Origin of the sequence: Denitromonas iodatirespirans (assembly GCF_018524365.1) — a bacterium.
In the GTDB taxonomy this organism is placed as follows: Bacteria; Pseudomonadota; Gammaproteobacteria; order Burkholderiales; family Rhodocyclaceae; genus Nitrogeniibacter; species Nitrogeniibacter iodatirespirans.
Genome location: NZ_JAEKFT010000025.1, coordinates 1 through 54,528 on the forward strand (window position 1 = coordinate 1; position 54,528 = coordinate 54,528).

Sequence of the window (54,528 nt, forward strand, 5' to 3'; positions counted from 1 at the left end):
GAGGCCGATCGCTACGCACGCCTGATGATGGAAGCGCTCGAAGCGCGCCACACCACCTTCGTCGGGCGCGGCACCGTGCGCAGCCTGCGCCCCGGCACGCATGTCGACCTGCTCGACGCCCCGCGCGCGCTCACCGCCACCCCGCGCGGGCCGGGCGGCGCGCCCCCCGACGACAGTGCCGAACCTCCGCGCTTCGCCGTGCGCCAAGTCACCCACATCGGCATCAACAACCTGGGCGCCGCGCCGATGGCCACCATCGCCCACCGCCTCGGCGCCGCCGAGCTGTTTCATGACGATTCGCTCGACGACGCGCCCGACCATTCACGCGCCGACCCATTCGCTGACGGCTTCACCGATGCCCTCATCAACTCACTGGACTACCCTCTGGGCGACCCATTCATCGACCCACTCATCGGCCCCCCGAGCGACTCACGCCCCAGCTCCGACCATGACACCGCCCGCAACGAAGGCGCCGCCCCGCAACGCGCCCCCAAGTCGCTGAACGCCGCGGGCCTCTCCGAGGTGCTCGCCCTGGCCGCCGCGCGCGGCTACGCCAACAGCTTCGACGCGCTGCCCGCGCACCTGCCCTGGCGCCCCCGCCTCACCGACGATACCGGCGCCCGGCTCAACCCGCGCCCCACCGCCAACGGCCCGACCAGCGCCATCGTCGTCGGCCCCCAGGGCGAAACCCGCCCCAACGGCGCCGACGAGATCTGGTGCGACCGGCTCGGGCGCATCAAGGTGCGCTTCCTGTGGCAACAGGGCAACACCCCCGACGATTGCTCCAGCTGCTGGGTGCGCGTAGGCACCCGCCAGGCCGGCCCCGGCATGGGCTGGCAGATGCTCCCGCGCATCGGGCAGGAAGTCCTCGTCACATTCCTGGGCGGGGACATCGACAGGCCGACAGTGCTTGGTGGACTTTTTAACGGCCGTGGCGAAGGCGGCATCACCCCCACCCCCGGCGGCGCCGACGCCCAAGCCGCAGACCGCAGCGTCTTCGAGCAAGCCACCGACCACGCCCCTGCCGCCCAAGGCAACCTCACTGCGGGCAACAGCCCCGCCTGGCACGGCGCCGCCGCCAATGAACACCGCCACAGCGCCGCCCTCAGTGGCATCCGCACCAAGGAATTCGGCGCCCACGGCCGTTTCGCCGGTCACAACCAACTCGTCTTCGACGACACCGACAACCAGCAGCGCGCCGCCTTGCACAGCACCCAATACGCCTCGCAGCTCAACCTCGGCCACCTCATCCACCAGGCCGACAACTACCGCGGCAGTTTCAGGGGCACCGGCGCCGAGCTTCGCACCGACGCCTGGGGGGCGCTACGCGCCGCGCGCGGCATCACGCTCACCACCTGGGCCCAGCCCACCGACGCCGAGCCGGCCGGCGACATGGCCCCCGCCGCCGCCCTGCTCGGCCAGGCCGACACCCTGGCCCAAACCCTCTCCAAAGCCGCCACCACCCACCAAACCGTGCCACTCGCCGCCGCCATCGGCTCAACCGGCGCCAACCAAAGCACCCTCGACCCGAACGCCGCCCCGCTCAAGGCCCTGCACACCGTCGCCCGCGGCATGGCAGACGGCACCGACTTCGACGCTGCGCTCGCCGACGCCAGCCAGAAGAACACCGCCACCGCCGGCAAGCTGCCCCATCTCACCGACGCGGCCATCGTCCTGGCCGCCCGCGCCGGCCTCGGCCTCGTCGCCGGCGGGCATCTGCAATTGAGTAACGGCGAGACGCTCAACCTGATGAGCGGCGAGGACACCAACCTGGCCGTCGCCGGCAAAGCGCGTATCCACACCGGCCAGGCCATCGGCCTCGTCGCCGGCGCCATCGGCCCCGGCGAGAACGGCGCCGGCATCACGATGATCGCGGCGAAGGACGACATCGAGATGCAGGCGCAAAGCGACGAGATGAAGTTCCAGGCCAAGGACGAGGTGACACTCAGCTCGATCACCGAGCACATCGACTTCGCGGCCGGCAAACGCATCGTGCTGGCCGTCGAAGGTGGCGCGAGCATCACCATCGACGGGGGGATCACCGTCGAGTGCCCGGGGACGATCACGGTGCATGCGAGCAAGAAGAGTTTTAGTGGGCCGGTGCGGGAGGAGTACGGTTTGCCGACCTTTCCGCAAACCGTCTGCAAGGCATGTCTGCTCGCGGCGATGAAGGCCGGCTCACCGTTTGCCACGATGCAGTAAGGAAGGACGACGCCATGACCCGGTTTCTTCAGAACACCCATGGCGGCAGTCTTGCGCCGCACCTATCGCAGTGGCTGGCGCAATGTGGCGACGAAACGCATTCGCCCTATGCGCTGATCGACATGAGCATGCTCGAACCCACGACGCACGGTCGGCTCGAACGTTTGGCCGGGCCGTCGATCGAACTGCTCGCAGGCACTGACTACGAAGCCTATGGCGAACTGGGGCCGCGCTTGTTCGCGCTTTCCGCCATCGACTCGACCGCGCTCGCCCGCCTGACCGGCACCACCGACGCTCGCCCCGCACTGTCGGTGCTCGAAATCACGACGCATGCCGGCGTGCCAGATCTTCGTGGCTTGCAGTGGCTGGCCGACGCCCAGGGCACGGACGACACACGGCTCTACTGCCGCTATGCCGACACGCGAATCCTGCCCAATGTGCTCAGCGTGCTCGACCCAACGCAGAGCGCATGGCTCGCCCGCACGATTCGCCGCTGGGCATGGGTGGGGCGCGATGGCACACTTGAGTCGATCGACTTCACGCCGACCGACTCCGCCGCTCCGCGCCATGACGAAACGCGCATCCACTTTGATGACGCACAGTTCGGCACGCTCATGCAAGCCGCGGAAGCAGATACGCTCTTCGACGACCTCCACGACCAGTCCCCCGAGATCATTCCCACGGCGGATCCAGCCACGCTGTGGCGCCGGCTCGATGCCCTGCTCGACATCGCCCGCACACATGGCATCGACGACGCCCCAGATCAACGCCAGTTCATCACGCTCGCTTGGAGCGCATCGGAGCACTTTCATACCCTCCCGGCGCTGGCAGCGACCTTCGACGCTACCCGTAGCGGCTCGAAACGCTTTGCCGATGCGGTGGCCGGATGGAATGATGACATCTGGAATCAAATCGAAGCCCTGGCAGAGCATTCCGCCAAGGCCTCAGCCTCGGAGCACCCATGACTCACCGGCTTATCTCCTGCGACCGCTGGATCAAGCGCTTTATCGCCCTGTTCGCCCTGCTGACACTGACGGCCTGCGATGTCACCAATGACGACCGGCCCGATCCGAATGTCGCGGCCAGTTCCTTGTCGCGCTACAACTTCAGCTCGGAGGGTATTCAAGAATTCTATGTCGACGGCGTCTGGGGTAGCGGCGTCGGCATCGGCAGCGGCGGCGGTTCGGTGTGCTGCGTGATGATTCCGCGAAAGTGGCATGAGGGGTTGCAGGTGACGGTCGAGTGGCGGCGAAGCGATTGCGGCGGCGTCAATGAAAACAACCACAGTAAATGCGCAGGAATGAAGGGGGACTGGCCCATGAAAATCCTCAAGAAAACCGTCCCCATCGAACCGTACGACGTGCTTGACGAAACCCAGGTGTTCTTCCTGCCCTACGATGAAATCAAAATCTACGTGACGGATAAGAGCCCCTGGCACGCTGGCCATCCGTCAAGACTCCTCTCCAAACTCGGAGACATCGACCAGCGCCCATTCACAGACGCGGAAATGAAGAGGTTCATGGAGCCATGAGCGCCACTACGCCCCCAACAAACCTTCCTGGTCTGCGCGCATTGTCTGCCCGAGAGCAAGCTCAGCGAGTTGCCGCTTACAGTTGCATCGCCGACACGAAGAAACTCAGTTGCCGGCAGACCATCTGGGTCGGCATGTTCTTTGACGGCACCAATAACAACAAGCGCCGCGATCAGGAGCTGATCCCGGATCCGAACGCGCGCAGTCACTCCAATGTTGTCGTACTGCATGATGCGTTTCGAGATGAACGAAAAGAAGGCTATTACGCCTACTACGTCCCTGGTGTGGGAACGGCTTTCCCAGAGATCGGCGAGATAACTGAATCATCCAGCGGGAAATCCATGGCAACCGGCGGAGAAGCCCGCTTGTATTGGGCCATGATCCAGCTCTACAACGCAGTCAATTGGGCCATCTATGGCCGCAACCTCATAGCGGCCGGCGAAGCCAAAGCCTCCATCCGCAATCCAGACATCCTCAAGAACGGCTGGACAGTATTCTCCGGCAAACGGCGGGCCTTTTTCCAACAGACCGAGCGGCGCCTGAGGCAATCCATCGCACACCAGAAACCGGAAATCACACTGATCAACGTCTCGGTCTTCGGCTTCTCGCGCGGTGCGGCGCAAGCCCGCGCCTGGGTAAATTGGGTTCTCGAATGCTGCAAGTCCGAGGGCGGCGGCTACACTTTTTGTGGCATTCCGATCCGCTTCCAGTTCATGGGGCTGTTCGATACGGTCGCCTCGGTGGGACTGGCGGACTCTTCGCCCATCGGTGGTGATGGCTTGATGGACTGGGCGGACGGCACCATGGCCATTTCACCGGCCATCGAGCGCTGTGTGCACTATGTGGCAGCGCACGAGATCCGCAAGTCCTTCCCGCTCAGTACCGCGCGCGATGGCGCGACCTATCCGGCCAACTGCGTCGAAATCGTCTATCCCGGGGCACATTCAGATGTCGGCGGTGGATATGCACCGGGCGAACAGGGCAAGGCGCCGGGCCATCGGGCGCTACTCGCATCGCAGGTGCCGCTGGTGAATATGTATTTGGAAGCGCGGAAGTCGGGGGTTCCGTTGTTGGATACATCAATACTTGAAGCCGCAGGTAAGAAAGCGACTGTCGACGACCTCAAAATCGCCCCCTCTCTCGCCACCCGCTTCCGCGACTACGCCATCTGGTCCAGCGGTTCCACAGCCAAGGTCGAAGACCTGTTGTTCAAGCACATGCGGCTGTACTGGCGGTGGCGGCTACGGGTCGCGCCGCAGTTCAAGACGCTGGTCAGCTATCAGCGCGCCAACGCGCAGGACCGGGAAGACCTGGCGGCGAGCGAGGGGGATTTCCAGCGCGACATGGCGCGGGTGATGCAGCGCAAGCGCCTGAAGGACGACATCGACCGGCGCCGCGCGACGCACCCCATGCCCGGCCGCCAGCCTGGCCCCGTGCCGCTGTCGCCGGTCTACCAGGCGGCCATCGACGAGACGGCGCGTATCCACGAGGTACCCGAACCGGTGCATGCCTTCTTCGACGAGCATGTGCACGACTCGCACGCCTCGTTCTATCTCGCTGGCCCGCTGGGCGCGTACGACAAGGCCGAGAAGCTTCAACTGGCCAAGGAAAAGCAGCGTCGCGGCAAGGCGCTCACCGCATTCGAGCAGCGCATACTCGCCGAGGATGCCAGGGCGCCTGGCAGCTTTCCGGTGATGCACGATTCGGATTACGAAGACCTGCTGGATATGGAAGACTTTTTCACCGAGCGCACCGTCAAGGCCATGACCGACACCCGGCGGGAGAGCGACGGGCATGTGCGTTGCCGGGTAGTGTTCGATGGGCGCTGACAGGACATCCACCTGGATCTGTCGGGCGTGACGACATGCAACCGGAACACAAGGAAGACCCGTGAGCGAACATCGAAACCTTGAACGAAACATGACCGTCGATCTATCCGTGGATGCGCCCATGGTGCTGAAGGTGCGGCCGACGGGCGATATCGAATTGCATTATTTCCAGGGGCTCATGGGTTCGTCGGAGGCGGTTCTGATGAGGCTGATCTTTTCCCCGTCGGCGTCGGGCCAGCTGGTGATGGGGATCAAGGCGCTCCTGGAGACCGGGGCGATCGTTCTGGAAACCTCGCCGGGGTACCACGTTCAGTAGATTTTTAGACGTGTCGGGGACAGAGGTGTCGATAACGCAAGGCTATGCAGGAATCCGAGCGGGGCCGAGCCTGAGCTTGTCATGATGCCTTGACGTGTGTTCGCCGTAGATGTTCTGCAGCGTCCGACAGGCAGGAAGCTCCGGTGGGCGCCGCGCAGCACTGTGTTCTGCCCGCCGTGGTCGCGCACGACCTGTTCCAGCGCACGGCGCAGGTCCTGGCCGGGTGTGAGGCGCAAGGGCAGGGATTGCATCGTCGACCGCCTCACCCGCGCTCGGCCGGCGTCGGCGCGCTCAGCAGCCCGCGCATGGCGAACCACAGCACCAGCGCGTTGTTCACATGCCAGCCGAAATGGGTACCGAGCGGGAAGTGCTCGCACATCGTCAGATCGACGCTGCGCAACAGCACCGACAGGCCGAACAGCGCCGCGGCGGCGCGCAATCGGCCGGCGGCCGCGGCCGGGCGCTTCGGCACGGCGAGGGCGATCAGCGCCAGCCAGGGGCCGAGATAGAGTTCGGAGCCGTTGAGCGCCGGCACACGTACCGCGATGGCGATGGCCGCGCTGGTCACCAGCATGGCGCCCACGGCCGCAGCCGCGGCGCCGTTGTGCCAGCCGTGCAGGCGCACCAGCGCCCGGTGCAGGAATACCACCACGAAAATGGCGATGAACGCCACGTCGAGCACGCTGGCCCAGCGCTCGGCCACCGTGTGAAACACCAGGCTGCCGATGCCGACGGCACCGATCAGGCCGGCCAGGGCCCGCAGGTCGGCCGGGGTGCGGCGGTCCATGCGGCGCAGCAGCAGGGCGGCGGCGAGCACGAAGGCCAGATTGGTGAGCGCGTTGACCGGCTCGGCCCACAGACCGGGGTCGGTGCGCTCGCAGTAGAGGTCCAGCGGTGCGCGCCAGGTCATGGGATGACTGGCCCGTTGCCGGCGCGGCGTCCTCCCTGCGGGAGGGGCACGCTCAGGACAATCCTCCCGTCGCTGGCGCGACGACCTCCCCGGGGGAGGGTCGCGCACCCTTCGGGCGGCCGGGCGGGCACGCTCATGCGCCGCCCCCGACCGGGTGGATGCCGGCTTCGGTGACGATCCAGTGCATCGGGTGGTCATGCAGCTGGGGATGGGTGGTGTCGACCCGGCCCAGTTCGAAGCCGACGCCGACGGTGCGCGGCGCCGGCGACAGGGCGGCCAGGGTGCGGTCGAAGTAGCCGCCGCCGTAGCCCAGGCGGTAGCCGGCGGCGTCGAAGGCGTTGAGCGGGATCAGCAGCAGCTCGGGCGTCAGCTCGGCGCCGTCGGCGGGGATGAAAATGCCATGCATGTCGGGAACCATCGCGCTGGCCGGTGTCCACTCGCGGAACTTGAGCGGGCGGGCGGGCGCGACCATCACCGGCAGCGCGGCCTGCCGGCCGGGGGCGGCGTCGAGCCAGTCGACCACCACCGGGCGCAGATCGGGCTCGCTGCGATACGGCCAGCAAAAGGCCAGGCGATGGATGTCGAGGCGGTCGAGCAGGGCGGCGACATGGGTTTGTACGGCCGTTTCGAGCGGTGCGCGGTCGGTGGCGGCAAGCTGTTCGCGGGTGCGGATGGCCGCGTCACGCAGCTGTTTGCGTTGAATCTCCATGGGGTTATCCAGAGCAGGTTTTTTTGCGGCACAGGCCGTGTAGAGTAAGTGGGGTCGGTCCAGCGAGGCCGGGAATACACGTGGCAGCCCGTCCCATGCGGATGGTGCGAAGGAATAGTAAGCGATGAAGGCGGCAAAAGGCTGGGGCATGCTGTGGCTGGGCATGATGTGGGTGAGTGCGGTATGGGCGCAGGTGCCCAGCGGCGATGAACGGATCCTGGCCGCGCGCGAGGCCCTGCGCACCGGTGACCGGGCCACCCTCGATCAGCTCGCCGCCGGCCGCTCGCCGCATCTGCTCGAGCGCTATGTGAAGTTCTGGCATCTGCAGAACGTGCTGGCGCGCCCCGAGCCGCCCGACACCGCGCGCATCGAAGCCTTTCTCGCCCGCTACGCCGGCAGCGTGCTGGCCGACCGCTTGCGCAGCGCCTGGCTGGCGCGGCTGGCCAAGGACGAGAACTGGATCGGCTTCATCGGTGCCTGGGGCGGCTTGGCCGCGCCCACCGACGGCCAGCGTTGCCAGCACTGGCTGGCGCGCGAGCGTATCGGCGATCGCAGCGCGCTGGACGAGGCGGCGGCCGAATGGATGCGCCTGAGTCTGCGCGCCGAGGCCTGCGAAACCCTGGTCGGCCGCCTGGCCGATGCCGGGCGACTGGCGCCCGACGACATCTGGGTGCGCTTTCGCGACGAAATGAACGGGCGCCGCCCGAGCGATCTCGAGCTTATCGTGCGCGGTCTGCCGGCCGGCGAGGCGCCGAGCGCCGCCGAACTCAAGGCCATGCTGAAAGACCCGGCGCGCTATCTGGACAACCTGCGCCCCGGTTTTGCCCGGCGCCGCGCCGATGTCGAGCTGATGCTCGGCGCGCTCGGCCGCCTGGCGGTGAACGACCCGCGTGCGGCCTATGCGCGCTTCGCCCGCTTCAACGATGCGCTGACGGCATCCGATCGCGCCTATGGCTACATCCTGCTGGGCTGGCGCGGCGCGCAGGATCACCTGCCCGAGGCGGTGCGCTGGTTCCGGGCGGCCGGCAAGGTCAACATGGCGGCCGAGCAACGGGCCTGGCAGGTGCGCGCCGGGCTGCGCCAGGGCGACTGGAAGGCGGTGCGCCAGGCGATTCAGGCGATGTCGGCCGAGCAGCGCGGCGAGGGCATCTGGACTTACTGGCTGGCCCGCGCCGAGCAGGCCCTGGGCGACGCCGACGGTGCGCGGCTGTTGTTCGAACGGGTGGCCGGGTCGGCGGATTTCTACGGCATGCTGGCCGACGACGCGCTGGGCCGACCCTTCACCCCGCCGCCCGACCAGACGCTGGCCGCCGAGACGCGGGCGACGGTGTCGGCTGACCCCGACATCCGGCGTGCGCTGGCCTTGTTCCGCCTCGACATGCATATCGACGGGGTGCGCGAGTGGAACTGGCGCCTGCGCGATGCCGACCCCGACTTTCGCATCGCCGCCGCGCGGCTGGCGCTGGACGAACACATCTACGACCGTGCCATCAATACCGCCGAGGCGGTGGACCGGCAGCGCAACTTCGGCCTGCGCTATCTCACGCCCTATCGTGAACTGATCGAGCCGCATGCCCGCGCGCAGGGCCTGGATCTGGCCTGGGTGTATGGCGTGATGCGCCAGGAAAGCCGCTTCGTTACCCGCGCCGCCTCGCCGGTCGGCGCCCAGGGGCTGATGCAGGTGATGCCGGCCACCGGCAGCTGGGTGGCCAAGAAGATCGGCATGAGCGACTACCGGCGCAGCCGCCTGCAGGAGCCCGACACCAACGTGCTGCTGGGCACCAGCTATATGCGCATCGTGCTCGACGGGCTCGACGACCACCCGGTGCTTGCCGCCGCCGGCTACAACGCCGGCCCTGGGCGGGCCCGCCGCTGGCGCGATGAACGGACGCTGGATGGGGCGATCTATGTAGAGACCATCCCCTTCGACGAAACCCGCGACTATGTGAAGAAGGTGATGGCCAACGCGGTGATCTACGGCGCCCTGATCGACGGCACGGCGCAGTCGCTCAGCGCGCGCCTGGGTCAGGTCGCCCCGCGCTGAACCGGCGGCGTCTGCGGGCGCCGTCCGCACAGACTGGAGGGAGACAGACGGATGGATCGATCGAAAGTCATTCTGGTGCTCGGCGGCAGCGGTTTCGTCGGCCATGCGGTGGTGGCCCGGCTGGCCGCCGAGGGTTATCGCGTGTGTGTGCCGACCCGCCATCGCCACCGGGCGCGGCACTTGCTGGTGCTACCGACGGTGGACGTGGTCGAGGCCGATGTGTCGGACGAGGGCACGCTCGATGCGCTGATGCGTGGCGTTGGCGCGGCGATCAACCTGGTCGGGGTGCTGCACTCGTCGTCCGGCTCGCCCTACGGGCCGGCCTTCCGGCGCGCCCATGTCGACATCCCCACGCATCTGGTGGCGGCCTGCCAGCGCCATGGCGTGTCGCGGCTGGTGCACATCAGCGCGCTCGGCGCCGACGCCGAGGGTCCGTCCCAATACCAGCGCTCCAAGGCCGCCGGCGAGGCGGTGATCCGCGGTGCCGAGCCGCCGCTCGACTGGACGATCCTGCGTCCCTCGGTGATGTTCGGCCGCGAGGACAGCTTCCTCAACCTCTTCGCCTCCCTGGTGCGCATCACCCCGGTGATGCCGCTGGGCGGCGCCGGCTGCCGCTTCCAGCCGGTGTGGGTGGAGGATGTGGCGCGAGTGGTGGTCGCCAGCCTGACCCGCCCCGACGCGGTCGGCCAGTGCTTCGACGTCGCCGGCCCGCGCATCTACACCCTGGCCGAGCTGGTGCGCTTTGTCGGCGAGCAGGTGGGGCATCGGCCCTGGGTGATCCCCCTCCCCGAAGGGCTGGCCCTGATCCAGGCGCGGCTGCTGGAGCTGGCGCCCAACCCGATGATGAGCCGCGACAACGTGCGCTCGATGCGGGTCGACAACATCACCGGCCGGCCGCCGCTGCCCTTCGGCTGGACGCCGACCGCGCTCGAAGCGGTGGCACCGTCCTACCTCGGCCCGCACCCCGGGCGGCGGCGTTTCTTCGTCAATCGACGCCGGGCCGTGCGCTGACGCCGCGCATGCGGCGATAATGCCGCTTTGCCTTCGCTGAACAGGCGCATGAAGACATACATCGTAGGCGGTGCCGTGCGCGACGAGCTGCTCGGCCTGCCGGTGCAGGACCGGGACTGGGTGGTGGTCGGCGCCACCGTCGAGGCCATGCTGGCGCGCGGCTTCACCCCCGTGGGCAAGGACTTCCCGGTCTTTCTGCATCCCGACTCGCATGAGGAATACGCGCTGGCCCGCACCGAGCGCAAGAGCGGCCACGGCTATACCGGCTTCACGGTGCATGCCGCACCGGACGTCACGCTCGACGAGGATTTGCTGCGCCGCGACCTGACCATCAACGCCATGGCGCGCGCCGAAGACGGCAGCTTGGTCGACCCCTACGGCGGCCAGCGCGACCTGGCCGCGAAGGTGCTGCGCCATGTCAGCCCCGCCTTCGCCGAAGACCCGGTGCGCATCCTGCGTGTGGCGCGCTTCGCCGCCCGCTTCGAGGGCTTCACCGTGGCCGACGAGACGCTGGCGCTGATGCGCCGCATGGTCGACAGCGGCGAGGTCGACCACCTGGTGCCCGAGCGCGTGTGGCAGGAAATCTCGCGCGGCCTGATGGCGCCAGCGCCGATGCGCATGATCGAGGTGCTCGACGCCTGCGGCGCGCTGGCCCGCTGCCTGCCCGAGGTGGTGGCGCGCCGGCGCATCGACCCCTTGCTGCCCACCGTGCTGCGCTGCGCCGTGGCCCGCGATCTGCCGCAGCCGCATCGCTGGGCGCTGCTGGTCGGCCATGCGGTGGATGCCGCCGAGTCGGCCAGCGCCCGCCTCAAGGTGCCGCTGACCTGCCGCGACCAGGCGGTGATCCTGGCGCGCGACGGCGAAACCCTGGCGACTGCCAGCTCGGCCGCCGCCCGGCTCGACCTGCTCGCCCGCTGCGACGCCTTCCGCCGCCCCGAGCGCCTCCTCACCCTGCTCGAAGCGGCGCCCTGCGCCCATCCCGTGCCGCCGGCCGCGGTGGCGCGCTGGCAGGCCACGCTGGCGGCGGCGCAGTCGATCGATGGCGGTGCGGTGGCGCGCGGGTGTGCCGACAAGTCGGCGATTCCCGCCGCCATCCACGCCGCCCGGCGTGCCGCCATCGAGGCCGCCGACGCCGCCGCAGGCCGTGGCTGACACCATTGCTCACACGCAAGCGGGGGGCGGCCGTGCCACACTGGCGGCCATGAAACGCTGGGCGGGACATCTGTCGTGCATCGTGGTCATGGGCTTGGCGCCGTGCCTGTCGGCACAGGCCGAGCCGCAGGTCGTGCCCGCCTTCGCCGAGGTGCGCACCGCCCATGTGAGCAGCACGGCGCGACTGGTCGACCGTTATGGCGAGCCGCTGGCCGAGCGGCAGCTGCGCTTCGAGGACGACCGGCTCGACTGGGTGGCGCTCGATGCGTTGTCGCCGGCCATGGTCGAAGCCCTGCTCGAAGCCGAAGACCGCCGCTTCTACCAGCACGAAGGCATCGACTGGCGTGCCGTGGCGGCTGCCGCGGTGCAGAACCTGTGGTTCGAACATGCGCGCGGCGCCTCGACCCTGAGCATGCAGCTGGCCGGCCTGCTCGACCCGGCCCTGCAGCCGGCCAGCCGCGGCCATCGGCGTCGCACGCTGGAGCAGAAGTGGGACCAGGCGCTGGCGGCGCAGGCGCTCGAAGCGCGCTGGAGCAAGGCGCAGATTCTCGAGGCCTATCTCAACCTGGCGCCTTTCCGCGGCCGTCTGCGCGGCATCTCGGCCGCCGCCTGGGCGCTGGCGGGCAAAACGCCCGACGCCCTTGAGCGCCCCGAAGCGGCGGTACTGGCCGCCTTGCTGCGCGGGCCGGGCGCCTCGCCGGCCGTGCTCATCCGCCGCGCCTGCGCGCTGGTGGCGCGCATCGGCAGCCCGGCGGGCTGCGAGCAGGTCAAGGCGATGGCTGCGGCGATGGACCCGGTGCTGCTCACGCCGCGCTGGACGCTGGCGCCCCATCTGGCCGCGCGCCTGTTGCGCGAACCGGGGGCGAACGTGGCCACCTTGCTCGACGCCCGGTGGCAACGGCGCATGCAGGCCGCGTTGCAGGCCGCGGCGCCGGCGCGTGCGGCGGTGGTCGTGATCGACAACGCCACCGGGGCGGTGCTGGCCGACATCGGCGGGCTCAGCGCGGCCCATGCCGATGCCACCGCCTTCACCTATCCGGCCGGCTCGATGCTGTGGCCCTTGCAGTGTGCGCGTGCCATCGACCGGCGCGGGGTGACCGCCGCCAGCCTGCTCAATGGCGACGGCGATGGCGAGGCGCCGCAGTGGCTCAGCCTGCGTCGGGCGGCGGCCGAGGAAAATACGCGGGCCATGGCCGAGCTGATCCGGCACCAAGCCGAGGCCGACGGCCCGGCGCTGCCGCTGTCGGCTCAGGCGCTGGACCTGCCCCGGCTGGCCGCCCTCACGCGTCTGCTGGCCACCGACGGGCACTGGCGTGCGCCGGCATGGCTGCCTGGCGCCGAGCGGGCGGCCACACCGGTGGTGTCGGCCGGCGCCGCCTTCATCGGCCGCGACCTGTTCGACCCGGTGATGGCGCAGATGGTGACACCCGGCCGCGCCGCCTGGGCCACCGGGGCCAATGCCGAGGTGAGCATCGCGGTGTGGATGGAGACCGGGCCGACGGCGCTGATCGAGGTGCGCGCCTGGCTGGCCGATCAGCTGGCGGCCGACGGCCCGTGGCCGGCCGAGCGGGTGGTGCCGGCCGGCGTGCTGCGCCGCCCGGTGCGTTTCGACCCGCCGGTCGAGCCGGCACGTGACGAATGGTTCCTGGCCGGCACGGCGGTGCCTGTGGTCACGCCGCCGCAGCTGAGCGCGCGGATCGCCGCGCCGGCGGCGCGCGCCATCATCGATCTGCGTGCCTTGCCCGCCGGGCAGGGGGTGCTGCTGCGCGCCTCGATCGATGATCCGCGGCTGCGCTGGCGGCTGGACGGGCGCGAGGTGGGCAGTGGCGGCACCGCGGTGGTGATTCCCCAGCCCGGTCTGCGGGTGATCGAGCTGGTCGATGCGCGCGGCGAACGGCTGGACCGGATCAGCGTCGCGGTGCGCGGGCGTTGAGCGGGGTGCGTCGGATGATCAAGGCACCGCGCCTACAGCCAGCGCAGGATCAGCCAGGCCAGCAGCGACATCAGCACGGTGGAGGTAAAGGGCAGATACCAGCGCTGCCCCTTGCGCTGGACGGTGATGTCGCCCGGCAGGCGACCGAGCGGCAAATAGCGCGCCAGCAAGGGCTGCAGGCCGCCGAGCAGTGCCACCACGATCACGATCGAAACCAGCCATTTGAGCAACATGCCGCCGTTCCAGCCGGAAGAAGGGGCGATTACAACGGATTGTCCGCCGCTTGCCAAGGCACTTTGGCATGGCCGGGACGGCCGCGATCCGTTACCGTGACGGGTGTTCGGCGGTGTGACACCGCCGTGTTGGTGTCCCAGTTTTTTGCCGCGGCGGCGCTTTCGTGCCGCGTGCCCAGAAGGAAGTGCGATGAACCGACATCGATTCGGTGAGCTTGAAGTGCTGGCCTGTGCCCCCGAGGGCGAGGCCCATCCGGTCCCGTTGCTGTTCGTGCACGGCGCCTATACGGCAGCATGGTGCTGGCAGGAGCATTTCATGCCCTGGTTCGCCGAGGCCGGTTTTTCCTGCTATGCGGTGTCGCTGTCGGGCCATGGCCATAGCCGTCGGCGCGATGGGCTCGACAGCTACAGCCTGAACGACTACGTGAACGACGTGGCCGAAGTGGTGGGCGGCCTGCCAGCGGCGCCGGCACTGATCGGCCATTCGATGGGCGGCATGGTGGTGCAGAAATACCTCGAACGCACCGAAGCGCCGGCCGCGGTGCTGATGGCCTCGGTGCCGCCGCAGGGGCTGTGGACCTCGGCGCTCGGCCTGATGTTTCGCAAGCCCATGCTGCTGCAGGACCTCAACCGCCTTCTCGGCGGTGGCGAGGCGCATGCCGCCACGCTGCGCGATGCGCTGTTCTACCAGCCCGTGGCCGACGAGGACATGCGCCGCTACCTGTCCCTCTCGCAGCCGGAGAGCCATCGCGCCATCTGGGACATGACCCTGTTCAACCTGCCGCTGCCCTCGCGCATGGCACGCGTACCGATGCTCATCCTCGGCGCCGAGCATGACGAGCTGATCCCCCCGTCGCTGGTGCGCATGACCAGCTCGGTGTATGGCCTGCGCGAGGAGATCTTCCCCGGCATGGGCCACGCGATGATGCTCGAACGCGACTGGGAAAGCGTGGCCGAGCGGATGCGGGCATGGCTGCAGTCGGTGCTCTAGGCGCCGACCGGCAATCCAATGCCGGCGGGTCGGGCCGGCCGATTCAATACACCTCGTAAGTACTAGGCCGTCAGCGCCGCCGGAAGGCGGGCGAACGCTTGTCCCGCTCGCCGGGAGGCTCTATCCTGCGCGATTCGCCGAAAACCCGTCGTTCTTGCGCCAGGTCAAGGATTGGGTAGGCATTCGCTTGCCTGATGGGCGATGTTGGCAGGGTATCGGAAGCCACGGCCGGCAGGCCTCGGGGGCGCCGATTCGTCGGTAGTGCTTTTTGCATATTTCTACGGGCTGATGGGGCATGTCGGAGTCGAGCCGTCGGGTGTGGTTGTTTCGCTTCGTGGTGGTCCTGGCGGCCTATGTCGTGGGTGGTCGCATCGGGCTGACGGTGCCCTATATCGGATCGCACATCAGTCTCATCTGGCCTCCGACGGGGATCGCGCTGGCGGCGCTGCTGCGCTGGAATCTCTCGCTGTGGCCGGCCATCTGGCTGGGTGCCTTCGGCGTCAATCTGTCGGTGGGCAGCAGCGTCGAGTTGGCGGCAGGCATCGCCGCCGGCAATACGCTCGGCCCGTGGCTGGCCGCCCGCCTGTTGCGCGGGCAGGGGTTCGACTGCGACTTGCCGGCGCGCCGGGATCTCGTGCGCTACCTGGTCATCGGTGTCGCCGCCGGCATGGCCCTCAATGCCGGCAACGGTGTCGCGCAACTCTGGCTGGCCGGCCTGCTGCCGACGTCCGCGCTCGGCGCGGCCTGGAGCACTTGGTGGCTGGGCGATGCCATGGGCGCCCTGGTGGTGGGCATCCCGCTGCTCACGGCGAGCCGCAGCAGCTGGCGCGACGTGTGGCTCGGGGCGCGGGGTGGCGAAGTGGGGGCCATCCTGCTCCTGACGCTGGGCACCGGCGCCTGGCTCTTTCTCGGCGATGCGGTCGGCAAGCCGGCCAACCCGCTCCTCTATCTGCCCTTCTTCCTGCTCTCGTGGCTGGCGATTCGCGGCGGCGCGACGGTTGCCTCGACCGCCGCGCTGCTGCTGTCGGCGCAGGCGGTGTGGGCGACGGCCGCCGGTGGCGGCCCGTTCTACGCGGCCGACCTGCACCTGAGCCTGGCCATGCTGTGGGGCTACATGGCCACGGCAACGGTGATCACCGTCTTGCTGACCGTGCTGGTCGGCGAGTTGCGCACCAGCGAACGGCGCCTGACCCTGGCCACCGTCGGCGGTGCGCTCGGCCTGTGGGAGTGGCATCTGCCCACCGATCGGATGACCTACACCGGCGACTGGCGCGCGGCGCTGGGCGTGACGGCGGCACAGCTGGGGGTGACGCGGGACGACTGGTTGCAGACGATCCATGCCGACGACCGCTCGGAGGTCGCGCACAAGCTGGCCGCCCACCTGGCCGCCAGCACCGAGCTGTTCGAGGCCGAGTTCCGCATGGACGGCATGTTCGGCCCGACCTGGGTGCAGGCGCGTGGCCAGGTGGTGGAGCGCACGCACGGTGGCGCGCCGGTGCGCATGGCGGGCACCATGCTCGATGTGAACGCCCGCCGGCAGGCCGAGGAGGCGCTGCAAGCGAGCAAGGAGCGCTGGCGCTTCGCCCTGGAAGGTGCCCGTGACGGCGTTTGGGACTGGGACCTGCAGACCGGCGAGCTTTACCTCTCGGAGCGCGACATGGCGATCCTCGGCTACGAGGGCGAGGACGGCGCGCACAGCCATATCGACCAATGGGCCGAGCGCGTGCATCCGGACGACCGGGCGGTGCGGCATGCCGCTCTCGCGCAGTACCTGGCCGGGGAGGCGCCGCTCTACACCTGCGAGTGCCGGCTACGCGGCCGGGATGGGCGCTGGCGCTGGCTGCAGACGCGCGGCAGGGTGGCCAGCCGTGCCGCCGACGGCACCGCGCTGCGCCTGATCGGCACTCACACCGACATCAGCGAGCGCAAGCGCAGCGAGGAGATCCGCCAGCGCCAGCTGGTCAGCCTGCAGGCCCTCAACGAGATCGGCACCGTGCACCATGCCGGTCTGCCGGAGGAACTCAGCGCCATCCTGTCGATCGGTGCGAAGCACTTCGGCGTCGAGTTCGGCATCGTCAGCCATATCGATGGCGATGACTACACCGTGGCGGCCCATGTCTCGCCGGCGGATTGCCTGGCCGTGGGTCAGCGCTTCTCGCTGGGCAACACCTACTGCGCGCTGACGCTCGCGCGGGACGGGGTGCTCGCCATTGCGCACATGGGCGCCTCCGCCCATCTGGGCCACCCGTGCTACCAGGCGTTCCGCCTCGAAACCTACATCGGCGTGCCGCTGCGTGTCGGCGGCGCGGTGTACGGCACCCTCAGCTTCAGTTCGCCCGTCGCCTACGAGCGCGTCTTCGACGAGCGCGACGAGGAGTTCATGCTGCTGCTGGGGCGCTGGGTGGCCGCCGCCATCGAGCGCAACCAGGCCCAGCGGGCGCTGGCCGAGAGTGAGGAGAAGTTGCGCGGCCTGTTCGAACTGTCGCCGCTGGGCATCGTCCGCTGCGACATGGCCGGGCGCTTCATTGAATTCAACGCGGCCTTTCTGCGCATTTGCGGCTACACGGAAGACGCGTTGAAGGCGCTCGACTACCGGGCGCTGGTCCTCGAGGCCGATGCGGCGGACGATCGGCGCCGGGCCGAGGCGCTCGAGCGCAGCGGCTATTTTGCGCCGGTCGAGAAGGCGCTCGTCCGCAAGGACGGTGACCGGCTCACTGTCCAGTGCACCGGCATGCTGGTGACCGGGCGCGACGGCCAACGGTCGATCTGGTCGATCGTCGAGGACATCACCGAGCGCCGGCAGGCCGAAGCCCGGTTGCGGGAGCAGAAGGAGTTCCTGTCGACCATCCTCGAAAACGAGCCCGAATGCGTCAAGGTGGTCGGCGCCGATGGCGTGGTGAGAACCATGAACAGCGCCGGCCTGGCCATGCTGGAGGCGGACAGCGTCGATGAGATCAACACGCACGGGTTGATCAATTTCGTCGAGCCCGGCTTTCGCGGCGCCTTCGAACACCTCAACCAGCGTGTGCTGAGCGGCGAAAGTGCGACGCTGGAGTTTCGGCTCCAGGGGCGCCGGGGCACACGCCGTTGGCTGGAAACCCATGCCGCGCCGCTTCACGATGCGGCGGGCGGCGGCCGTCTCATCCTGGCCGTGACGCGCGACGTCTCCCGGCGGCGCGAGGCCGAAGAGCGCCTCGCCTTGTCGCTCAGGGGGGCCGACCTGGCGATGACCGACTGGCATATTCCCAGCGGCCGCATAACCTTCGGCGAAGGGTGGACCCGGCTGCTCGGCTACGATGCGCGCGAACTCAGCGCCGAGCGCTCGCCCTTGACCTCGCTCGTGCGGGCCGAGGACGCGCCGGTGATGCGCGACGCGCTGGTGCGTCACCTGAAAGGGGAGACGCCCTACCTCGAGGCCGAGGTGCGCATGCGCCACACGGCGGGCCATTGGGTCTGGGTGCTGGCGCGTGGCATGGCGGTGGAGCGCTCGGCCGACGGGCGGGCGGTGCGTGTGGCCGGCACGGCCATGGACATCAGCGCGCGCAAGCAGGCCGAAGGCGAGATCCGGCGTCTGTCACAATGGAACGAGCTGCTCCTGAACTCGGCCGGCGAGGGCATCTACGGGGTCGACATCAACGGGCGCTGCACCTTCATCAATCCGGCCGCCCTGGCGATGCTCGGATTCGAGCGCGAGGAGGTGCTGGGCCAGAATCCGCACACGCTCTTCCATGTCCACGACCGGGACGCCTCGCCCGACGCCGAGGCGAGCTGTCCGATCGCCGTCGCCCTGCGCGATGGCGTGCGCCGCGAGGCCGAAGACGCCTTCCTCCGCAAGAGCGGCGAGCGTTTCCCGGTGAGCATGACGGCGACGCCGCTGCGCGAGGACGACCGGATCGTCGGCGCCGAGGTTGTCTTCCAGGATATCGGCGAGCGCAAGGCGATGGAGCAGGAGCTGGTGCGCCTGGCGACCACCGATGCGCTGACGGGCGTGGCCAACCGCCGCCGCTTCCTCGAACAACTGGAGATGGAGTTGGCGCGCGCCAAACGCTTCGGGCAGCCGGCCACCTTGCTGATGCTCGATATCGACCACTTCAAGCGGGTGAATGACACCTACGGCCATGCCACGGGCGACGCCGTGCTGCAGCACTTCGCCCGCCTGACCCAGCAACGCCTGCGGCGGATCGATCTGTTCGGCCGCCTCGGTGGCGAGGAGTTCGCCATTTTGCTGACCGGCACGGACGGCGCCGGTGCGCGCCACTTCTCCGAGCAGTTCCGGCGTGCCGTCGCGCAGACTCCGGCGGCGGCGAAGGGGGAGATCTCCATCAGCGTCAGCATCGGCGTTGCCGAGTTCGATCCGCAGGAGCCGACGCCCGACACCCTGCTGGCGCGCGGCGACGTGGCGCTCTACCGGGCCAAGGCGGGAGGGCGAAACCGGATCGAGCTGAGCTGAGGCCACCCGGCCTGCGCCGGCGATTTGACCGGCGTGCGCGAGCACCCTCCAGTTTTCCCGCGAATGTGCGTTATTGCCTGGCATGGGGCGCCGGTGCGCGCCACCATCGAAGTGCCGCATGCAGCGGCGCTGTCAGAGCGGACAGGTGAGACCATGGACGTGATTCCCGCGCCGGCGGTGCCCGGCCCCGACTACGAAGACGAGATCCTCGACGCCGGCTGGTTGCCCCAGCCCGAGGCGGTGGCGCCCGAGCCCGACAGCCATCCGCCCTCGTCGCCGCAGGCCGCACGCGAGGATGCCGACGCCTTTCTGCAGACGGTGTATCGCAACCAGTCTTGAGCCTGCGGCCTACAGGCCGTGCAGGCGATCGCCGCGGCAAAAGCCGAGCAGAGGCTCGGCCAGGCCCTTGCCGACCGCCATCACCTTGAACAGCTCCCCCATTTCCTGCGGTGCCGTCAGCCGGTGCACCGCGCGCGCCGCACGGATGTAGTCCGGCTTGGTCGGATCGCCGCGCTCGGCGAGCAATTCCAGCACTCCGCAGTTGTACAGAAAACTCGCCTGGTTGGTGTAGCCGTAGATGGCCAGGTCGGCCGCATGGGCCGCTTCGGCAACGGCGGTGAAATCCACGAAGGCGGTGATGTCGTTGAGCCCCGGCCACAGGAACGGATCGCCGTGGGCATGGTGGCGGTAGTAGCACAAGAGCGTGCCGCTGCTGCGGCTGGGCAGGTAATACTCGGCGCGCGGATAGCCGTAGTCGATGAGGATCAGCGCTCCGGTGTCGAGGCGCTGGCGCCAGTCGGCGACCCAGGCCGGGCCGGCCAGATTCAGCTCGCTCACATATTCGCCGTCGCTCGGCATCGGTGCGTTCAAGGCCTCGGCGGCGGCGCGCAGGCGCGCATCGGCGGGGCGGTCGGCCCAGCGTAGCGTGCCGTCGGCATCGGCCGACACGCCACGTTCGAACATGTCGCCGTCGCGCCAGGCGAGCAGATGCACGGGCATCACGTCGAGCACTTCGTTGGCCACCACCGCACCGGAGAAACGCTCGGGCAGCTGGTCGATCCAGTGCACCCGGTCGGCCAGCGCGCCGACCCGCGCGCGCAGGGTGTCGGCCTGGCGCTGGCGCAATTCACCGGAGACTTCGAGGATCGCATACTGCGCCGGGGCGCGGCCGAGCCGGTCGAGCGCCAGCAGCAAATCGGCGGCCAGATGACCGGTGCCGGCGCCCACTTCCAGCACCTGCGGCGCGCTCTGGGCAAGCACTTCGGCGACTTGTTGCGCCAAGGCCTGGCCAAACAGTGGCGTGAGTTCGGGGGCGGTGATGAAGTCGCCGGCCGCGCCGAATTTGTGCGCGCCGCCACTGTAGTAACCCAGGCCGGGGGTGTACAAGGCCTGATGCATGTAGTCGGCAAAACTGATCCAGCCGCCAGCGTCGGCAATACGGTGGCGCAGACGGGCGACGAGGGCGTCGCTCTGCGCGCGGGCTTCGTCCGACGGGGCGGGCAGGTTCATGGGTGGTTCCGGGCAAAGACACAAAGTTTACATTGGCCAGGAAGGCTTGTCGTCAGCCCTGCGGCCGGGTATGGGATACTGCGCGCTATTGTCATACCTTCCCGTCGGGAGCGCCGCTGTGCCTGTTTCGGAGAATTCGCCCGTCGTGCTCGTCACCGGTGCTGCGCGCCGCGTGGGAGCGCAGATCGCCCGTGCGCTGCATGCCCGCGGTGCTCGCGTGGCCGTGCACTATCGTCAGTCGGCCGACGCGGCCAGGGCGTTGGTCGAAACGCTCAATGCGCAGCGCCCGGCGTCGGCGGCGGTATTCGAGGCCGATCTTGCCGACACTGCCGGGCTGCCCGGGTTGGTCGAGCGTGTCGTCGGCCACTTCGGCCGGTTGGATGGCCTGGTGAACAACGCGTCCAGCTTCTTCCCCACCCCGGTGGGGCGGATCGACGAGGCCGCCTGGGACGACCTGGTCGGCTCCAACCTCAAGGCACCGCTGTTTCTCATGCAGGCGGCAGCCCCGGCCCTGCAGGCGGCGGGCGGGGCCATCGTCAACATCGTGGATGTCCATGCCGAGCGGCCGCTGGCCGGCTACCCGGTCTATTGCGCGGCGAAGGCGGGGCTGCTCGGCCTCACCCGGGCGATGGCGATCGAGCTGGCGCCGGCGGTGCGGGTCAACGGCGTGGCGCCGGGGGCCGTGCTGTGGCCGGAGGATGGGCAGTTCGATCCGGCGCGGCGTGCCGATGTCGTCGGGCACACCTTGCTCAAGCGCGAAGGCTCGCCGGCCGATATTGCCGGTGCGGTGTGTTTTTTGCTCTTTGACGGCGCCTACGTGACCGGCCAGATCCTGGCTGTCGACGGTGGGCGAAGTGCGCATCTGTGATGCGTCGTTTTCGAATGAACGATTGTTTGAATCGGCAGCTATCCTCTTGATATTGAAAGGGTTAGAGTGATATGCTGCGTCGCAACATTGCGCATTGCCCGCGCACTCTACGATGAAGGCCAGACGGTCCATGTCCACTGTGCTGAACGACGCGCCCGAGGGGCGTCATTCCAATACCTTCCTGCGCCTCAAGAAGAAACTCGAGCGCGCGGTGGGCGAAGCCATCGCCGACTTCAACATGATCGAGGCCGGCGATACGGTCATGGTGTGCCTGTCCGGCGGCAAGGATTCCTACACCTTGCTGTCGATCCTGCTGGCGCTGCGCGAACGCGCACCGGTCGACTTCCGGGTCATTGCCATGAACCTGGACCAGAAGCAACCCGGCTTCCCGGACCATGTGCTGCCCGACTACTGCGCGTCGATCGGTGTCGAATACCGCATCGTCACCGAAGACACCTATTCGATCGTCAAGGACAAGATTCCCGAAGGCAAGACCACCTGTTCGCTGTGCTCGCGCCTGCGTCGCGGCATCATCTATCGCACCGCGCGCGAACTGGGCGCCACCAAGATCGCCCTCGGCCACCATCGCGACGACATGATCGAGACCCTGTTCCTCAACATGTTCTTCGGCGGGCGCATCAAGTCGATGCCGCCGAAACTGGTGAGCGACGACGGTGAGCACATGGTGATCCGCCCCCTGGCCTATTGCGCCGAGGCCGACATTGCGCGTTTTGCCCGCGGCATGGACTACCCGATCATTCCGTGCAATCTGTGCGGCTCGCTCGAGAACGCCCAGCGCAAGCAGATCAAGGCGATGCTGCAGAGCTGGGCACAGCAGTTTCCGGGCCGCATCGAATCGCTGACCACCGCCATGCGCAACGTGGTGCCGTCGCACCTGGCCGATGCGAGCCTGTTCGATTTCAAGGGGCTGACGCGCGACACGCCGGTGAGCGAGGGCGACCTGGCCTTCGACCCGCCGAGCCTGCCGAGCGCACCGCAAGGCGTGGTGCCGATGATGCCCCTGGCGCGGGAGCGCTGAGCCCATGCCGGCACTTGCACCCATTTGGGCATTGACCGATCATAAAACGATAACAGTAGCCCGGAATTGCCGTTGGCGCAGCCTGCGCCGCTGAGGAGGAAACCGGGACGTGGAACGATCCATGGCACAACAACGTAATGCTTGCTTGATGTATGCCGAGCTGGTCGGTGGCGAGCGGCTGGCCGCGCTATTGAGCGAGACCGAGGCCGGGCACGCGATCGAGCGCAGCATGAACCGCATCGAGCGAGTGGTCGAGGGGCATGGCGGCGACATCCTGCGGCGCGCCTCCGACGAGATCTGTGCCGCCTTCGAGCGTTGCGATGGTGCCGTGCTGGCCGCCAGCGAAATGATCGACCGCGTGGCCAGTCTGCCGCCGGTGCGCGGCGTGCGGCTCGGCATCCGGATCGGCGTGCATTATGGCGCCCTCGACCTGGAAGGTCCGCCATCCGGCGAAGCCCTGTCGGTCGCCATGCGTCTGGCCGGCATGGCCCACGCGGGGCAGGCCTTGGTCAGCGGAGCGACCGTGCTGCTGCTGTCGCCCGCCTCGCGGCAGGCAATCCGCGAGCGCGATGAGGCGGGGCTGAAAGTCGAGGGCTTCGAGTGGCCGGTGTTCGCGCTGGCCAGCCGTAGCGGGGTGGCCACCTCGGTGCCGCCGGCCGCGCGGGTGAGCCAGCGCCTGCGCCTGCGCCATCAACAGGACGTGCACCTGATCGAGGAGCTGCGGCCGATCCTGCTGCTCGGACGCGAGATGGGGAACGACGTGGTGGTGATCGATCCGCGCACCTCCCGGCAGCATGCACGGGTTGAGCGTCGCCGCGAGGGCTTCTTTCTGGTGGATCAGAGTACCAACGGCACTTTCGTGGCCAGCGAGTCGGGGAGCGAGCAGTGCATCCGCGGTGGCGAGGCCTTGCTCGCCGGGCAAGGGCGGATCGGCTGCGGCTTTTCGGCGCTGGAGGTCGAGCGCGATCTGGTGTTCTTCGAAATCGTCTGAGCGCTGCGCCCCGACACAAAAACGCCCCGGCAGAACCGGGGCGTTTTTTTGTAGGCCGACCGTCGGCGGTTACTTCTTGATCGGCTTGGCCGACGCAACAGGCGCGGCGGAGGTCTTGGTCGACAGGCAGGTCTTCATGAAGGCCTTGCGCTCGTCGCCCTTGAGCGCCTTTTCCTTGGCGGTCTTGTTGCAGTTACGCATGCGGTCATGCTGCGGATTGGCCAGCGCGCCCAGCGGTTGAGCCATGAACAACGCCAAGCTTGCGAGTGCGGCCATCTTGCGTGCTGTATTCATCGGGTCTCCTCGATTTATCGTAACGTCATAAATGAAGAATGAATATAGCACGGTCGCGCGACGATGCGGCAACCGTGCTGGCGCAATTCGGTGTACGGACGGAATTCAGTCGGGGTCGTTGCTGATCAGCAATTCTCGCTGGCGGGCGATGAACTCCTGGGTGGAGTCGATGCCGCGCAACTGGAGAATGGTGTTGCGCACGGCTGCTTCGAGCAGGACGGCGATGTTGCGCCCGGCGGCCACGGGCAGCACGACCTTGCGGATCGGGACGCCGAGGATGTCCTGGGTGTCATAACCGATGGGCAAGCGGGCCGGGTCGCTGTCGCCCGGCTGGCGGCGCTGCAGGTAGACGATCAGCTTGAGCTGCATCTTCCGCCGGCAGGCGGTCTCGCCGAAGATGGTGCGAATGTTGAGAATGCCGATGCCGCGGACCTCGAGGAAGTTTTCGAGCAACTCGGGGCAGCGTCCTTCGAGCGTATTGGGCGCGATGCGGGCGAAATCGACCATGTCGTCGGCGACCAGTCCGTGCCCGCGCGAGATCAACTCCAGGGCCAGCTCCGACTTGCCGGCGCCGGAGTCGCCGGTGATGAACACGCCAAGCCCCAGAACGTCCATAAACACGCCGTGCAAAGCGGTGCGCTCGGCCAGTTCGCGCGACAGGAACAGGCGCAGCAGGTCGACCACGCTGGCCGACGGCATGGGCGAGGTGAACAGGGCGACGTCGACCTCTTCGCAGCAGCGCTGGATGATGCCCGGGATCTCGCAGTCGTCGGCGACGATGATCGCCGGCGGCCGGGCGGCGAGGATCTCGCGCACATGGTGGGCGACCTTGTCGCCGGACTGCTTGCGCGCCCAGGCCATCTCGGCGGTGCCGAGGATCTGGAAACGATCGGGGTGGATCAGGTTGAGATGGCCGACCAGATCGGCGGGCCAGGTGTGCGCTTCGGTGACGGACAGCGAGCGGTCGAGACGACCGCTGATATGGGTCAGCTGCAGGCGCTTGGCAAGTTTCTCAAAGAGCCGCGCGACGCTGGTCTGCCGCATGGGCAGTACCCCAGGTGGTGAACAGGGCGTGGACGGCGGCGGCGTCGGTCGCTTCGGCAACGCGCTCGCGGAAGGCGGCGTCGCTGAACAGCTGCGCCAGCTCCGACAGCAGTTGCAGGTGATGCTCGGTGGCCTGCTCGGGCACCAGCAGCACGAACAGCAGGCTGACCGGTTTGCCATCGGGCGCATCGAAGGGAATCGGCGTGCTCAGCCGGATCACCGCGCCGGTGGCTTCCTTCAGGCCCTTGATGCGGCCGTGCGGGATGGCGACCCCCTGCCCGAGACCGGTGGAACCGAGCCGTTCGCGGGCGAACAGGCTGTCGAAAACGACGCTGCGGCCGATGCTCTGGTTGTTCTCGAAGATCAGGCCGGCCTGCTCGAAGACACGCTTCTTGCTGCTGGCGTCGAGGTCGACGAGGACGTTATCGGGGGAGAGGAGAGGGGCGATGAGATTCATGGAACGAACTTGGCGCCCTTTGAGACGGGCTGAACTGACCCGACGGTGGGTGCGGAAATATCAACGGGGTGAGACAGGCCCATTATAAACGCAACCCACCGGACGGGCGCCGAGGGAATCGGTCACGCTTCGCTGTTTTGATGCTTGAGCGCGTCGTGGGCGTGATCCTGAACTTTCTGCTTGTGCTTGATCACCTGACGGTCGAGCTTGTCGGCCATGGTGTCGATGGCGGCGTACATGTCTTCATCGGTGCTCTCGGCAAACAGGTCCTTGCCGCGGACATGCAGCGTCACTTCGGATTTCTGAACGAGCTTTTCCACCGACAGGATGACGTTCACGCTGGTGACGTTGTCGAAATGCCGGATCACGCGATCCAGTTTGGCATTGACGTATTCCCGGATGGCGGGGGTGACTTCAACATGGTGTCCGGTGATAGTGAGATTCATGATCGCTCCTGTTGTCAGATCGTCTTGCGCTTGCTGACCGGCGGGATGTTGAGGGACTCGCGGTACTTGGCGACCGTCCGTCTGGCCACAACCATGCCCTGCTGGCTAAGTAAATCGGCTATTTTTGCGTCGGATAGAGGTTTTTTGCTGTCTTCGGCATCCACCAGTTGGCGAATCAGCGCCCGGATGGCCGTCGACGAGGCGGCCCCGCCGGTATCGGTGGCGACATGGCTGCCAAAGAAATACTTGAACTCCAGTACGCCGCGCGGCGTGGACATGAACTTCTGGGTGGTGACGCGGGAGATGGTGGACTCGTGCAGTTCCAGCTCTTCCGCGATCTCCCGCAGGGTCAGTGGACGCATTGCCACCTCGCCATAATCGAAGAACTGGCGCTGTTGGTCAACGATTGACTGGGCCACGCGCAGGATGGTGTCGAAGCGCTGCTGGACGTTCTTGATCAGCCATTTGGCCTCTTGCAGCTGGCCGCCCAGGTCGCCGTTGTTGCCGCGATTTTGCTGCAGCAGCTTGGCGTACAGCGCGTTCACCTTGAGCCGGGGCATGGCGTCGGCGTTGAGCACGGCGGTCCATCGCCCCTTGTACTTGCGCACCACCACGTCGGGAATCACATAGCGGGTGTCGTTGACCGCGAAGCGGGCACAGGGGCGCGGGCTGAGGCTGCAGATCAGGTGGTGGGCTTCGCGCAGGGCGTCTTCCGAGCACTGCAGGGTGCGGCGCAGGCGGTTGAAGTCGCGCTGGGCGAGCGTCTCGAGATGCTCGGTGACGATTGCCAGCGCCAGCCGGCGGGTGTCGCTCTCGGGCAGGGTGCGCAGTTGCAGCGCCAGGCACTCGCCCGGGGTGCGCCCGCCGACGCCGGCCGGATCGAGCTGCTGCAGATGCTGGAGTGCGATCTGCAGGTCGTCGAGTTCGATCTCGGCATCGTCGGACAGCAGCGGCAACAGCTCTTCGAGCGGTTGGCTCAGGTAGCCGTCGTCGTCCAGCGCTTCGATCAGGAAGCGCACCAGGGCGCGATCCCGGTCGGACAGCGGGGTGAGCGCGACCTGCTGGTCGAGGTGTTCGCGCAGCGTGATCTCGGCGGCATGGAAGGACTGGAAATCGGAGTCGTCCTCGTCGTCTCGATGGGTGGTGCTGCCGGTGCCCACGCTCATCCAGTCGCCCATGTCGTCGAGCGGCGACTCGGCGGCCGGCTCGTCGCGTTCGCTGGGGCCTTCGGTGGGCGCTTCGGGCGGCGTCTCGCGGGCGTCGTCGCGCGGATCGTCGTCGCGTTCGAGCAGCGGGTTGTCGAGCAAGGCCTGCTCGATTTCCTGGTTCAGCTCGATGGTCGACAGTTGCAACAGCTTGATCGACTGCTGCAACTGCGGCGTGAGCGTGAGGTGCTGGGAGAGTTTGAGCTGGAGCGTCGGCTTCATGATGGTGCGGCCTCAGAGGCGGAAGTGCTCGCCCAGATAGACCCGTCGCACCTGGTCATTGGTGACGATGTCGTTCGGCGTTCCGCTGGCGAGGACTTCGCCGGCGTTGATGATGAAGGCCCGCTCGCAGATGCCCAGCGTTTCGCGCACGTTGTGGTCGGTGATCAGCACCCCGATGCCGCGCTCCTTGAGATAGCGGATGATCTTCTGGATGTCCAGCACGGCAATCGGATCGACCCCGGCGAAGGGCTCGTCGAGCAGGATCAGGCGCGGCGAGGTGGCCAGCGCGCGGGCGATCTCGCAGCGGCGCCGTTCGCCCCCGGAGAGCGAGACCGAAGTGTTGTCGCGCAGATGAGCGATGCCCAGTTCGTGGAGCAATTCGTCGAGCCGGTCGCGGACCTGCTCGGCCGGCAGGCCTTGCAACTCGAGCACGGCCTGGATGTTCTCCGCCACCGTGAGCTTGCGAAAGACGCTCATCTCCTGCGGCAGGTAGGACAGACCGAGCCGGGCGCGAGCATGGATCGGCAGGTGGGTGAGGCGCTCGTCGTCGAGGGTGATCTCGCCGCCGTCGGCCGCCACCAGGCCGACGATCATGTAGAAACAGGTGGTCTTGCCGGCGCCGTTGGGGCCGAGCAGGCCGACCACCTCGCCGCTGCCGACGTCGAAAGAGACGTCGTGCACCACGGTGCGCGCCCGGTATTTCTTTCGTAGTCCGGTGACCTTAAGCAGACTCATCGTCGCGGTCTTTCAATATTCTGTGAATCACATCGGCACCAAAGCCGCGCCCCTGAAGAAACCGCGCCTGCCGCGCCCACTCCCGGGCATCGGCCGGCGCTGCCCCGAACTTCTTTGCCCAGACATCCCGCGCGCGGGTGATGTCGTCGCTGTCGCGCCCTTCATCCAGCGCCGCGGCGATGATCTCGTCGCTCACGCCGCGCTGCTTCAGGTCTTGCACGATGCGCCGGCTGCCAAAGCGCGATTGGCGGCTGCGTACATAACTTTCGGCAAAGCGGAGGTCCGACTGAAGGTCCACTTCCGCGAGTCGGTCGAGCACGGCGGCGATGTCTTCGTCGCTGCCGTGCGTGGCCAGCTTGCGGGTCAGCTCGGCGCGGCTGTGGTCGCGCTGCGACAGCAGCCGCAGCGCACGCGCCTTGAGTGGCTCGCTCATGCCGTGCGTCAGGCCTCGCTTGGCTCCGCTGCGGCTTCGGCGATGACCGGCATCGCCGGCAGGCTGAAGTGCGCCCGTACCTTGTTTTCGATCTCGCGCGCCAGCGCCGGGTTGCTGCGCAGGAACTCGCGCGTGTTGTCCTTGCCCTGGCCGATCTTGGTGCCGCCGTAGGAATACCAGGCACCGGCCTTGTCGACCACATTGGCCTCGACGCCCAGGTCGATGATCTCGCCTTCCCGGGAGATGCCTTCGCCGTACAGGATGTCGAAGCTGGCCTGCTTGAACGGCGGCGCCACCTTGTTCTTGACCACCTTGCAGCGGGTTTCCGAACCGATGACCTCGTCGCCCTTCTTGATCGCGCCGGTGCGGCGGATGTCGATGCGCACCGAGGAGTAGAACTTGAGCGCGTTGCCGCCGGTGGTGGTTTCGGGGCTGCCGAACATCACGCCGATCTTCATGCGGATCTGGTTGATGAAGATCACCAGGGTGTTGCTGCGCTTGATGTTGGCGGTCAGCTTGCGCAGCGCCTGGCTCATCAGGCGGGCCTGCAGGCCGGGCAGCTGGTCGCCCATCTCGCCTTCGATTTCGGCCTTGGGGGTGAGGGCGGCAACCGAGTCGACCACCACCACGTCCACGCCGCTGGAGCGCACCAGCATGTCGGTGATCTCGAGCGCCTGCTCGCCGGTGTCGGGCTGGGAGATGAGCAGGTCGGCCACTTTCACGCCGAGCTTTTCGGCGTAGTTGACGTCCAGCGCATGCTCGGCGTCGATGAAGGCCGCGGTGCCGCCGAGTTTTTGCATCTCGGCGATGACCTGCAGGGTCAGCGTGGTTTTGCCGGAAGATTCCGGACCGTAGATTTCGACCACCCGGCCGCGCGGCAATCCGCCCAGGCCCAGTGCGATGTCGAGGCCCACGGAGCCGGTGGAAACGGTCTGGATGTCCTTGGCGACATCGCCGTCACCCATGCGCATGATCGAGCCTTTGCCGAACTGCTTTTCGATTTGCGCGAGCGCCGCGGCGAGGGCTTTGGCCTTGTTGTCGTCCATCGTGGGGTCCTCTTAAAACGTGCGTTGGATTATGGCACAGACTTTGCTGGCATGTCGGTGATAAGGAGCTGTTGGAGGGCGTGGATCACGGCCTGTCGGCGGACCGATTCGCGGTCGCCGGCGAACTGGCGGGTCTCGGTGACCGGCGCTTGCGCCGGCTGCGCCCAGGCGAAGCATACGGTACCCACCGGCTTGCCGGGGCGGCCGCCGGTCGGGCCGGCGATGCCCGATACCGCAATCGCCACCTGGGCGTCGCTGTGCGCCAGGGCGCCGGCGGCCATGGCGGCGACCACCGGCTCGCTGACCGCGCCGACGCTGTCGAGCAGCGTCGTCGGCACGCCCAGTTGGCGCATCTTGGCGGCGTTGGAGTAGGTCACCCAGCCGCTGTCGAACCAGTCGGAGCTGCCGGCGATGGCGGTCAGTGCCTGGGCGATCCAGCCGCCGGTGCACGACTCGGCGGTAACCAGGCGCCACTGGCGGTCGAGCAGCCACTGGCCGGTGCGTTGGGCGAGGGCGTCGAGTTCGGCATCCATGGGCTCAATGGTCCAGCAGACGGGCGGCAATGGCCAGCACCAGCAAGGTGTAGCCGGCCGCGATGACATCGTCGAGCATCACGCCGAAGCCGCCCTTGACCTTGCTGTCGGCCCATTTGATGGGCTGCGGCTTGACGATGTCGAAGAGGCGGAACAGCACGAAGGCGGCCAGTTGCCAGGCCAGCGTGTCGGGCGTGAAGAGGAGCACCAGCCAGAACGGCACCATCTCGTCCCAGACGATGGCGCCATGGTCCGACACGCCGAGCGCCCGGCCGGTGCGATCGGCCGCGACGATGCCGAAGACGAAGGCGGTGAGCAGGAAGACCAGAAAGGCGGCATCGCCCAGCGGCGCATGCAGCACTGGGAACAGCAGCCAGGCGGCCAGTGTGCCGGCGGTGCCGGGGGCCTTGGGCGACAGGCCCGAGCCGAGGCCGAGGGCGATGAAATGCGCGGGGTGGGCAAAGAGAAACTGGACGGTCGGGCGCATCGGGTCGGGGCGGAGGCGAAATGGCGGAGTATAGGCTCAGAACGGGCTCAGAACGCGCCAATGAATCGACCGGGCGGCCCGATGGCGGCCTGGGGGATTCGCCGGCGCCCCCGGTGTGACGATGGCTTCATTCGGACTCAGCCGGTGAAGTGGTCGAAGCCGTTACGGGTCAGCGGTACGGCGGTGCCGTCGGCCTCGCGCAGGCGCAGGCCCTGCGTTGGCGGCGTGATGTGGCCGATGCGATGCAGCGGCAGCGCCAGGCGCTGGCTGAGGGCGTCGATGTCGGCGCGCCGCTCGGCCGGGGCGGTGAACAGCAATTCGTAGTCGTCGCCGCCGGACAAACAGGCCAGGCGCGCACGCGCGGCATCTGCGCAGGCGTCCACCAGCAGGGCCTCGGGCAGCCGTGCGGCGTCGATCTCGGCGCCCACGCCGCTGGCGTCGAGGATGTGGCCGAGATCGCCGAGCAGGCCGTCCGAGACATCCAGCATGGCGCTGGCGATGCCGCGCAGCGCCGGCCCAAGGTCGGTGCGCGGCTGCGGGCGGTGCAGGGCGGCGAGGCAGGCGTCGCGGTGTGGGGCGGCCAGCGGGAGGTGGTCGCGCAGGTGCCACAGGGCGAGCGCGGCCCGGCCGGGCTGCCCGGAGACCCACAGATCGTCGCCCGCGCGCGCGCCGTCGCGGCGGATGGCGGTGCCAGTGGGCACTTCGCCACAGATCGTGATGCTCAGGTTGCGCGGCCCGCGCGTGGTGTCGCCGCCGGCCAGATCGACGTCGAAGGCCTCGGCGCAGGCATAGAAGCCGTCGGCAAAGGCCGCCAGCCAGGCCTCGTCGGCCTCGGGCAGGGCCAGCGCCAGCAGCGCCCAGCGCGGTGCGGCGCCCATCGCGGCGATGTCGGACACGTTCACCGCCAGGCTTTTCCAGCCCAGATCGCGGGCGTCGGTGTCGGCGAAGAAGTGCCGGCCTTCGACCAACATGTCGACAGACACCACCAGCTGATGCCCGGGCGCGACGCGCCACAGCGCCGCGTCGTCACCGCCGGCCAGGTCGGTGTGGCGGGTGGGGCGCGAAAAATGGCGGCGGATGAGATCGAATTCGGAAGCCATGGTCGGGTCACGAGTCGTGGGCAGCCAGCATAGCGCGGCCGGCCGTTCGGCCCAAGCGGCGAGCGGCGCCGGTCGTGGAGGGGTCTTCAAGAAATGCGAATCGGGTATTCGTTTCGTCTTGAAACCTTTGTGCAAAACAATTTTGTTACAATGCATCGGCTAAGGGTTCCGCCGCGCGCGCTTTGGCCCGCGCGGCCAAGTGATGAGGACAGTGCATGTGTGGAATAGCAGGTGAGATCCGGTTCGACGGGGCCATGCCCGACGCCACGGCCTTGGGGCGGATGGTGGCGGCGCAGACGCGACGCGGGCCAGACGGCGCCGGGTTGGACGTTCAGTTGGGGCGCGGTTTCGGTCATCGCCGACTGAAGATCATGGATTTGTCAGAGGCGGCCCAGCAGCCGATGTTCGACCCGGCGCTGGGCGTCGGTATCGTGTTCAACGGCGCGGTCTACAACCACCCCGAGCTGCGCGCCGAGCTCGAAGGCCTGGGGTATTCCTTCTACTCGCATGGCGACACCGAAGTGCTGCTCAAGGCCTATCACGCCTGGGGGCTGGACTTCGTGCAGCGGCTCAACGGCATGTTCGCCTTCGCTATCTGGGAGCGCGACTCCGGCAAGGTCGTGTTCGGCCGCGACCGGCTCGGCATCAAGCCCTTTTATTACACCGAGGTCGACGGCGCCTTGCGCTTCGCCTCGTCGATGCCGGCACTGCTCCAGGCCGGCGGCGTGGATAGCAGCATCGATCCGGTGGCGCTCAACAGTTATCTCTCGTTCCATGCCGTGGTGCCGGCGCCCTATACCCTGCTCAAGGGCGTGCGCAAGCTGGCGCCGGGCATGCTGATGGTGGTGCACCCCGATGGCCGTCGGGAGGAGAAGACCTTCTGGTCGCTGCAGGCGGTGCGCACCGCCGAGGACGAGGCGCGCAGCTTCGACGACTGGTGCGATCTGCTGCTCGAACAGCTGCGCGCGGCGGTCAAGCGCCGCTTGGTGGCCGACGTGCCGGTCGGCGCGCTGCTCTCGGGCGGCGTCGATTCGAGCCTGATCGTCGGCCTGATGGCCGAGGCCAGGGTGCGCGACCTGCACACCTACAACGTCGGCTTCGAGGATGTGGGCGGCGAGAAGGGCAACGAGTTCGAATACGCGCAGATCGTCGCCGACCGTTTCGAGACCCGCCATGAGCGCATCTTCGTGCCCGAGGCCGACCTGCTCAAGCGCCTGCCCGAAGCGGTCGAGGCGATGAGCGAGCCGATGGTCAGCCATGACTGCATCGGCTTCTACCTGCTCTCCGAGGCGGTGTCGCGCCATACCAAGGTGGTGCAGAGCGGCCAGGGGGCGGACGAGGTCTTCGGCGGCTACCACTGGTATCCCAAGCTCGACGGCAGCACCGATCCGGTCGGCGACTACCTGGCCGCCTTCCGCGATCGTGACTACGCTGAATATAAGCAGGTGGTGCAAACCGCCTATCACGCCGAGGATTTCAGCGGCCGCTTCGTGGCCGAGCGCTTTGCCCTGCCGGGCGCCGAGGACCCGGTCGATCAGGCGCTGCGCCTCGACACCACCGTGATGCTGGTCGACGATCCGGTCAAACGGGTGGACAACATGACCATGGCTTTCGGCCTGGAGGCACGGGTGCCCTTCCTCGACCACGAGCTGGTCGAGTTTGCCGCGCGCATCCCGGCCCGTCACAAGCTGGCCCATGGCGGCAAGGGCGTGCTCAAGGAGACCGCTCGGCGGGTCATCCCGGCGGCCGTCATCGACCGGCCCAAGGGCTACTTCCCGGTGCCGGCGCTCAAGTATCTGCAAGGCTCGGTGCTCGATACCGTGCGCGACGCGCTGAGCAGCCGCGCCGCCCGCGAACGCGGGCTGTTCCAGCCCGGCTATGTCGAGAAGCTGCTGGCCAGTCCGGGCGAGCACATCACCCCGCTGCGCGGCTCCAAGCTTTGGCAGCTCGGCCTGCTGGAGTGGTGGCTGCAGACCCATCTTCCCTGAGCCGACATGATCAGAAAACACGTTACCCGCGCCCTGCGCCCCGGCAGCCAGCCCTTGCATTTGTCGGCCGGGCAGCCCGACTATCGCGACATGCCGGCCAACGGGGTGGTCGAGTGCGGCTGGGGACGCTGGCTGCCGGCACAGACCTACACCACGCCGGGGGAGCTGGCCGCGGCGCTGCTCGAAGAGCGGCCCGGGCAGCGCGACATCGCCTTCTACGTGGCGCGACCGCATGTGGTGGTGGCGCAGGCGCCGCAGCAATTGTTCGTCGATCCGTCCGAGACCTTTCGCCTCGGCCTCGGCGGCTATCGGCCGCAGCGCGCCGGGCGCCGGGGCTTCACCTTGCGGCGCCTGCGTACGCGCAGCGACGTGGCGGCGATCAACGCCCTCTACGGCAGCCGCAAGATGGTGCCGGTCGAGCCGCAACGGGTATGGCGCCAGCGTGCCGAGCGGCACATCACCTGGGCGCTGGCCGAAGACCGCCACAGCGGCGAGATCATCGGCGTGGCGATGGGGCTCGACCATGTCGAGGCCTTCGCCGACCCGCAGGCGGGCAGCAGCCTGTGGTCGCTGGCGGTGGCGCCGCAGGCGGCCCACCCGGGCGTCGGCGAGGCGCTGGTGCGCTATCTGGCCGAGCATTTCCAGGCCCGCGGACGCGCCTGGATGGACGTGTCGGTGATGCATGACAACGCGCAGGCCATCGCCCTCTACGAGAAGCTCGGCTTCCAGCGCATCAGCGTGTTCGCGGTCAAGCGGCGCAACGCCATCAACGAGCCCTTCTACACCCAGCCGGTCGAGAAAGAGGCCGACCTCAACCCCTATGCCCGGTTGATCACCGACGAGGCGCGCAAGCGCGGCATCCATGTCGAGGTGCTCGACGCGGCCAACGGATACTTCCGGCTCTCGCTGGGCGGGCGCAGCCTGGTGTGCCGCGAGTCGCTCACCGAGCTGACCTCGGCCATCGCCATGAGCCGTTGCCAGGACAAGCGGGTGACGCTCAGGCTGCTTGCCGAGGCCGGGCTCAAGGTGCCGGCGCAGCGGGTCGCCGACGGCTCGCCGGCCGATGCCGAGTTCCTCGCCGCCCAGGGCGCGGTGGTGGTCAAGCCGGTCGAGGGCGAGCAGGGCAAGGGCATCAGCGTCAATATCACCACCACAGACGAGCTGACCGCCGCCATCGAACGCGCCCGCCACTTTTGCGATCGCGTGCTGATCGAGGCCTTCTGCCCGGGGCAGGACCTGCGCATCGTGGTCATCGATTTCCAGGTCGTGGCAGCTGCGGTGCGCCGCCCGCCGATGGTGGTCGGCGACGGCGTGAGCACCATCCGCGCACTGATCGAGAAGCAGAGCCGGCGGCGCCAAGCGGCCACCGACGGCGAATCGAGCATTCCGATGGATGCGGAAACACAGCGTTGCGTGGCTGGGCGCGGCTATGCGCTGGACGACGTGCTGAGCGCCGAGACCGAGCTGACGGTGCGCAACACCGCCAATCTGCACACCGGCGGCACCATCCATGACGTCACCGACAGTCTGCACCCGGTGCTGCGCCGCGATGCCGAGGCCGCCGCGCGGGCGCTGGACATCCCGGTCACTGGCCTGGACTTCATCGTCCCCGATCCGGCCGAGGCCGAGTACGTGATCATCGAGGCCAACGAACGCCCCGGCCTGGCCAACCATGAGCCCCAGCCGACCGCAGAACGTTTCATCGACCTGCTGTTTCCGCGCACCCGGGCCCAACCCCACCAAGGAGAGCGCTGATGGCCAACAAAGACTATCCCTTCGACTACGACTACCTCGAAGAAACCCTGCTTCAGCTGCTGGCGATTCCCAGCCCGGTCGGCTACACCGACGCGGTCGCACGCTACACCGCCGGCCAGCTCGAAGCGATGGGTATCCCCTATGAAATGACCCGCCGCGGGGCCATCCGCGCCACGCTCAAGGGCGAGGAGCCGCGACCGGCGCGGGCCATCGTGGCCCATCTCGACACCCTCGGTGCGATGGTGCGCGAGATCAAGCCCAACGGCCGTCTCGGCATCGTGCCGATCGGCCACTGGTCCTCGCGTTTCGCCGAGGGCGGCCGGCTCACCGTCTTCACCGACAAGGGCCAGGTACGCGGCACCTGCCTGCCGCTGAAAACCTCGGGCCATGCCTTCGGGCCGGAGGTCGACACCCAGCCGAGCAGTTGGGACCATGTCGAGGTGCGGGTCGATGTGCCGGCACGCAACGCCATGGATCTCGAAGCGGCTGGCCTGCGGGTGGGCGACACCATCGCCTTCGACCCGCAGCCGGAGATCTGCCCCAACGGCTACATCATCTCCCGCTATCTCGACGACAAGGCCGCCGTCGCCGCGCTGCTCACCGCCTGCAAGTCGGTGCAGGACGGCAAGATGACCCCGCCGGTGGACGTGCATCCGCTGTTCACCATCACCGAAGAGGTCGGCTCCGGCGCCTCGGCCGCGCTGCATGGCGACATCGCCGAGATGCTCAGCCTCGACATCGCGATTGCCGCGCCGGGCCAGAACACCGACGAGCACGCCGTCACCATCTGCATGCAGGACATGGCCGGCCCCTTCGACTACCACCTCACGCGTAAGCTGATCGGCATCGCCGAGAAGTACAACATCTCGCATCGGCGCGATGTGTTCCGCTTCTACCGCAGCGACAGCGCCGCCGCGGTCGAGGCCGGCAACGACATCCGCACCGCGCTGATCGGCTTCGGTGCCGACGCCTCGCATGCCTATGAGCGCACCCACCGGGGCGCACTGGCCGCGCTGACCCGGCTCACCACCTACTATTTGATGAGCAAGCCGGTGGCGCGTCGCGACGAACGGATGCTGGGCTCGCTCGATGGCTTCACCGAGCAGCTCAGTCCCGAGGACATGGTCGTGCCGAGCAATCCGCTGCCGACGCCGGGCGACTTCATGACGCACGACACGAAGGCGGGCGGCAACGAAAGCGAGTGACGCAGGGCCGCAGGCATGAAAAAGGCCGCGACGAACGCGGCCTTTTTCGTGAACCGAGGTCCGGCGATGCGCGCTCAGCCGCCCTTGCGCTCGGCCTCGCGTGCCGCGACCTCGACCGGCCGCAACTGGGCGGCCACCTTGTCCATCACGCCGTTCACGAAGCGGTGCCCGTCGGTGCCGCCGTAGGCCTTGGCCAGTTCGATGGCTTCGTTGATGACCACCTTGTAGGGCACCTCGATGTGGCGCTCCAGTTCATGGGTGGCCAGCAGCAGCACGGCGCGCTCGATCGGCGACAGCTCGGCCACCGCGCGGCCGGTGAAGGGCGCGAACTGCGCTTCGAGGGCGGCGGTGTCGTTGAGCGTGCCGCGCAGCAAGGTGGTGAACAGCTCGCGGTCGGCCTTGTCGAAGCCGGGCGCCTGCTGCACCTGGTCTTCGATCAGGGCGATGCCGTTGCCGGAGAGCAGGGCCTGGTAGATGCCCTGCAGGGCGAACTCGCGGGCGCGGCGGCGGGCGGACTTGCTGCTCATGCCACCACCGCGCGCAGCAGGTGGACCATCTCGACCGCGGTGCGGGCGCAGTCGCCGCCCTTTTCGTGCATGCGTGCCAGCGCCTGGTCGTCGTCCTCGGTGGTGAGCACGCCGTTGGCGATCGGCATGCCGGTGTCGAGGCCGATGCGGTTGATGCCGGCGGCCATCTCGTTGGAGACGATCTCGAAGTGGTAGGTCTCGCCGCGGATCACCGCGCCGAGGGCGATCAGCGCGTCGAACTGCTCGGAGTCGGCCATGGTCTGCAGCACCAGCGGGATCTCCAGCGCGCCGGGCACGGTGGTGATGAGGATGTCTTCGTCGGAGACGCCGAGATTAAGCAGCTCGTCGACCGCGGCGGAGAGCAGGCCCTCGCACACGTCCTGGTTGAAGCGGCTCATGACGATGCCAATGCTCAGGCCGCTGCCGTCGAGATTCGGGGTGATTTCGGTGATGTTTTCAAAGCGGGGCATGGCTCAGGCCTCTGAAGAGTCGGTGGAGTCGGTGGCTTCGCAGGCCGGATGGTAGCCGGTCACTTCGAGTCCGAAGCCGGCCATGCTGGGGATCTTGCGCGGGCTGGCGAGCAGGCGCATCTTGCCGACCCCCAGATCGCGCAGGATCTGCGCGCCGACGCCGAACAGGCGCGGGTCCCACTTGACGGCGGGGCGCGGCACGGCCGGGTCGTTGGTGAGCTGGGCCAGCAGGTCGCGACCGGTCTGCGGGCGATAGAGCATGATCAGTACGCCGGCGCCGGCCTCGGCGATGGTCTTGAGCGCCGCATCGACCGGGAAGCTGTGGCGGTCGCTGCCGGTGTCGAGAAAGTCGATGACCGAGATCGGCTCGTGCACCCGCACCAGCGCTTCGGTGTCGGCGGTGATGGTGCCGCAGGCCATGGCCAGGTGGATGTCGCCCGAGGTCTTGTCCTCGAAGGCGCACAGGCGGAAGGGGCCGTGCGCGGTGTTGACGGTTTTTTCGGAGACGCGCTCGATCAGGTGCTCGGTGGCGGCGCGGTATTCGATCAGGTCGCGGATCGCGCCGATCTTGAGCCCGTGCTGCTTGGCGAAGGGGACCAGGTCGGGCAGGCGGGCCATCGAGCCGTCGTCGTTCATGATCTCGCAGATCACCGCGGCCGGCTCCAGCCCGGCGATGGCGCCCAGGTCGCAGCCCGCTTCGGTATGGCCGGCGCGGATCAGCACGCCGCCGGGGCGGGCCATGATCGGGAAGATGTGGCCGGGCTGGACGATGTCTGCCGGCTTGGCGTTGCGGGCCACGGCGCGCTGCACGGTGAGCGCGCGGTCGGCGGCCGAGATGCCGGTGCTGACGCCTTCGGCGGCCTCGATCGACACCGTGAAGGCGGTGCCGTGCGAGCTCTTGTTGCTGCGCGCCATCTGCGACAGGCCGAGCTGGGCGCAGCGCGCCTCGGTCAGCGTCAGGCAGATCAGGCCGCGGCCGTACTTGGCCATGAAGTTGATCGCCTCGGGCGTGACATGCTCGGCGGCGATGACCAGGTCGCCCTCGTTTTCGCGGTCTTCCTCGTCCACCAGCACGACCATGCGGCCGGCGCGGATGTCTTCGATGATCTCGGTGATTGGCGCCAGTGCGCTCACGGTGTTCTCCTGTCGGGCCGGTGGCCGCGGTTCGGTGCTGTTCTTATTCGCCCTGGCGCCAGGCGAGCATGCGCTCGACGTAGCGGGCGATGATGTCGATCTCCAGATTGACCCGCGCGCCCGGTGCCAGCTGCTTGAGCGTGGTGACCTCGACGGTGTGGGGGATCAGGTTGATCGAGAAATCGGTGCCGGTCACGGCATTGACGGTGAGGCTCACGCCATTGACGGTGATCGAGCCCTTGCGCGCGATGTAGCCGGCCAGCGCGTGCGGCGCGCGGATCACCAACTCGTGGCTCTCGCCCACCGGCGCGAACTTGAGCACCTCGCCCACGCCATCGACATGGCCGGTGACGATATGCCCGCCGAGCCGGTCGTCGGCACGCAAGGCCTTTTCGAGGTTGACCTCGGCGCCGGCGGTGTCGAGCCCGACGGTGCAGTTGAGCGTCTCGCGCGAGACGTCGAACTGCGCGGAGCGGCCGTCCATGGCCACCACGGTGAGGCACACGCCGTTGTTGGCGATGCTGTCGCCGATGGCCACGTCGGCCAGGCCGAGCGCGCCGGTATCGACGCTCAGGCGCACGCCGTCTTCGAGGGGGGTGATCGACTGGATTTGGCCGGTGGCGGCCACGATGCCGGAGAACATGGGGTCAGCGCTGCGCTTAAAACGTTGCATTTTAAGCGATTTTGGCGCCGTCCGGCCGGCTGCGTTGCGGACGGCGCCATGGCGGGACTCAGTTCGGCGAATGCACCCCGACCCGGTTGCCTTCGCTGTCGATGAACAGCGCCATGTAACCGATCTCCGGGCTGATCTCGGTCTTGGGCAGGGTGATGCTGCCGCCGGCGGCGCTGACGCGTTCCAGGAAGGGCGCCAAGTCGTCGCCGCCGTTCAGGTACACCAGCGTGCCCTGGGCCGACGGTTGCAGGTCGTCATGCTTGAACAGGCTGCCGCCGACCGCGCCGTCGGCGTAGGGCAGCGGGGCCATCTGGCCGCCGCACATGGTGTCGGGGGTGATGGTGGTGTCGAGGACATGGCCATAGAAGCGGCAGGCGCGGGTCATGTCGGCGACCGGGATCTCGAACCAGTTGAGGGCGTTTTTCATGGGAATGCTCCGTTGGGTTGAAAATGCCCGGCAAGTATTCCTCGGTGCTACTGACAGCATGGTGGCAGGAGACATCGGGCATCATGCGGGCCTTGGAGGAGAGATGTGATGCGACGTGCCGACCGCCTGTTCCGGATCGTCACCCTGCTCGGCGGGGCGACGGTGATGACTGCCCGCCGATTGGCGGAACTGCTCGAAGTGTCCGAGCGCACCATCTATCGCGACGTGGCCGACCTGGTCGCCTCGGGCACGCCGATCGACGGCGAGGCCGGCATCGGCTACCGCCTGCGGCGCGACTACCGGCTGCCGCCGCTGCATTTTTCCGAGGACGAACTGTCGGCGCTGGCGGTTGGCCTGCGCATGGTCGGCGGCTGGGCCGATCCGGCCTTGCGGCGGGCGGCCGAGCTGGCGCTGGCGCGGATCGACGCCGTCATGCCGGCGGCGCGGCGCAGCCTGCGCGAGGCACCGGTGATCGTGCCCGCCTTCCATGTGTCGCCGGCCATGGTGGCGCCGCTGGCCAGCCTGCGCCAGGCCATGGCCGGTGCGCAGAAGGTGCGCATCGACTATGTGCGCGCCGACGGCGAGTCCTCGCAGCGGGTGCTGTGGCCGCTGGGGATGGTCTTCTGGGGCAACAGCTGGACGCTGGCCGCCTGGTGCGAGCTGCGTGACGATTTCCGCAGCTTCCGGCTCGACCGCATCGGCGGCATCGACATCCTCGCCGAGCGCTTCGACGCCTCGCGCGGACGGCGTCTGCAAGACTATATTGACGCCGTGCAATGCGACTGAGGCGATGACGATGGATGTGGCAGTGATGCCGGCGGCGACCTGCGTGGCCCGGCCCGGCCTGGGCGGCACGCTCGAATTGCGGGTGCAGCGCGAACAGCGCATCGCCGACGTGCCCTTTCCCGACCCCTGCGTGATCCTCGTCACCCGCGGCCACAAGACGCTGCGTGTCGGCGAACGGCAGCTCGAGGCCAGCCCCGGCCAGTGGCTGTTCATCAATGCTGGCGTGACCGCCCACATGCGCAACACGCCCGACGCCGATGGCCTGTATGCCGCCACCTGCGTGGCCGTCGCGCCCGACCTGGTGCGTGCCCATGCCGCCGCGCGCGGTGTGCCGCCGGCCACCGCCTGGCAGGCATTGGCCCAGCCGCCGGCCGGCTCGGCAGTGGCCCAGGCGGTGCGCCATGCTGCCGCCGGCATGCTGGCCGGCGCGGATGTGTCGGACCGGGTGATCCGCCATCGGCTCGAAGAGCTGCTGATCGCCCTCGACGATCTGGGCTGCTGGTGCCGCATCGCCACCGTGGCCACGGTGGCCGAGCGGGTGCGTGCGATTCTCGCCGAGGAGCCGGCGGCCGAATGGGCAGCCGGCACGGTGGCGCGGCGCCTGCACATGAGCGAGGCCAGCCTGCGCCGTGCGCTGCGCAGCGAAGCGACCGGCTTTCGCCAGCTGCGCGACGATGTGCGCATGTCCACTGGCCTGGCGCTGATCCAGGGCAGCGCGCTGAGCCTGCAGCGCATCGCCGCCGAATGCGGCTATGCCTCGCCCTCGCGTTTCGCGGCGCGCTTCAAGCAGCGCTTCGGCGTCTCGCCCTCGCAGCTGCGCGGCTGATCGCTTCGGCACAGTCCTTGACGGTTTGCGGGCAGGGGGCGGCCCGGCGTTGCGCTAATGTGCAGGGACTCAACCGGCACACAGGAGTCGATCCATGATCTCGAAAACACGGCTTGTCCACAGCCTCGCCGCCGCGGCCTTGATTGCCAGCGGCGCTGCCTGCGCCGACGGCTTCACCCTCACCAGCCCCGATGTCGCCGAGGGCGCACGCATGAGCGAGCAGCAGGTGTTCAAGGGCTTCGGCTGCGACGGCGGCAATGTCTCGCCGGCGCTGACCTGGCGCAACCCGCCGGCCGGCACGCAGAGCTACGCCCTCACCATGTATGACCCGGATGCGCCCACCGGCAGCGGCTGGTGGCACTGGGTGGTGGTGAATCTGCCGGCCCAGACGCTGGCCCTGCCCGCCGGTGCCGGCACTGCGCCGGGCAAACTGCCCGAGGGCGCGCGCCAGATCGGCACCGACTTCGGCGCGCCGAGCTACGGCGGCCCCTGCCCGCCGGTCGGGCATGGTACGCATCGTTATGTGTTCACGGTGTATGCGCTGAAGACCTCGCATCTGGATCTGCCGGCCAATGCCACGGCGGCGCTGGCGGGTTTCATGATGCGCGCCAATAGCCTGGGCTCGGCGAGCCTGACGGCGACGTATTCGCGATAAGGACGCGCGACGCGGTGTAGGGCCGGTTTTAACCGGCCATGGCGGGCTGAAGCCCGCCCTACCTCAAGACCGCATCGAGCTGGCCGGCGAAGTCGTCCGCCGGCATGAAGCCGACCACGCGCTGACCGGCGATCTCGCCGCCGCCGGGGGTGAAGAAGATGATCCCCGGCGGGCCGAACAGGCCGAAGCGCTTGAGCAGCGCCTGGTCGTCGGCGGTGTTGGCGGTCACGTCTGCCTTGAGCAGCAGCATGCGGCCCATGCGCGCCTGCACCGTCGGGTCGGAGAAGGTGAAGCGCTCCATCTCCTTGCATGACACGCACCAGTCGGCATAGAAGTCGAGCATCACCGGTTGCTGGCTGGCAGCGATGCGCGCGTCCAGCTCGGCCACCGAGCGCACTTTCTCGAACTGCGGCGCACTCGTGGCGGCCACGGCCGCACCGCCGCGCAGGGCAGCCAGCGGCTGCAGCGGGTCGCGCGAGCCGGCCAGCGCGCCGACCAGCATGGCCGCGCCGGCGAGCAGGGCGATGACCCCGGCGCCTTTCCAGAAGCGGCGCCAGCTGTGGGCATTGGGCGGCAACGGGTCGAGCGCATGCAGGAAGATGCCGGAGAACACCAGCAGCGCGCCCCAGGCCAGCATCGGCACGATGGCCGGCACCACCGGCGAGATCATCCACACCGCCAGCGCCAGCAGCATCACGCCGAAGGCCTGTTTGACGCCCTCCATCCACGGGCCGGCCTTGGGCAGCACGGAGCGGGCCGCCACGCCGACGGCGATCAGCGGCGCGCCCATGCCCAGCGCCATGACGAACAGGGCGAAGCCGCCGAGCACCGCGTCGCCGGTCTGCGCGATGTAGAGCAGCGCGCCGGCCAGCGGTGCGGCCACGCAGGGACCGACGATCAGCGCCGAGAGCACGCCCATGACCACCACGCCGCCGAGCGAGCCGCCCTTTTCATGGCTGGCGGTGGTCGACAACCGGCTTTGCAGGGCGGTGGGCAGTTGCAGCTCGTAGAAGCCGAACATCGACAGCGACAGCAGTACGAAGACCAGCGCGAAGCTGCCCAGCACCCAGGCGTTCTGCAGCGCCGCCGACAGCAGCGTGCCCGACACACCGGCCGCCACGCCGGCCAGCGCGTAGGTGACGGCCATGCCCAGCACATAGGCCAGCGACAGCACCAGCGCGCGCGTCTTGGTGATCTTGTGGCCATGGCCGACGATGATGCCCGACAGGATCGGGATCATCGGAAAGGTGCAGGGCGTGAAGGCCAGCAGCAAGCCGAAGCCGAAGAAGGAGACCAGCACCAGCGGCACGCTGGCGCCGGTGAACAGGCGGGCGATGCGGCCGGACTCGTCGCCGCCGGCCGCGGCGACACTGGTGGGGGCGGCGGCTGCGGCGGCCGGCGTATCCATGGCCGGCGCGGCGCTCTTGGCACCGATGCCCAGTTTCTGCAACCAGCCGCCGCTGGCGGTCGGGGGTACGGTCTTGGTGAGGTCGACCGTCAGCGTCTGCGGCGTGGGCGGGTAGCACACGCCGATGTCGGCGCAGCCCTGGCTGATGACGGTCAGTTCGAACTGACGGACATCGGCCGGTGCCTGGACCGGCAGGGTGAAGATCAATTCGTCGCGATAGGTCTCGACCTCGCCGAAGAACTCGTCGTGCTTCTTCTTGCCCGGCGGCAGGGCGGGGGTGCCGACCGCCACGGATTCGGGCTCGGTGCGGAACTGGAACTTGTCCTTGTACAGGTAGTAGCCGTCCTCGATCTCGAAGCGCACTTCGAGCTGGTCGGGGGCGAGCGCGCCGACGCTGGCGCGGTAGGCCTGTTCGGGGGGCAGCAGTTCCTGCGCCTGGGCCGGGCCGAGCAGGCCGAGCAGCAGCAGGAGAGGGGCGAGGAGTCGGGTCATGGGCAGTGGGGTCAGGCGTCCGGGGCGGTTTCGGTGCGCACCCAGTCGAGGTAGCCGGGCAGGCCGTGCGTAACAGGGACTGCAATCACTTCGGGAAGTTCATACGGGTGCTGCGCGCGGATCGCCGCCTCCAGCGCCGCATAGCGGCTGGCGGGGGTCTTGATCAGCAGCGGCACTTCGGTGGCGGTTTCGATGGCGCCCTCCCAGCGATACACCGAGGTGGCCGGCGCCAGCACATTGACGCAGGCGGCGACGCGTGCCTCGACCAGGTGCGCGGCCAGCGCCTGGGCGCTGTCGGCGTCGGGCAGATTGGTGAGCACGAGCAGGAGGGGATCGGTCATGGCAACCTCATTTGAGCAGTCGCCGGCGGGTCAGCGACACCGCCAGCCAGAAGCCGACGGCGGCATAGGCGAGCAGCACCGCCAGATGCGGCAGCACCGCGGGCGGCCATTCGCCGAGCATCAGCGGCCGGGCGATGGCCACGGCATGGGCCAGCGGCAGCAGCTGGGCGCCGGTCTGCAGCGCGGCGGGCAACTGGTCGAGCGGGAAGAACACGCCCGAGAGCAGCGCCATCGGCGTGATGAAGAGGGTGAAGTAATACATGAAGAAGTCGTAGTTGGGCGCCAGCGCGGTGACCACCAGGCCCATGGCGGCGAAGGTCAGGCCGATCAGGAAGATCAGCGGCACCACGCCGAGCGCCAGCGCGCTGCTGGTGAAGCCGAATAGCGTTACCACCAGCAAAATGGCGGTGCCCGACAGCGCCGCCTTGCTGGCTGCCCAGATCATTTCGGCCAGCACGATGTCGTCGAGCGCCAGCGGCGCGTTCATCAGCCCCTCCCAGGTGCGCTGCACATGCATGCGCGAAAAGGCCGAGTAGAGCGTCTCGAAGCTGGCGGTGTTCATGCACGAGAAGCACACCATGCCAGCCGCCAGAAAGTGCACATAGGGCACGCCATCGACCGTCTTGACCAGCGCGCCGAGTCCGTAGCCGAGGCCGAGCAGGTAGATCATCGGGTCGGCCAGATTGCCCAGCAGGGAGGGCAGCGCCAGCTTGCGCCAGACGCGAAAATTGCGCGACCACACCGACGCGAAGCGCCAGGACAGGCAGGGCAGACGAAAGTGGGCGGCAGTGGCGGACATGATCCGGCGCTCGGCAGGAGACCGGCTGATTATAATCGTCCTTTGTGGCTTGCCCTTGAGATGGCTCAGACCTGGATGACTGACACCCCCACCCCCCACGGCGCCGAGGCCTCGCCCCTCGGCCGCACCACCGCCTACCGCAACACCTACGCGCCGGAGTTGCTGTTCCCGGTCGACCGTGCGCCCAAGCGGGCCGAGATCGGCGTGGGCGAGACGCTGCCCTTCCATGGCGAGGACCTATGGAACGCCTACGAGCTGTCATGGCTCAACGCGCGCGGCAAGCCGGTGGTGGCGATGGGCGAGTTCCGCGTGCCGGCCAGCTCGCCGCGATTGATCGAGTCGAAGTCGCTCAAGCTCTATCTGAATTCCTTCAACGCCAGCCGCTTCGAGGCCATGGGCGAGGTCGAGGCGGTCATCGCGCGCGACCTGTCGGCCGCCGCCGGTGCGCCGGTGGATGTACAACTGCAGTCGCTGCACCGGGTCGAACGCCAGGTGACAAGCCTGCCCGGCACATTGATCGACGATCTGGAGGTCGACATCACCGACTACCACCCGGCGCCGGCCCTGCTGCGCGCGGATGCCGATGCCGCGCCGGTGTCCGAAACCCTGGTCTCGCACCTGCTCAAGTCCAACTGCCTGGTTACCGGCCAGCCGGATTGGGCGACGGTGTATGTGAACTACACCGGCGCGCCGATCGACCGTGCCGGCCTGTTGCGCTACATCGTCTCCTTCCGCGAGCACAACGAGTTCCACGAGCAATGCGTCGAGCGCATGTTCTGCGACCTGATGGCACGCTGCGCGCCGAGCCGGCTTGAGGTGTGGGCGCGCTACACCCGCCGCGGCGGGCTGGACATCAACCCCTGGCGCAGCAGCGTGGCGGGCGCGCCGCCGCTCAATCAGGGCGACCCGCGCCAGTGAGGCGAGGGTCAACGCGTGGCGCGATGGTGCGTTGATTACACAGGATCTTTCTAGGAGTGCTGTCATGAACCCGATACGTTGGCACCGCCTTCCAGCCATCATCGGCTTGAGCGCCCTGATGGCGCTGCCCGCGCCGGTGCTGGCCGATCCGCCGCCACACGCGCCAGCCCATGGCTGGCGCAAGAAGCACGACCCCTACTACATCGGTTACACCGGCCGCCAATGGGAGCGCGACTACGGCATCATCGACGGCCGCTGCAGCACCGAGGCGGTGGGCGCGGTGGTCGGCGGTGTCATCGGTGGGGCCATCGGCTCGACCGTGGGCCAGGGCGACGGCCGGCGCATCGCCATCGTGCTGGGCACGGTGATCGGCTCGGTGGTCGGCGCCAGCGCAGCGCGCGAACTGGGCGATGTGGACCGGGCCTGCCTGGGCCATGCGTTGGAGTTGAGTGCCGACCGCCATCGGGTGAGCTGGCGCAACCCCGACACCGGAATCGATTATCTGCTGACCCCGGTGCGCAGCTTCAAGCAGGATGGTCGGCCGTGCCGCGAGTTCGACCTGAGCGCCGCCGGCAAGGCCCACCGTCGCGTGGCCTGCAGCGCGGGCGACGGCCGCTGGCAGATGCGCTGAGGAGCCCGCTCAGGCCGGCGGGCGGGGGGTGTCGCCGCTGTTGATGCCGGCGGTGAGCACGAAGCGCATGGCCGCCTCGCGCGACATGTCGACCGGGGTGATCTGGTCGGTCGGCACGAACAGCGTGTAGCCGCCGATCTGGTAGCTCATCGGGAAATACACCGCCACCTCGCCCTCGCCGCCGATGCCTTCCGGCAGGTTGGCGAAATCGTTGCGGGTGACGAAGCCGACCAGGCGCATGGTGCTGCCCGGCAGGGTGACGACGACCACCTTGAGGCTCTCGGCGCTTTCGTCCTGGGTGACCATGGCGAAGAAATCGCGGATCGCCGAATAGATCGACTTGACCATCGGCACCGACAGCATCGTGCCCTCGACACGCTCGAACAGCGCCCGGAAGACCCAGGCGCGCATCAGCAGGCCGACGGCGAAGATCATCAGCAGGCCGGCGATCACGCCGACGCCGGGCAGCTGCAGCAGCCGGCCGGCCGCGGAGGCGCGCCAGGCCTCGGGCAGCAGCAGATTCAGAGTCTGGTCGAAGAGTGTCTCGGCACTGCTGAAGATCCACACCAGCAAGTACAGCGTGGCGACGATCGGCACCACGGCGAGCAGGCCGCTGGCGAAGATCTTTCCGAGCGTTTTCATGGGGTCGGGCTCCGGTTCAGTCGCGCAGGTCGCGGCCGGTCAGCTTGAGGAACACGTCCTCCAGATTGGCCGGCCGGTGCAGGTAGCGCAGGGCGGGTTGCCGGGACAGGTGGTCGAGCAGCGCGCCGGCCTCGTCGACATAACAGAACGCGGTGTCGCCGCTCAGTTCGCAGCGCGCCGACAATCGCGCACCGAAATCGCGCATCCAGCCACTCATGCCCTCGGGCCAGTCGCCATAGACCTCGACCACATGCGGCTCGATATGGGCGGCGATGACCTCGCGCGGGCTGCCCATGGCGAGGAGGCGGCCGCCGTCCATGATCGCCAGCCGGTGCGCCAGACGCTCGGCCTCGTCCATGAAATGGGTGGTCAGCAACACGCTGGTGCCCTCGGCCACCAGCTGCTTGAGGCGGCGCCAGATCAGGTGCCGCGCCTGCGGGTCGAGCCCGGTGGTGGGCTCGTCGAGCAGCAGCAGTTCGGGGCGGTTGACCAGGGCGCGGGCCAGGGTCAGGCGGCGCTTCATGCCGCCGGACAGGTCCTGGATGTGCGCCCCGGCCTTGTGTTCCAGGCCGGCGAAGGCCAGCAGGGCGGGCGTGCGCTCGCGCACGGCGGCGGCATCGAGGCCGAAGTAGCGGCCGAAGACGGTGAGGTTTTCGGTGCAGGTGAAGTCGGGGTCGAGATTGTCGAACTGCGGCACCACGCCGACCCGCATGCGGGCTTGCCGGGCACGTGCCGGCACCGGCTCGCCGCACAGCGTGATGCGGCCGGCGTCGGGCAGGCTCAGGCCGAGGGCGCAGCGCAGGGTGGTGGTCTTGCCGGCGCCGTTGGGGCCGAGCAGGGCAAAGCATTCGCCGGGCGCCACGCTCAGCGAGAGGTCGTCGACCACGGTCTGCGCGCCATAGCGCTTGACCAGGTGCTCGATCTGCAGTGGCGAGCCCGAGGCGGAGGTCGGCATGCGGGGCGCGTCAGCCGGGTGGGCGGGTGTCGACGAAGCTGTCGCGCGCGCCGAGCTTCGCCAGGAAGGCCTTCAGGCGCGGATGGCGTTCGCGCCACTTGAGCTCGGGCGCCCGCAGATCGAGGTACTCCAGCGCACAGCCGACGGCGATGTCGGCCAAGGAGATGCGCTCGCCATGGAACCAGTCGCCGGTCAATTGCGCTTCGAGGCGGATCAGCGCGCGTTCGATCTTGTCATGCTGGCGCGCCACGTTGCTGGCCATGCGCGCTTCGGCGGGGCGCAGGGTCTCGAGGTAGGCGAGCACGGCGGCGTCGAGGATACCGTCGGCCAGTGCCTCGGTCTGGCGCACCCGCACGGCCGACATGTTGTCCTGCGGGATCAGATGCGGCGGATGGTCGAGCGCTTCGAGAAAGCCGGCGATGACCGGCGAGTCGAAGAAGGTCTCGCCCTCGTCGGTTTCCAGCACCGGCACCTTGCCCAGCGGATTGAGCGCCGGCACCGAGGTGGCGGTCTCCCAGGGCGAGTCGACCACCAGTTCGAAGGGGATGTGCTTTTCGGCCAGCAGGATGCGGATCTTGCGCGCGTAGGGGCTGGTCAGCGAGGCGGTCAGTTTCATCTCACGCTCCTTTTACAAAGGCGCCCAGCGTTGATTGATGATGTCGCGGATGTGGTGCAGCTTGCCGTGGAAGAAATGGTCGGCGCCGGGCACCACGACGATCGGCAGCACCTGCGGGCGGGCCCAGTCGAGTACGTTGGTGAGTGCCACGGTCTCGTCCTGTTCGCCGTGGATGACCAGGGTGTCGGCCGGGACGGTTTCGGTGCTGTACTGGCGCGCGCCGGTCACTTCGCCGGTGGCCAGGCCGACCAGCACCATACGTCGGGCGGGTGTGACGCCGTCGGCCAGGCGCTTGGCCACGCGGGTCTGGACGAAACCCCCGAAGGAAAAGCCGCCCAGGGCCAGCGGCAGCATGCCCCAGCGCGAGTGCGCCCAGGCGATCACCGACAGCAGGTCTTCGGTCTCCGCGATGCCGTGGTCGTGCAGGCCCTCGCTCTTGCCCACACCGCGAAAATTGGGGCGCAGCGTGGCATAGCCCAGGTCGCGCAGGGTGCGCGCCAGGGTGTGGGCCACCTTGTTGGTGTTGGCGCCGCCGAACAAGGGGTGCGGGTGCGCCACCAGCGCGATGCCGCGCACCTCGGCGGGCGCATCGATCAGCACCTCGATGGTGCCGTCGGGGCCGTTGAGTAGGGCCGATTCGGTCGGCAGAGGCTTGTTCATGGGCCGCTCCTCAGATGCGCAGACGCTTGACCTCGCGGCCGCCGACCAGGTGCTCGTCGATGATCTCGTCGATGTCTTCCTTGTCGACGTAGGTGTACCAGACCTCCTCGGGATAGACGACCAGCACCGGGCCTTCGTCGCAGCGGTCGAGACAGCCGGCCTTGTTGATGCGCACCTTGCCCTTGCCCTTCAGGCCGAGCTTGGCGATGCGCTCCTTGGCGTAGGTCTGCAGCTCACTGGCGCCGTGGTTGTTGCAGCAGGTGTCGCCCGCTTCGCGCTGGTTGCAGCAGAAGAAGACATGGTGGGAAAAATAGCTCATGGGGCGGGTCTCCGGTCAGTGAGGCCCATTATAGCCATGCCCCGGGCGGCGCTTCAGCGGCCGCCGCCGCGGCGCAGGTTGACCGCGCTCAGATAGGTCAGCGCGAGAAAGGGCCACAGGCTGGCGACCAACTGGGTGAGGCCGTTGAAGTTGAGGAAGTGGCCCTGGTTGATGAGCGCCTGGTTGAAGCTCAGGTAGGGGTTCTCGGGGGTGACATTGACCAGCACGGTGCCGGCCAGCAGGGCGATGGCGGCCAGGGTCTGGCGCAGCGCGGCGGGCAGTGCCAGGGCGGCGGCGAGCACCGGCAGGCCGGCGCCCAGGCCGGCGATGGCGCCGGGGGTCAGCCACAGCAACGGTCGCGGCGGCATGTAGAAGCTGGTGGCGGCCAGCGTGCGGGCGGCCAGCCCGAGGGCGATCAGCACGACGATGGTCAGCGAGAAGCGCTGCAGGCAGGCACGCGCCACCAGCCCGGCGGCGACCAGGTGGGCGGCGACCACGGCCGCCTCCAGGCGCATGAAACGCTCGGGGCTGAAGGGCAGCGGGGCCGGCAGGTCGAACAGCCGGCGCAGGTCGCCGACGGCGAACAGCAGGCTGTCGGGCGAGAGCTGGGCGAGCAGCCACAGCGCCAGCAGCACCACGCCGACATCGCCCAGATGGCCGTCGAGAATGCGCTTTTCATGCCACTGGTGCAGCCAGCCGCGGGTGTCGAAGATGCGCCGCCCGAGCGCCGCGCCGAGCAGCGCGCCGAGGGCACCGCCGATGATGTTGGCGCCCAGATCGACGTTGGAGGCCACGCGCGTCGGCAGCAGGGTCTGCAGCGTCTCCAGCGACAGGCTCAGTGCGGCGCACAGCAGCACGCTCAGTGCCACCGCCCGCGGGCGCGGCCAGTGCGCCGGCCACGCGGCGGTGAGCACGAAGCCGAGCGGGATGAAGCCCAGCACGTTGAGGATGATGTCTTCGATGCGGTAGTAGCGCGGCCACGGGGCGAGCAGGAAGTCGAACAGGGGCAAGCCCTGTACGCGCCAGCCGCTGAACGGATGGAGGCAGGCATAGGCGACCAGCAGGCCGTAGGCCAGGCTCAGGTAGCGGGGCAGCTGGGTGGAAGCGCGCACACGTCGGGCGGTCGGAGACCGGACTGCGAAGATGGCCCGATTGTACGCGCAGCGGCCCGCAGCGGCGGGCCGGCGGGGTGCTCAGGCGGCAGGCGAGCCCAGGCGCGGGGCTTTGACGCGGGCGAGCAGCGTGGCCGGTTTGGCCGCGGCGATCAGCGCGTCCCAGTCCACCGCGTCGAGCGTGTTCTTGACCAGCAGGCCGAGGTCGGTGTCGCCTTCCATGATCAGGCGGCGGCTGAAGAACAGGGTGTCGGCATCTTCCTCGCGCAGCGCCAGGGCGAGGTAGTCGCGGGTGGCGGCACGCAGCGTCAGGTCGGCGCGCTGGCGGTCGAAGCGCGGGCGGAAGCCGCGCGCGCTGAGCGTGAAGCGCAGGCTCAGGCCGGCGTCGGTGACGTCGAGCTGCAGGCGCTTGCCGGTCAGCGGTTCGAGATCGTCCCTGGGCAGGATGCGGCCGAGCGCCAGGTTCAGCGCACCGACCAGTGCCAGCGTGGGCGGCAGTTGCGGCAGGCGGGCGACCACACGGCCGACGAGAGGGGGCACACGAAAGGCGGGGATGTTGGCCATGGGAGTCTCCATGACGCCGCGCTCAGGCGGCGGCGACGTATTGTTCGAGGCCGGGCTTGCCATGCCAGAAGCCATTGCAGGGCGCTTCGGGCATCAGGGCCTGGGACTGGGCGAAGGCGTCGGCGGGGGCGATCTCGCCGTCGATGGCGCGGCGGAACAGGCTCAGCAGTTCGGACATGTGCTCGGACTGCGGCAGTACGCGCAGCACGTCGACGCCGGAGGCCCGCAGTGCCGGCAGATCGCCGAGCAGGTTGTAGACCTTGGCCGACTGGGTCTGGATGCCGTTGAGCGTCAGGAAGGCCTCGCCCTCGCGCGTTTTCAGCGGCATGCCCTCGGCGTGCTGCAGGCAGCGGAACTCGCAGGTGTCTTTTTGCAGGTTGAAGTGGCGGGCCGTGAAACAACGCGCCGAGTAGGCCAGCGGCAGGCGGCCATAGGCGGTGACTTCGACCTCGGGACGCGGATCGCTGGCGGCGAGCAGGCCGTCCATGGCCTCGCGCGCCATCTCGGGCGGCACGGCCCAGCGCGTGGCGCCTTGCTCGGCGAACACATTCATGGTCTCGGGATTGAACACGTTGAGCGTCGGACCGGCGACCCAGTGCGTGTGGCCGGCGCCGATCAGCGCCTGCACCGCGGCCATGTCGTTGGCCTCGACGCGGAAGTCGGGCTGGCCGACCAGCTTGCGCAGCACTTTGAGGTCCGACTCGGATTCGATCAGCACCAGCGAGGAGAACACCACTTCCTTGCCGGCCTCGGCGAGCACGCGCGCCACGTCGAACCAGTCGTCTAGGCGCATTTCATGGCGGCGCGAGCATACCGATTCGCCGACGTAGACGATGTCGACCGGCGACTCGGCCACGTGGCCGTAGAAGTCCATCATGGCTTGGCGCGGCCAGTAGTATTGATGCGGTCCGAGCGCGAGTTTCATTTGGGTCATTGGTGATTCGTGATGGGGGATGGGTGGCGTGATGGCTTGGGTGGGTGGTTCGACATGCGCGCAGGCACGGCGTCGTGTCCAATCGCCAATACCCAATTACCAGTCACCTTCATTTCCACGGCCGGTAGTAAGCGCCGAGCGTGTGGCTCTGGCCTTCGGAGACGTTGTTGAGCGCCGCCATCCAGTCGGGCTGGACGGCGAAGCGCTCGCCGTCGGTCTTGAGGCGGTCGATGGCGGCGCGCCACACGCGGGTGACCTGCTGCACATAGGCCGGGCTGCGCTGGCGGCCTTCGATCTTGATGGCGCGCACGCCGGCGCGGGCCAGGTCGGGCAGCAGTTCGAGGGTGTTCAGGCTGGTCGGCTCTTCGATGGCGTAGTAGGTCTCGTCGCCGACGCCGAAGCGGCCCTTGCACAGCGTGGGGTAGCCGGCGCGTTCGTCATCGGCGAAGCGGTCGATGAGGATGCCGTTGAGCCGGGTCTCCATGCCTTTGGGCGTCTGCTCCCAGCGCACATGCTTGCCCGGCGAGCAGGCGCCGTTGCAGTTGGGCGACTCGCCGGTGGCATAGGCCGACAGCGAGCAACGCCCCTCGACCATCACGCACAACCCGCCGAATCCGAAGACCTCGATCTCCACCGAGGTGTTGGCGATCACATGCGCCACCTGCGGCAGCGACAGCACGCGCGGCAGCACGGCGCGCTGGATGCCGAACTGGTCGCGGTAGAAGTTGATCGCCTCGTAGCTGGTGGCCGAGCCCTGTACCGACAGATGCAGGCGCAGGTCCGGATGGGTGCGGTTGGCGTAGCGCATCAGGCCCGGGTCGGCGAGGATCACCGCGTCCACGCCCATGTCGGCGGCGCTGTCGATGGTGCGGGTCCACTCCGGCCAGTTGCCGGCCTGCGGATAGGTGTTGAGCGCCAGCAAGACCTTGCGGCCGCGTTCGTGGGCATAGCGGATGCCCTCGCGCATGCTGGCATCGGTGAAGTTCAGGCCGGTGAAGTTGCGCGCGTTGGTGGCGTTCTTGAAGCCGACATAGACGCAGTCGGCGCCCGCGTCGACCGCGGTTTTCAGGGCGGGCAGGCTGCCGGCGGGGCAGACGAGTTCGATCGGATGGGTGGCAGTCATGGCGGCGGCAAGAAAAAGTGCCGCCAGAGTCTATGCCTTGGGACGAGGAGGGGGATTGATGCGTGTCAATCGCCGGGCCGTGGCCGCCACCGCCGTCCGGAAACGACAACGCCCATGCGGGGCATGGGCGTTGTCTTTCCTCACCGGCGCGCTGACGCGCCGGATGGCGGAGGAATTACTGCTTGCGGCGCGACAGACCCAGGCCGACCAGGGCCAGACCGGCCAGCACCAGGGTGCCCGGTTCCGGGATCGGGTTGCTCACGGAGCCTTCCGGCACGGCCGAGAAGCGCAGCGTGCCGCCGGCCACCAGGAACTCACCGAAACCGTCACCGAAGAAGGTCACGGAGGTGAAGGTGCTGGTGTCGTCGATGGCGCCGATGAAGTTGGTGAAGCTGTTGGCAGCGACCACGCCCGGGTTGTCGTTGGCCGACAGGGCGTTGGCGGTCAGGAAGGCATTGCCGCCGTCGAAGGCGATCCACAGGCCGGAGCCGGTGGCGGGCACGCCGAAGTCGGACTGGACGTCGGCCGGACGGGTGCCGGTGGTGCAGCAGGTGGCCCAGTCGCCGATCTCGAAGCCCAGTGCATTGACGGCGGAGGAGAAGGTGAAGGTCACGCCGGAGCCGAAGCCGGGGATGTCGCCCGGTTGGTCCAGACCAATGCCCGGGTTGATGTTGATGACGTCACCGGTGGTGGTGATGCCGTTGCTGGTGTAGGCGCTGCCGAAGGAAGCGGCGCTGCCGTTCGGGCGGGTGATGGTGACGGTGGCCGGGTTGCCGTTCAGGTCGGTGTAGTTGTACACGCTGGTGCCAGCGACGATCTGGGCGGTGCCGACCGAGCCGCCAGCGGCG

56 protein-coding genes (1 of these 56 only partly in view) are annotated in these 54,528 nt (G+C 68.3%); 23 read left to right on the forward strand and 33 right to left on the reverse strand.

The window, feature by feature from the left end:
* The 5 genes from I8J34_RS18260 to I8J34_RS18280 form a co-directional block, all read left to right on the forward strand.
* The coding region (locus tag I8J34_RS18260; protein ID WP_214363066.1) for a type VI secretion system Vgr family protein at positions 1-2,202 on the forward strand (2,202 nt) is incomplete at its 5' end.
* The gene (locus I8J34_RS18265; RefSeq protein WP_214363067.1) at positions 2,151-3,167 is read left to right on the forward strand and encodes a DUF4123 domain-containing protein; all 1,017 of its coding nucleotides are present in this window, start codon (positions 2,151-2,153) and stop codon (positions 3,165-3,167) included. The genes I8J34_RS18260 and I8J34_RS18265, both read left to right, overlap by 52 nt.
* A complete protein-coding gene (locus I8J34_RS18270; protein ID WP_214363068.1) occupies positions 3,164-3,733 on the forward strand; it encodes a DUF3304 domain-containing protein in 570 nt (189 codons plus the stop codon). Before I8J34_RS18265 ends, I8J34_RS18270 begins: the two co-directional genes overlap by 4 nt.
* Positions 3,730-5,562, forward strand: a complete 1,833-nt coding sequence (locus tag I8J34_RS18275) for a T6SS phospholipase effector Tle1-like catalytic domain-containing protein (RefSeq protein WP_214363069.1) — start codon at positions 3,730-3,732, stop codon at positions 5,560-5,562. The genes I8J34_RS18270 and I8J34_RS18275 overlap by 4 nt, the downstream gene beginning before the upstream one ends.
* Positions 5,563-5,653: 91 nt before the next feature.
* Positions 5,654-5,878, forward strand: a complete 225-nt coding sequence (locus tag I8J34_RS18280; RefSeq protein WP_214363070.1) for a hypothetical protein — start codon at positions 5,654-5,656, stop codon at positions 5,876-5,878.
* A gap of 262 nt (positions 5,879-6,140) precedes the next feature.
* Here I8J34_RS18280 and I8J34_RS18285 read toward each other — a convergent pair whose 3' ends face one another.
* Both I8J34_RS18285 and I8J34_RS18290 read right to left on the reverse strand, forming a co-directional pair.
* Positions 6,141-6,788: a ceramidase domain-containing protein gene (locus I8J34_RS18285; protein WP_214363071.1), complete on the reverse strand. Its 648-nt coding sequence runs from the start codon at positions 6,786-6,788 to the stop codon at positions 6,141-6,143.
* Between the two features lie 133 nt (positions 6,789-6,921).
* A complete protein-coding gene (locus I8J34_RS18290; RefSeq protein WP_214363072.1) occupies positions 6,922-7,497 on the reverse strand; it encodes a 5-formyltetrahydrofolate cyclo-ligase in 576 nt (191 codons plus the stop codon).
* 124 nt (positions 7,498-7,621) lie between these two features.
* Between I8J34_RS18290 and I8J34_RS18295 the strand changes: the two genes are divergently transcribed.
* Genes I8J34_RS18295 through I8J34_RS18310 form a run of 4 tightly spaced genes read left to right on the forward strand, consistent with a single transcriptional unit; the run spans position 7,622 to position 13,637 of the window.
* On the forward strand, positions 7,622-9,541 hold the full coding sequence (locus I8J34_RS18295) for a lytic transglycosylase domain-containing protein (RefSeq protein WP_214363073.1): 1,920 nt from the start codon (positions 7,622-7,624) through the stop codon (positions 9,539-9,541).
* 51 nt (positions 9,542-9,592) lie between these two features.
* The gene (locus I8J34_RS18300; protein ID WP_214363074.1) at positions 9,593-10,552 is read left to right on the forward strand and encodes a complex I NDUFA9 subunit family protein; all 960 of its coding nucleotides are present in this window, start codon (positions 9,593-9,595) and stop codon (positions 10,550-10,552) included.
* A gap of 48 nt (positions 10,553-10,600) precedes the next feature.
* Positions 10,601-11,704, forward strand: coding sequence for a tRNA nucleotidyltransferase/poly(A) polymerase-related protein (locus I8J34_RS18305; RefSeq protein ID WP_214363075.1), 1,104 nt, complete (start codon positions 10,601-10,603; stop codon positions 11,702-11,704).
* Positions 11,705-11,753: 49 nt separating this feature from the next.
* The gene (locus I8J34_RS18310) at positions 11,754-13,637 is read left to right on the forward strand and encodes a transglycosylase domain-containing protein (RefSeq protein ID WP_214363076.1); all 1,884 of its coding nucleotides are present in this window, start codon (positions 11,754-11,756) and stop codon (positions 13,635-13,637) included.
* 32 nt (positions 13,638-13,669) lie between these two features.
* Here I8J34_RS18310 and I8J34_RS18315 read toward each other — a convergent pair whose 3' ends face one another.
* Positions 13,670-13,870, reverse strand: a complete 201-nt coding sequence (locus I8J34_RS18315; protein WP_230411904.1) for a DUF2905 domain-containing protein — start codon at positions 13,868-13,870, stop codon at positions 13,670-13,672.
* 190 nt (positions 13,871-14,060) lie between these two features.
* Between I8J34_RS18315 and I8J34_RS18320 the strand changes: the two genes are divergently transcribed.
* The 3 genes from I8J34_RS18320 to I8J34_RS18330 all read left to right on the forward strand — a co-directional run bounded on the left by I8J34_RS18320 (position 14,061) and on the right by I8J34_RS18330 (position 19,650).
* A complete protein-coding gene (locus tag I8J34_RS18320; protein ID WP_214363077.1) occupies positions 14,061-14,861 on the forward strand; it encodes an alpha/beta hydrolase in 801 nt (266 codons plus the stop codon).
* Positions 14,862-15,156: 295 nt separating this feature from the next.
* Positions 15,157-19,311, forward strand: a complete 4,155-nt coding sequence (locus I8J34_RS18325) for a PAS domain S-box protein (protein WP_214363078.1) — start codon at positions 15,157-15,159, stop codon at positions 19,309-19,311.
* 153 nt (positions 19,312-19,464) lie between these two features.
* On the forward strand, positions 19,465-19,650 hold the full coding sequence (locus I8J34_RS18330) for a hypothetical protein (protein ID WP_214363079.1): 186 nt from the start codon (positions 19,465-19,467) through the stop codon (positions 19,648-19,650).
* A 9-nt stretch (positions 19,651-19,659) separates the two neighbouring features.
* Here the strand turns inward: I8J34_RS18330 and I8J34_RS18335 are convergent, their stop codons facing one another.
* Positions 19,660-20,820, reverse strand: coding sequence for a class I SAM-dependent methyltransferase (locus tag I8J34_RS18335; protein ID WP_214363080.1), 1,161 nt, complete (start codon positions 20,818-20,820; stop codon positions 19,660-19,662).
* A gap of 145 nt (positions 20,821-20,965) precedes the next feature.
* On the opposite strand from I8J34_RS18335, the gene I8J34_RS18340 reads away from it, so the two are divergent.
* The 3 genes from I8J34_RS18340 (at position 20,966) to I8J34_RS18350 (ending at position 23,718) form a co-directional block, all read left to right on the forward strand.
* Entirely contained in the window at positions 20,966-21,688 is a 723-nt protein-coding gene (locus I8J34_RS18340; RefSeq protein WP_370661892.1) for a pteridine reductase, read from the forward strand.
* 130 nt (positions 21,689-21,818) lie between these two features.
* Positions 21,819-22,727: a tRNA 2-thiocytidine(32) synthetase TtcA gene (gene ttcA, locus I8J34_RS18345; protein WP_230411905.1), complete on the forward strand. Its 909-nt coding sequence runs from the start codon at positions 21,819-21,821 to the stop codon at positions 22,725-22,727.
* A 121-nt stretch (positions 22,728-22,848) separates the two neighbouring features.
* A complete protein-coding gene (locus I8J34_RS18350; RefSeq protein WP_214363082.1) occupies positions 22,849-23,718 on the forward strand; it encodes an adenylate/guanylate cyclase domain-containing protein in 870 nt (289 codons plus the stop codon).
* Between the two features lie 69 nt (positions 23,719-23,787).
* On the opposite strand, the gene I8J34_RS18355 is transcribed toward I8J34_RS18350, so the two are convergent.
* The 11 genes from I8J34_RS18355 to thiL form a co-directional block, all read right to left on the reverse strand.
* Positions 23,788-24,012 carry a PsiF family protein gene (locus I8J34_RS18355; RefSeq protein ID WP_214363083.1) on the reverse strand — a complete coding sequence of 75 codons (225 nt, stop codon included), beginning with the start codon at positions 24,010-24,012 and terminating at the stop codon, positions 23,788-23,790.
* Positions 24,013-24,117: 105 nt separating this feature from the next.
* A complete protein-coding gene (hprK, locus tag I8J34_RS18360) occupies positions 24,118-25,056 on the reverse strand; it encodes an HPr(Ser) kinase/phosphatase (RefSeq protein ID WP_214363084.1) in 939 nt (312 codons plus the stop codon).
* Positions 25,025-25,513: a PTS IIA-like nitrogen regulatory protein PtsN gene (gene ptsN, locus I8J34_RS18365; RefSeq protein WP_214363085.1), complete on the reverse strand. Its 489-nt coding sequence runs from the start codon at positions 25,511-25,513 to the stop codon at positions 25,025-25,027. The genes hprK and ptsN overlap by 32 nt, the downstream gene beginning before the upstream one ends.
* A gap of 122 nt (positions 25,514-25,635) precedes the next feature.
* Entirely contained in the window at positions 25,636-25,959 is a 324-nt protein-coding gene (gene hpf / locus I8J34_RS18370; protein WP_214363086.1) for a ribosome hibernation-promoting factor, HPF/YfiA family, read from the reverse strand.
* Between the two features lie 14 nt (positions 25,960-25,973).
* Positions 25,974-27,386, reverse strand: coding sequence for an RNA polymerase factor sigma-54 (locus I8J34_RS18375; RefSeq protein WP_214363087.1), 1,413 nt, complete (start codon positions 27,384-27,386; stop codon positions 25,974-25,976).
* Between the two features lie 12 nt (positions 27,387-27,398).
* Positions 27,399-28,121, reverse strand: coding sequence for an LPS export ABC transporter ATP-binding protein (lptB, locus tag I8J34_RS18380; RefSeq protein WP_214363088.1), 723 nt, complete (start codon positions 28,119-28,121; stop codon positions 27,399-27,401).
* Positions 28,108-28,554 carry a recombination regulator RecX gene (recX, locus tag I8J34_RS18385; protein WP_214363089.1) on the reverse strand — a complete coding sequence of 149 codons (447 nt, stop codon included), beginning with the start codon at positions 28,552-28,554 and terminating at the stop codon, positions 28,108-28,110. The genes lptB and recX overlap by 14 nt, the downstream gene beginning before the upstream one ends.
* A gap of 8 nt (positions 28,555-28,562) precedes the next feature.
* Positions 28,563-29,600 carry a recombinase RecA gene (gene recA / locus I8J34_RS18390; protein ID WP_214363090.1) on the reverse strand — a complete coding sequence of 346 codons (1,038 nt, stop codon included), beginning with the start codon at positions 29,598-29,600 and terminating at the stop codon, positions 28,563-28,565.
* Between the two features lie 29 nt (positions 29,601-29,629).
* On the reverse strand, positions 29,630-30,133 hold the full coding sequence (locus tag I8J34_RS18395) for a CinA family protein (RefSeq protein ID WP_214363091.1): 504 nt from the start codon (positions 30,131-30,133) through the stop codon (positions 29,630-29,632).
* 4 nt (positions 30,134-30,137) lie between these two features.
* The gene (locus I8J34_RS18400) at positions 30,138-30,620 is read right to left on the reverse strand and encodes a phosphatidylglycerophosphatase A family protein (RefSeq protein ID WP_214363092.1); all 483 of its coding nucleotides are present in this window, start codon (positions 30,618-30,620) and stop codon (positions 30,138-30,140) included.
* 137 nt (positions 30,621-30,757) lie between these two features.
* Positions 30,758-31,720, reverse strand: coding sequence for a thiamine-phosphate kinase (gene thiL / locus I8J34_RS18405; RefSeq protein WP_214363093.1), 963 nt, complete (start codon positions 31,718-31,720; stop codon positions 30,758-30,760).
* 215 nt (positions 31,721-31,935) lie between these two features.
* Here thiL and I8J34_RS18410 point away from each other — a divergent pair, with 215 nt between their 5' ends.
* Genes I8J34_RS18410 through I8J34_RS18420 form a run of 3 tightly spaced genes read left to right on the forward strand, consistent with a single transcriptional unit; the run spans position 31,936 to position 36,668 of the window.
* Positions 31,936-33,708: an N-acetylglutaminylglutamine amidotransferase gene (locus tag I8J34_RS18410; RefSeq protein WP_214363094.1), complete on the forward strand. Its 1,773-nt coding sequence runs from the start codon at positions 31,936-31,938 to the stop codon at positions 33,706-33,708.
* A 6-nt stretch (positions 33,709-33,714) separates the two neighbouring features.
* Positions 33,715-35,463 (forward strand): N-acetylglutaminylglutamine synthetase, encoded by a 1,749-nt coding sequence (gene ngg, locus I8J34_RS18415; protein WP_214363095.1) that lies wholly within the window; start codon positions 33,715-33,717, stop codon positions 35,461-35,463.
* Positions 35,463-36,668, forward strand: a complete 1,206-nt coding sequence (locus I8J34_RS18420; protein WP_214363096.1) for an osmoprotectant NAGGN system M42 family peptidase — start codon at positions 35,463-35,465, stop codon at positions 36,666-36,668. The genes ngg and I8J34_RS18420 overlap by 1 nt, the downstream gene beginning before the upstream one ends.
* 74 nt (positions 36,669-36,742) lie before the next feature.
* Here I8J34_RS18420 and nusB read toward each other — a convergent pair whose 3' ends face one another.
* From nusB to I8J34_RS18445, 5 genes are all read right to left on the reverse strand, one after another.
* Positions 36,743-37,195, reverse strand: a complete 453-nt coding sequence (nusB, locus tag I8J34_RS18425) for a transcription antitermination factor NusB (RefSeq protein ID WP_214363097.1) — start codon at positions 37,193-37,195, stop codon at positions 36,743-36,745.
* Positions 37,192-37,665 carry a 6,7-dimethyl-8-ribityllumazine synthase gene (gene ribH, locus I8J34_RS18430; protein ID WP_214363098.1) on the reverse strand — a complete coding sequence of 158 codons (474 nt, stop codon included), beginning with the start codon at positions 37,663-37,665 and terminating at the stop codon, positions 37,192-37,194. The genes nusB and ribH overlap by 4 nt, the downstream gene beginning before the upstream one ends.
* 3 nt (positions 37,666-37,668) lie before the next feature.
* A complete protein-coding gene (gene ribBA / locus I8J34_RS18435; RefSeq protein WP_214363099.1) occupies positions 37,669-38,799 on the reverse strand; it encodes a bifunctional 3,4-dihydroxy-2-butanone-4-phosphate synthase/GTP cyclohydrolase II in 1,131 nt (376 codons plus the stop codon).
* 43 nt (positions 38,800-38,842) lie between these two features.
* Complete coding sequence (locus I8J34_RS18440) at positions 38,843-39,442, reverse strand: riboflavin synthase (RefSeq protein WP_214363131.1); 600 nt, start codon at positions 39,440-39,442, stop codon at positions 38,843-38,845.
* 88 nt (positions 39,443-39,530) lie between these two features.
* Positions 39,531-39,899: a VOC family protein gene (locus I8J34_RS18445; protein WP_214363100.1), complete on the reverse strand. Its 369-nt coding sequence runs from the start codon at positions 39,897-39,899 to the stop codon at positions 39,531-39,533.
* 108 nt (positions 39,900-40,007) lie between these two features.
* Between I8J34_RS18445 and I8J34_RS18450 the strand changes: the two genes are divergently transcribed.
* The 3 genes from I8J34_RS18450 (at position 40,008) to I8J34_RS18460 (ending at position 42,166) form a co-directional block, all read left to right on the forward strand.
* Complete coding sequence (locus I8J34_RS18450) at positions 40,008-40,685, forward strand: helix-turn-helix transcriptional regulator (RefSeq protein WP_214363101.1); 678 nt, start codon at positions 40,008-40,010, stop codon at positions 40,683-40,685.
* A gap of 10 nt (positions 40,686-40,695) precedes the next feature.
* Positions 40,696-41,511: a helix-turn-helix transcriptional regulator gene (locus tag I8J34_RS18455; protein ID WP_214363102.1), complete on the forward strand. Its 816-nt coding sequence runs from the start codon at positions 40,696-40,698 to the stop codon at positions 41,509-41,511.
* 94 nt (positions 41,512-41,605) lie between these two features.
* Positions 41,606-42,166 carry a YbhB/YbcL family Raf kinase inhibitor-like protein gene (locus tag I8J34_RS18460; RefSeq protein WP_214363103.1) on the forward strand — a complete coding sequence of 187 codons (561 nt, stop codon included), beginning with the start codon at positions 41,606-41,608 and terminating at the stop codon, positions 42,164-42,166.
* A 58-nt stretch (positions 42,167-42,224) separates the two neighbouring features.
* On the opposite strand, the gene I8J34_RS18465 is transcribed toward I8J34_RS18460, so the two are convergent.
* From I8J34_RS18465 to I8J34_RS18475, 3 genes are read right to left on the reverse strand one after another with little or no spacing between them, the layout of a single operon-like run.
* Complete coding sequence (locus tag I8J34_RS18465) at positions 42,225-44,066, reverse strand: protein-disulfide reductase DsbD (RefSeq protein ID WP_214363104.1); 1,842 nt, start codon at positions 44,064-44,066, stop codon at positions 42,225-42,227.
* A gap of 11 nt (positions 44,067-44,077) precedes the next feature.
* On the reverse strand, positions 44,078-44,407 hold the full coding sequence (gene cutA / locus I8J34_RS18470; protein WP_214363105.1) for a divalent-cation tolerance protein CutA: 330 nt from the start codon (positions 44,405-44,407) through the stop codon (positions 44,078-44,080).
* 7 nt (positions 44,408-44,414) lie between these two features.
* On the reverse strand, positions 44,415-45,206 hold the full coding sequence (locus I8J34_RS18475; protein ID WP_214363106.1) for an ABC transporter permease: 792 nt from the start codon (positions 45,204-45,206) through the stop codon (positions 44,415-44,417).
* Between the two features lie 75 nt (positions 45,207-45,281).
* On the opposite strand from I8J34_RS18475, the gene queF reads away from it, so the two are divergent.
* A complete protein-coding gene (gene queF / locus I8J34_RS18480; RefSeq protein WP_214363107.1) occupies positions 45,282-46,124 on the forward strand; it encodes an NADPH-dependent 7-cyano-7-deazaguanine reductase QueF in 843 nt (280 codons plus the stop codon).
* A 64-nt stretch (positions 46,125-46,188) separates the two neighbouring features.
* On the forward strand, positions 46,189-46,755 hold the full coding sequence (locus I8J34_RS18485; RefSeq protein ID WP_214363108.1) for an RT0821/Lpp0805 family surface protein: 567 nt from the start codon (positions 46,189-46,191) through the stop codon (positions 46,753-46,755).
* A gap of 9 nt (positions 46,756-46,764) precedes the next feature.
* Here the strand turns inward: I8J34_RS18485 and I8J34_RS18490 are convergent, their stop codons facing one another.
* From I8J34_RS18490 to I8J34_RS18535, 10 genes are all read right to left on the reverse strand, one after another.
* On the reverse strand, positions 46,765-47,397 hold the full coding sequence (locus I8J34_RS18490) for a DUF502 domain-containing protein (protein ID WP_214363109.1): 633 nt from the start codon (positions 47,395-47,397) through the stop codon (positions 46,765-46,767).
* A 16-nt stretch (positions 47,398-47,413) separates the two neighbouring features.
* Complete coding sequence (locus I8J34_RS18495; RefSeq protein ID WP_214363110.1) at positions 47,414-48,352, reverse strand: ATP-binding cassette domain-containing protein; 939 nt, start codon at positions 48,350-48,352, stop codon at positions 47,414-47,416.
* A gap of 10 nt (positions 48,353-48,362) precedes the next feature.
* The gene (locus tag I8J34_RS18500) at positions 48,363-48,968 is read right to left on the reverse strand and encodes a glutathione S-transferase (RefSeq protein ID WP_214363111.1); all 606 of its coding nucleotides are present in this window, start codon (positions 48,966-48,968) and stop codon (positions 48,363-48,365) included.
* 12 nt (positions 48,969-48,980) lie between these two features.
* Positions 48,981-49,628: an alpha/beta hydrolase gene (locus I8J34_RS18505; protein ID WP_214363112.1), complete on the reverse strand. Its 648-nt coding sequence runs from the start codon at positions 49,626-49,628 to the stop codon at positions 48,981-48,983.
* 10 nt (positions 49,629-49,638) lie between these two features.
* Positions 49,639-49,947 (reverse strand): (2Fe-2S) ferredoxin domain-containing protein, encoded by a 309-nt coding sequence (locus I8J34_RS18510; RefSeq protein WP_214363113.1) that lies wholly within the window; start codon positions 49,945-49,947, stop codon positions 49,639-49,641.
* Between the two features lie 53 nt (positions 49,948-50,000).
* Positions 50,001-51,059 carry a VanZ family protein gene (locus I8J34_RS18515; protein WP_214363114.1) on the reverse strand — a complete coding sequence of 353 codons (1,059 nt, stop codon included), beginning with the start codon at positions 51,057-51,059 and terminating at the stop codon, positions 50,001-50,003.
* A gap of 81 nt (positions 51,060-51,140) precedes the next feature.
* A complete protein-coding gene (gene ubiT / locus I8J34_RS18520) occupies positions 51,141-51,623 on the reverse strand; it encodes a ubiquinone anaerobic biosynthesis accessory factor UbiT (protein WP_230411907.1) in 483 nt (160 codons plus the stop codon).
* Between the two features lie 22 nt (positions 51,624-51,645).
* Positions 51,646-52,557: a ubiquinone anaerobic biosynthesis protein UbiV gene (gene ubiV / locus I8J34_RS18525; protein WP_412731129.1), complete on the reverse strand. Its 912-nt coding sequence runs from the start codon at positions 52,555-52,557 to the stop codon at positions 51,646-51,648.
* A gap of 109 nt (positions 52,558-52,666) precedes the next feature.
* A complete protein-coding gene (ubiU, locus tag I8J34_RS18530; RefSeq protein ID WP_214363116.1) occupies positions 52,667-53,680 on the reverse strand; it encodes a ubiquinone anaerobic biosynthesis protein UbiU in 1,014 nt (337 codons plus the stop codon).
* A 175-nt stretch (positions 53,681-53,855) separates the two neighbouring features.
* Positions 53,856-54,528: the 3' portion of a PEP-CTERM sorting domain-containing protein gene (locus I8J34_RS18535; protein ID WP_214363117.1), read on the reverse strand. The gene runs 134 nt beyond the window's last position; 673 of the gene's 807 nt are visible here — the last part of the coding sequence; the start codon falls outside the window, past its right edge; the stop codon is at positions 53,856-53,858.

What these genes read in the sequence shown, in the direction of transcription:
- I8J34_RS18500 (WP_214363111.1), bottom strand. Translation starts at nt 48,968, where the DNA reads ATGAAACTGACCGCCTCGCTGACCAGCCCCTACGCGCGCAAGATCCGC.
- I8J34_RS18310 (WP_214363076.1), top strand. Translation starts at nt 11,754, where the DNA reads ATGAAACGCTGGGCGGGACATCTGTCGTGCATCGTGGTCATGGGCTTG.
- I8J34_RS18495 (WP_214363110.1), bottom strand. Translation starts at nt 48,352, where the DNA reads ATGCCGACCTCCGCCTCGGGCTCGCCACTGCAGATCGAGCACCTGGTC.
- ubiV (WP_412731129.1), bottom strand. Translation starts at nt 52,557, where the DNA reads ATGACCCAAATGAAACTCGCGCTCGGACCGCATCAATACTACTGGCCG.
- cutA (WP_214363105.1), bottom strand. Translation starts at nt 44,407, where the DNA reads ATGACCGATCCCCTCCTGCTCGTGCTCACCAATCTGCCCGACGCCGAC.
- I8J34_RS18325 (WP_214363078.1), top strand. Translation starts at nt 15,157, where the DNA reads ATGTCGGAGTCGAGCCGTCGGGTGTGGTTGTTTCGCTTCGTGGTGGTC.
- I8J34_RS18320 (WP_214363077.1), top strand. Translation starts at nt 14,061, where the DNA reads ATGAACCGACATCGATTCGGTGAGCTTGAAGTGCTGGCCTGTGCCCCC.
- I8J34_RS18410 (WP_214363094.1), top strand. Translation starts at nt 31,936, where the DNA reads ATGTGTGGAATAGCAGGTGAGATCCGGTTCGACGGGGCCATGCCCGAC.
- I8J34_RS18350 (WP_214363082.1), top strand. Translation starts at nt 22,849, where the DNA reads ATGGCACAACAACGTAATGCTTGCTTGATGTATGCCGAGCTGGTCGGT.
- I8J34_RS18445 (WP_214363100.1), bottom strand. Translation starts at nt 39,899, where the DNA reads ATGAAAAACGCCCTCAACTGGTTCGAGATCCCGGTCGCCGACATGACC.
- I8J34_RS18330 (WP_214363079.1), top strand. Translation starts at nt 19,465, where the DNA reads ATGGACGTGATTCCCGCGCCGGCGGTGCCCGGCCCCGACTACGAAGAC.
- I8J34_RS18400 (WP_214363092.1), bottom strand. Translation starts at nt 30,620, where the DNA reads ATGCGCCCGACCGTCCAGTTTCTCTTTGCCCACCCCGCGCATTTCATC.
- I8J34_RS18490 (WP_214363109.1), bottom strand. Translation starts at nt 47,397, where the DNA reads ATGAAAACGCTCGGAAAGATCTTCGCCAGCGGCCTGCTCGCCGTGGTG.
- I8J34_RS18315 (WP_230411904.1), bottom strand. Translation starts at nt 13,870, where the DNA reads ATGTTGCTCAAATGGCTGGTTTCGATCGTGATCGTGGTGGCACTGCTC.
- I8J34_RS18465 (WP_214363104.1), bottom strand. Translation starts at nt 44,066, where the DNA reads ATGACCCGACTCCTCGCCCCTCTCCTGCTGCTGCTCGGCCTGCTCGGC.
- I8J34_RS18460 (WP_214363103.1), top strand. Translation starts at nt 41,606, where the DNA reads ATGATCTCGAAAACACGGCTTGTCCACAGCCTCGCCGCCGCGGCCTTG.
- I8J34_RS18440 (WP_214363131.1), bottom strand. Translation starts at nt 39,442, where the DNA reads ATGTTCTCCGGCATCGTGGCCGCCACCGGCCAAATCCAGTCGATCACC.
- I8J34_RS18300 (WP_214363074.1), top strand. Translation starts at nt 9,593, where the DNA reads ATGGATCGATCGAAAGTCATTCTGGTGCTCGGCGGCAGCGGTTTCGTC.
- I8J34_RS18295 (WP_214363073.1), top strand. Translation starts at nt 7,622, where the DNA reads ATGAAGGCGGCAAAAGGCTGGGGCATGCTGTGGCTGGGCATGATGTGG.
- recX (WP_214363089.1), bottom strand. Translation starts at nt 28,554, where the DNA reads ATGAGCGAGCCACTCAAGGCGCGTGCGCTGCGGCTGCTGTCGCAGCGC.
- ribH (WP_214363098.1), bottom strand. Translation starts at nt 37,665, where the DNA reads ATGCCCCGCTTTGAAAACATCACCGAAATCACCCCGAATCTCGACGGC.
- I8J34_RS18475 (WP_214363106.1), bottom strand. Translation starts at nt 45,206, where the DNA reads ATGTCCGCCACTGCCGCCCACTTTCGTCTGCCCTGCCTGTCCTGGCGC.
- I8J34_RS18285 (WP_214363071.1), bottom strand. Translation starts at nt 6,788, where the DNA reads ATGACCTGGCGCGCACCGCTGGACCTCTACTGCGAGCGCACCGACCCC.
- nusB (WP_214363097.1), bottom strand. Translation starts at nt 37,195, where the DNA reads ATGAGCAGCAAGTCCGCCCGCCGCCGCGCCCGCGAGTTCGCCCTGCAG.
- I8J34_RS18420 (WP_214363096.1), top strand. Translation starts at nt 35,463, where the DNA reads ATGGCCAACAAAGACTATCCCTTCGACTACGACTACCTCGAAGAAACC.
- I8J34_RS18485 (WP_214363108.1), top strand. Translation starts at nt 46,189, where the DNA reads ATGAACCCGATACGTTGGCACCGCCTTCCAGCCATCATCGGCTTGAGC.
- ngg (WP_214363095.1), top strand. Translation starts at nt 33,715, where the DNA reads ATGATCAGAAAACACGTTACCCGCGCCCTGCGCCCCGGCAGCCAGCCC.
- I8J34_RS18290 (WP_214363072.1), bottom strand. Translation starts at nt 7,497, where the DNA reads ATGGAGATTCAACGCAAACAGCTGCGTGACGCGGCCATCCGCACCCGC.
- I8J34_RS18270 (WP_214363068.1), top strand. Translation starts at nt 3,164, where the DNA reads ATGACTCACCGGCTTATCTCCTGCGACCGCTGGATCAAGCGCTTTATC.
- hpf (WP_214363086.1), bottom strand. Translation starts at nt 25,959, where the DNA reads ATGAATCTCACTATCACCGGACACCATGTTGAAGTCACCCCCGCCATC.
- I8J34_RS18355 (WP_214363083.1), bottom strand. Translation starts at nt 24,012, where the DNA reads ATGAATACAGCACGCAAGATGGCCGCACTCGCAAGCTTGGCGTTGTTC.
- I8J34_RS18335 (WP_214363080.1), bottom strand. Translation starts at nt 20,820, where the DNA reads ATGAACCTGCCCGCCCCGTCGGACGAAGCCCGCGCGCAGAGCGACGCC.
- I8J34_RS18395 (WP_214363091.1), bottom strand. Translation starts at nt 30,133, where the DNA reads ATGGATGCCGAACTCGACGCCCTCGCCCAACGCACCGGCCAGTGGCTG.
- I8J34_RS18450 (WP_214363101.1), top strand. Translation starts at nt 40,008, where the DNA reads ATGCGACGTGCCGACCGCCTGTTCCGGATCGTCACCCTGCTCGGCGGG.
- ubiT (WP_230411907.1), bottom strand. Translation starts at nt 51,623, where the DNA reads ATGGCCAACATCCCCGCCTTTCGTGTGCCCCCTCTCGTCGGCCGTGTG.
- thiL (WP_214363093.1), bottom strand. Translation starts at nt 31,720, where the DNA reads ATGGCTTCCGAATTCGATCTCATCCGCCGCCATTTTTCGCGCCCCACC.
- I8J34_RS18265 (WP_214363067.1), top strand. Translation starts at nt 2,151, where the DNA reads ATGTCTGCTCGCGGCGATGAAGGCCGGCTCACCGTTTGCCACGATGCA.
- I8J34_RS18280 (WP_214363070.1), top strand. Translation starts at nt 5,654, where the DNA reads ATGACCGTCGATCTATCCGTGGATGCGCCCATGGTGCTGAAGGTGCGG.
- I8J34_RS18275 (WP_214363069.1), top strand. Translation starts at nt 3,730, where the DNA reads ATGAGCGCCACTACGCCCCCAACAAACCTTCCTGGTCTGCGCGCATTG.
- recA (WP_214363090.1), bottom strand. Translation starts at nt 29,600, where the DNA reads ATGGACGACAACAAGGCCAAAGCCCTCGCCGCGGCGCTCGCGCAAATC.
- ubiU (WP_214363116.1), bottom strand. Translation starts at nt 53,680, where the DNA reads ATGACTGCCACCCATCCGATCGAACTCGTCTGCCCCGCCGGCAGCCTG.
- ptsN (WP_214363085.1), bottom strand. Translation starts at nt 25,513, where the DNA reads ATGAATCTCATCGCCCCTCTCCTCTCCCCCGATAACGTCCTCGTCGAC.
- I8J34_RS18505 (WP_214363112.1), bottom strand. Translation starts at nt 49,628, where the DNA reads ATGAACAAGCCTCTGCCGACCGAATCGGCCCTACTCAACGGCCCCGAC.
- queF (WP_214363107.1), top strand. Translation starts at nt 45,282, where the DNA reads ATGACTGACACCCCCACCCCCCACGGCGCCGAGGCCTCGCCCCTCGGC.
- I8J34_RS18510 (WP_214363113.1), bottom strand. Translation starts at nt 49,947, where the DNA reads ATGAGCTATTTTTCCCACCATGTCTTCTTCTGCTGCAACCAGCGCGAA.
- hprK (WP_214363084.1), bottom strand. Translation starts at nt 25,056, where the DNA reads ATGCGGCAGACCAGCGTCGCGCGGCTCTTTGAGAAACTTGCCAAGCGC.
- I8J34_RS18305 (WP_214363075.1), top strand. Translation starts at nt 10,601, where the DNA reads ATGAAGACATACATCGTAGGCGGTGCCGTGCGCGACGAGCTGCTCGGC.
- ttcA (WP_230411905.1), top strand. Translation starts at nt 21,819, where the DNA reads ATGTCCACTGTGCTGAACGACGCGCCCGAGGGGCGTCATTCCAATACC.
- I8J34_RS18455 (WP_214363102.1), top strand. Translation starts at nt 40,696, where the DNA reads ATGGATGTGGCAGTGATGCCGGCGGCGACCTGCGTGGCCCGGCCCGGC.
- lptB (WP_214363088.1), bottom strand. Translation starts at nt 28,121, where the DNA reads ATGAGTCTGCTTAAGGTCACCGGACTACGAAAGAAATACCGGGCGCGC.
- I8J34_RS18375 (WP_214363087.1), bottom strand. Translation starts at nt 27,386, where the DNA reads ATGAAGCCGACGCTCCAGCTCAAACTCTCCCAGCACCTCACGCTCACG.